We start from the raw sequence: 57,671 nt of genomic DNA on the forward strand, positions 1-57,671 counted from the left end.
CCCTTCACCAAGGTTGAGATCACTGCGATCAACGGCTAAGGAGGTAAATTACAATGGCACATAAAAAGGGCGTAGGCAGCACCAAGAACGGCCGCGATTCCGCAGCACAGCGTCTGGGCACCAAGCGTGCAGACGGTCAGTTCGTTCTGGCCGGCAACATCCTGGTTCGTCAGCGTGGCACCCACATCATGCCGGGTGAGAACGTTGGCAAGGGCAGCGATGATACCCTGTTTGCTCTGGTGGACGGTACCGTCCGTTTTGAGCGCGTGGGCAAGAACGGCAAGAAGTGCAGCGTCAAGCAGTAACTTCTTTCGGATAACTGCAAAACGTAGAGAGCCGGACCCTCGTGGCCCGGCTCTTTTTGATGAAAAGAACCCTCTCAGGCTGCGCTCTGGCGCGTCCAGCTCTCCCGAGGGGCGAGCTGAATAGAGGTAAAAACTAAGGAGGGGCTGTATGGCAGCACAAACCAACTTTATCGACATCGCCACGATATGGCTCCACGCGGGCAAGGGCGGCGACGGTGCGGTGAGCTTTCACCGTGAAAAATTCGTGGCCGCTGGCGGCCCGGACGGCGGCGATGGCGGCCGCGGCGGCGACATTATTTTTGTGGTGGACGATCACCTGACCACCCTGATGGACTTCCGCTATAAGCGCAAGTATGTGGCCCCGGAGGGCGGCAAGGGCGGTGCCAGCCTGTGCCACGGCAAAAACGCGGAGAACCTTGTCATCAAGGTGCCGCTGGGCACCGTCATCAAGGACGCCGAGAGCGGCCTTGTCATTGCGGATCTGTCCGACCACACCCCTGTCACCATCGCAAAGGGCGGCCGCGGCGGTTACGGCAACGCGCATTTTGCCACGCCCACCCGCCAGATCCCCAAGTTTGCAAAGCCCGGTATGCCCGGCGAGGACATTCAGGTGACGCTGGAGCTGAAACTGATCGCCGATGTGGGCCTGATCGGCTTCCCCAATGTGGGCAAGTCCACCCTCATCTCCACCATCAGCGCAGCCAAGCCCAAGATCGCAAACTACCACTTCACCACGCTGGTGCCCACGCTGGGTGTCGTATCCGTGGCAGAGGGCGCAAGCTTTGTCTGCGCCGATATCCCCGGCCTGATCGAGGGTGCCAGCGAGGGCATCGGTCTGGGCCACGACTTCCTGCGCCATGTGGAGCGCTGCCGCCTGCTGCTGCATGTGGTGGACGTCTCCGGCAGCGAGTGCCGTGAACCCATCGAGGATTTTGAGAAGATCAACGAGGAACTGGCAAAGTTCAGCCCTGTGTTGGCTGAGCGTCCGCAGATCGTCATTGGCAACAAGTGCGATCTGGCCACCGAGGAGCAGATCGAGAATTTCCGCAAGTATGTGGAAGCCAAGGGCCTGACCTTTGTGCCCATCTCTGCCGCTACGATGCAGGGCGTGAAGGAACTGCCGGGCCTCGTGTATAACCGCCTGAAGGATATCCCGCCGGTGCCGGTGTTTGCTCCCGAGTACAAGAAGCCCGAACCCAAGGCCAACGACCGTGCGTTTGAGATCAAGCGCATGGAAGCCCATGTGTGGAGCGTGGAAGCCCCGTGGCTGGAATACATTCTGGCCGGCAGCAATGTGGACGACTACGAAAGCCTGCAGTTCTTCCAGCGCCAGCTGGGAGAGAGCGGCATTCTGGATGCTCTGGTGGAAAAGGGCGTGCAGGAAAACGATACCATCCTCATCGGCGATTACCAGTTCGATTATATCTTCTAAGAGGTCACTATGAACGAATCGGAAAAAATCGACCCGCGGGAGCTCAGCCCCTTGGCGCTGGCCTTTGTAGGTGACAGCGTGCTGGAACTGCTGGTGCGTCAGCGGCTGGTGGAGCATCACCGCCTGTCTGCCGGAAAGCTCAACGCAGAAAAGGTCAAGTATGTTTCGGCCCGGGCACAGTTCCGGGAGGAACAGCTGCTGGAGCCGCTGTTCACCGAGGACGAACTGGCTGTGTTCAAGCGGGGCCGCAACGCCAGCAAGGCCAGTGTGGCAAAGCATGCATCCCCTGAGGAATACCGCGCTTCCACCGGTTTCGAGTGCCTGCTGGGCTGGCTGTATCTGAACGGTCAGCTGAGCCGTGTGCATGAGCTGTTTGATACGCTCTGGCAGCAGTTTGACCCCAACGACAAGTAAGTAAACATGCGAAAGCCCGCTGCTTTCCGCACTGGAAAACAGTGCCGGAGGGCAGCGGGCTTTGCGGTTTGAGAGAAAGGTCAAAGGGTGCACGTCTGTGGTCCGTCAGGCGCGCAGGGCAGCGTTAGCGGCTGTTTCTGGCGTTGCTGGAACGGCTGTTCGTGGAGTTTTTGGCGCTTTCGTCGTCAGCGCCCTTGGTGTACTGGTTGGGGTGCTTGTGCTCGTTGGTGGCGCTGTTGGAGGTCTGATTGCTGGTGCGGTTGGAAGTCTGGTTGGACGTACGGTTCGAGGTCTGATTCTTGCAGTTATTGCTGCGGTTTTCGGTTGCCATAGTGAATGATCTCCTTTCGGTTTTCCGTGCGGGGCGGTGTGCCCCTCACAAGACCTAGTTTGGCCGCAGACGGCGGCTTTATACATCCCACAGGAGGATTGCAGAATGCCTACAGAATATTTTGAGCAGCGGGAGCGTGCCCTGTTGGGAGAGCGGTTCGACGCACTGTACGCGGCCCCGCAGGAGACCGCCGAGCGCGGCGTGACGGTCTCGGCCTTGCGCACGAGGCCGGAGCAGTTCGCCGCAAAGGCAGACTTTTCGCTGGAAGCATCACCCTTTTGCAAGGCGGCATTTGTGGTGCACCAGCCGGACTTTAAGCCCGGGCGGCATCCGTACCACCATGTGGGCGTGTTTTACTCGCAGGAGCCGTCGGCGTCCTCGGCAGCGCCGCTGCTGGGCGTGCGGCCCGGGATGCGCGTGCTGGACATGTGTGCAGCCCCCGGCGGCAAAAGCAGTCAGCTGGCGGCGGCATTGCAGGGGCGCGGTGTGCTGGTGAGCAACGAATATGTTGCGGCCCGTGCGGATATCCTGAAAAGCAATCTGGAACGCATGGGCGTGTCCAATGCGGTGGTGCTCAATGAGTCGCCCGCCCGCATTGCGGACGCTCTGCCGGAGTTTTTTGACCGTGTTCTGGTGGATGCACCCTGTTCCGGCGAGGGCATGTTCCGTAAGGAGCCGGTGGCTCGTCAGCAGCACTGTGAAGCGCTGGTGAAGCAGTGTGCTGAGCTGGGCGCGGAAATTCTGGACTGTGCAGCCGCCGTGCTGGCCCCGGGCGGGCAGCTGGTTTATTCCACCTGCACCTTTGCGCCGGAGGAGGACGAGGGACAGGTGGCGGCATTCCTGCAGCGCCACCCGGAGTTCACACTTGCAGATGCCTTGGGAAATGTGGACTACACCTTTGGCAGCGAGGGCGAAGCCAACCGCACCGGCGGTTTGCCGCTGGATGTGAGCAAGGTGCGGCGCATCTGGCCCTGTCAGGGCGGCGAGGGGCATTTTATGGCAAGGCTTATCAAGGCAGGCACGCCCCGCGCCCTGCCGCCGGAAGGAGAATACACCCCGGAGGAGCAGCTCTGGCTGGCCGCAGCGGAAGCCGCAGGCAAAAAGGCCAAGGGAAAGAACGGTAAGACTGCCAAGACCCCGGACGCCCGCAGCGCCCGCCGCGAGAATGCCCGCGCCTGCCGTGAGGCGGTGCAGGGCAGCAAGCGCAGCCGCGAAGCACAGGCAGGGGAGACAAGCCCTGCCCAGAGCCTTGCAGCGTGGCATGAATTTGCCGGGCAGTATTTCCCGGCGCTGGCAGACCGCCCGGCTGTGATGCATGGCGGCGGTGTGCTGCTGCCGGTGCCCTTCCCGCAGACGAACCTGCATGTGTTGCGGGCGGGCGTGTTCGTGGGCAGCGTGCAGAAGGGCCGCTTTGTGCCGGAGCACCACCTGTTCACGGCATTCGGTGCGCAGTGCGCGAACTGCGAGCAGCTGACCCTTGCCGACCCGCGCACGACAGAGTACCTTTCCGGCCGTGAGGTGGAGGCCCGCACTGCCGCAGACGGCTGGTGCTGTGTGACAGTGGACGGCTGGCCGCTGGGCGGCGGCAAAGTGTCCGGCGGGCGGGTGAAAAACCACTACCCCAAGGCCCTGCGTCTGCTGTAAACAGGCAGAAAAAGCGCATTTTTCCCTACGATCCGCCGAAAACCGGGCCGATAAGACTTGAACGCTCTGCCCGGTTGTGCTACAATAATAGAGTTAGATTTTGTGTGCTGCCACAATGCGGGCGACCACAGCCCGTCTGCCCGCAGGCGGAGATTTGAGAATATACAGGAGGCTCTTTCCCATGTCTGGACATAGCAAATGGAACAACATTAAGCGCAAGAAGGAAAAGACCGACGGCGCAAAGGCGAAGGTTTTTACCAAGATCGGCCGCGAGATCAGCGTTGCCGTCCGTACCGGCGGCCCGAACCCTGCTTCCAACAGCAAGCTGGCTGACCTGATCGCCAAGGCAAAGCGCATGAGCGTGCCCAACGATAACATCCAGCGCATCATCAAGAAGGCTGAGGGCGGCGATAAGACCGAGTACGAAGCAATCACCTACGAAGGCTACGGCCCCGGCGGCGTTGCCGTTATGGTGGAGACCCTGACCGACAACCGCAACCGTACCGCTGCCGATCTGCGTCACTACTTCGATAAGAACGGCGGCAATCTGGGTGCTATGGGCTGCGTGGGCTTCCTGTTCAGCCAGAAGGGTGTCATTGATATCTCTCTGGAAGATAAGGATGCCGACGAGGCTATGATGGATGCTCTGGATGCCGGTGCCGAGGATTTCGACGCCAGCGAGGATGCAGCTGAAATCACCACCGATCCCGAGAACTACTCTGCCGTGGTCAAGGCCATGGAGGAGAAGGGCTACGAGATCCTGTCCGACGATCTGGCTATGGTGCCCATGACCACCACCCGCCTGACCGACCCCGATCAGCTGAAGCTGATGGGCAAGCTGCTGGATGCGCTGGAAGACAATGATGACGTCCAGAACGTCTGGCACAGCCTGGAGAACGAAGAGGACCTGCCGGAATAAGCATCCGCAAGGCTCTTTGCTTCTGAAATAAGACGATATAAAGCCGCTTTTTGTGCTGTTTAGCACGAAAGGCGGCTTTTTTGTGCTGTGTTGCGGAATGAAGATCGGCCCGATATCTTCGCTGGGCAATAAAAATCCCCCGCCGGCAAGGCATACCGGCGGGGGAAAGGGGGAGAGCGACTATCTTAAAAGATCATTGTACGCTTGCGAGGAACCGCACAAAGCCTGCACGGCCGGCCTCGTCCAGCTTGTAGACGCCGGCATCGGCGAGGACCTCGGCGAACACCTGACCGATCTCATCCTGCAGGATGGGGTGCACATTGTCGGCGCTGAGCTCCGGGTGACGGGCAAGGATGTCCCCGGCCCACTCGGCATGCTTCTGCAGCTCTTCGGGGTACTGGGCTGCAGGTGCGCGGGAGACCAGTACATCAGCAAGCTCAGCCATTTCCTTTTTCAGACGGCTGGGCAGCACGGCAAGGCCCATGACCTCGATCAGACCGATGTTCTCCTTTTTGATGTGGTGCAGCTTTGCATGAGGGTGGAACACGCCCAGCGGATGCTCCGGGGTAGTGATGTTGTTGCGCAGCACCAGATCCAGCTGGTATCTGCCGTCCCGCATCCGGGCAATGGGTGTGATGGTGTTGTGGGGTTCGCCGTCCGTCTCGGCAAAGACAAAACAGCTCTCGTCAGAGTAGCCGCGCCATGCCGTCAGGATCTTGTCCGCCAGCTCCACAAGGCGGCTGTCGTCCTCACTTGTCAGGCGGATGCAGCTCATGGGCCAGTGCACGATACCGGCATCCACGTCCTCAAAACCGGGGAACACCCACTTCTTTTCAATGGGAGCCTTGGCCATGGCAAACTCGTAATGACCGCCCTGAAAATGGTCGTGGCTCAGGATGCTGCCGCCCACGATGGGCAGGTCGGCGTTGCTGCCCACGAAATAGTGGGGGAACAGGCCTACGAAGTCCAGCAGCTTGCGGAAGGTGGCGCGCTCGATCTTCATGGGGGTGTGCAGATTATTGAACACGATGCAGTGCTCATTGTAGTAGACGTAAGGGCTGTACTGCAGGTTCCACGCGCTGTCGTTGATGGTGAGCGGGATGATGCGGTGGTTCTCGCGGGCGGGGTGGTTCATGCGGCCTGCATAGCCCTCGTTCTCAGCGCAGAGCTGGCACTTGGGATAGGCGCTCTGGGGGGCCAGCTTTGCGGCGGCAATGGCCTTGGGGTCCTTCTCCGGCTTGGAGAGGTTGATGGTGATATCCAGATCACCGTAGGGGGTCTTGGTGACCCATTTCAGATCCCGCTTGATGCGGTAGCGGCGGATATAATCGGTATCCTGACTGAACTTATAGAACCAGTCGGTAGCGGCCTGCGGGCCTTCGTTTTCGTAGCGCTCCTCAAAATTGGCGCGCACGATGCTGGGACGCGGAGTCAGCACACCCATGAGTTTGGTGTCGAACAAATCGCGGGCGGTGGAATTGTCCTCGCACACGCCGCGGGCTGCGGCGTCGTCCACCAACGTTTTCAGGATGCTTTCCAGATCAGTGTAGCATACCTCGCCCTCGGGTGCCGTAAAATCGTCCAGCTGCATGGTCATGAGCAGCTGGTTGCGGATATAGATTTCGTCGTCGGGCAGGATAAGCCCGGTGTCCAGCCCGTAATTCACGAGCTGCTGGATGGCGGTAGAGATCACAGGACAGCGCCTCCTTCGGGACGGATGCTCAGCACATGGCAGCGGCCCTCGCCGAGGATGGCCTCCATGTTTTTCTTAAAATCAGCCAGCATTTCCACCGGCACAAAAGCCTGAGCGGTACCGGCAAAGCCGCCGCCGTGCACGCGGACCGCGCCCTTGCCGTTCAGGTAATGCTTAGCAGCAGCAATGGTCACGCCCATTTCCTGATGCTCCTTATACCCGGCGGGGATGACGTTCTGTAGGTATTCCCAGCTGCTGTGGCCGGATTCGTTGACCAGACGCAGGAAGGTGCTGAAATCGCCCTCGCGCAGAGCAGCGACCTGCTTTGCCACACGGTCGTTGTCGGCATAAATATGGAAGGCACGCAGTACCGCGCGGTCGCCGCACTGCCTGCGGCATTCCGGCAGCTTTGCAAGGAAGGTCTCAAAGGGCACATCCCGCAGCACCTCGCCGCCGCACACAGCGGCCACAGCGCGGCACTCGGCGGGGACGGCGGCGTATTCGTCGGTCAGGTCAGCATGGTCTGCGCAGGAGTCCAGAATGCACAGTGCAAGACCGGCCTTGGAGAAATCCACCGGCACCGGTTCCACATCGGGGTGGGCAGGGTCGGCAAAATCAATGGTGATGATGTTGCCCACGCTGGAAGCCATCTGATCCATCAGGCCGCAGGGCTTGCCAAAGTAGACATTTTCTGCCCACTGGCCGATCTGCGCGATCTCGATGGGGGAGACCTTATCGGTCATGAAGCAGTCGTTCAGAATGACGCCGATCAGCACCTCGAAGGCGGCAGAGGAAGAAACGCCGCTGCCCTTGGGCACGTTGGAAGAAATGTACACATCCAGACCGGCCAGCTTTGCGCCCCGTTGACGGAACGCCTCACACTCGCCGCGCAGAAGGGAGATGGTGGTGTTTTCCTCTTCCTTGCGGGCAGTCAGGTCGTCAAGGCTGATAACGCACAGGTCGTAGCCCTCGCTCTGCACCCGCAGCTGGTTCAGGCTGTTGGGCGCGGCGGCGGCGATCATATCAATGTTCACGCTGCCGGCCAGAACGCGGCCGTGCTGGTGGTCGGTGTGGTTGCCGCCGATCTCGGTGCGGCCGGGTGCGCTGTAAAGGCCGGCTTCGGCGTGGGGGCCAAAGGTGGTCTCCAGACCATTCAGGGCTGCTTCGTAGCGGGCAGCCTGCGGGGCAGTCTCTTCGGGTGCACAGCAGTACAGCGATGCCAGACGGGCAGCGTGTGCGCCGCTGGAAAGCTCCTGCTTCCATGCGGAAACAGATTTCATCATAGGATAGTCCTCCTTTTGAGCGGGTTGGAACTGCAAGTACAGGGCAGCATACAGGACGCTCTGCACACTTCTGCTTTTATCATATAAAATCCGGACAGAAAAAACCATGTGTTATTGTTGCATCTGAATGAAAAGTTGCAAAAAGTATAAAATCCGGCATCGGAATGGAAATGGACGATTGAAATAAAATCGATTTAGAAACAGGAAAACCATTGTGGAAAACGCCTGTGAATCGGGTGCTTTGCGCAAGGCGGACAAACATTGCACGGCATGGAGATTTGCGTCGGACAGATGGGACGATGCCGTTGACGGCTATGCTCCTTCCGGTGAAATAAAAAAGCCGGGGCTGCTGCACATCATCTGGTGCAGCAGCCCCGGCCTCCTATGATATAAGATCCCGTCTGAGCGGTCATTTTGCAAAGTCGCTGCCGGTCAGGCCGTCCATGTTCAGCATTCCTTCCAGTGCAGCCACATCGGCGGAGACATCCAGCGCGTCGGACTGGAACAGCTTGTCCAGCTGGTTTTCAAAGGCGGTCACCAGCAGGTCCATGCTGCGCTCGATGTTCTTTTTGGCATCGGCGATGTTTTCACCCTGCACATCCTGCGCGGGAAGGCTGGCATAGGTGTTCAGCAGCTTGAGGGCGGTGGGCAGATAGTAGTCCATGAATTTCTGCAGCTGTGCCTTTTTGCCGGGGTCCTGCTTTGCCAGCTCAAAGATGCGGGCGCTGACCGCTTCCAGACGGCTGATCTTGGCGGTCATCACCGGGTCAGGAATGGCGTCGTTGGCCTGCCGCAGCTGCTGCAGAAGGGCGGCGTACTGGTCCGCTGGTGCCGGCGCGGGCTTCGGTTCCGGCTGCTTGGGCGGCTGGGGCGCAGCACCGCGCACCACAAGGGTAGCGGTGCGGTTGTCGATGTAGGCGTCGGCACCAAAGTAACCGTGGGAAATGGCGCTTTCCACCGCAGCACGCCCCTTTGCGGCATCGATGCCTGCGGCGGCAAACAGCTCGTCCAGCGGGATGTTGTCGCGGTCGCCCACGATCTTGTCCAGCAGGCGTTCCAGCTTGCGGGTGCGATCCATGCGCAGGCCGGTCAGCAGAGCAGCGCCGCCGCCCAGCATCTGGGCGATGGCTGTAAACGCCTCCATCATGCTGTCAGCACCATCCATGAACAGGGTGCTGAAGCCTGCAAACAGAAAGACGGCACCGCCGATGGTGCACAGGGTGGTAAGGAGCTTGTGCCGCTCCTTGGCATCCTTCTGCTCTTTGGTGGGAACATCGTGGCCGTAAGCTGGCTCGGTTTCCTGCCGGGGTGCCGTCTGCGCAGGGGCGGGGCCGAGGTCGGAACGATAGCCTGCCTGCGCCTGTGCAGCGGCTTTTTCTTCTTTTTCAGCGTTTTTATCGATGCTTTTTAAAATGAACAGCAGCACGCCCAGCGGTGCCGACATGGCAAACACAATAAAAATGGCAATGGTAGGGATATGCGCAAAATAGTGCTTCTTTGGCTGCATGGATAAGACCTCTCAATGTATCAAAAACAGTTCAAAACAGAAAAAGACCGCGTTCCACTCTATTATAGCGGAGCACGGTCTTTTTGTTAAGGGGTAAATATCGATGCGTGCGAAAACAGCAGGGGAGTAAGACCGCTGTTTTCCGGGAAACGTTACTTCATCAGGCTGCAGACGGCCTCCGCGTAAGCGGCAGGGTCATCCACCGGCAGGCCTTCAATGAGCTGCGCCTGTGCATACAGCAGAGCGCTGTACTTCTTGAGCTTGTCGGTGTCACCTGCCTCCTGTGCGGCCTTGAGCACGGCAAACACGGGGTGGTTGACATTCAGCTCCAGCACCTTGTCACTCTTCACGCCCTCGCTGCCGGGCTGCTTGGACAGCACCTTTTCCATTTCGATGGACAGCGGGCCGTCGGCACTCAGACACACGGGGTGATCCTTCAGACGGGTGGAGACCTTGACCTCCTTCACCTTGCCGTCCAGAGCATCCTTCATAGTGTCGAACAGAGCCTTGTTCTCGGCGGTGGCATCCTCGGCGGCCTTCTTCTCTTCCTCGGTCTCAAGGCCCAGATCGCCGCTGTTGACATTCTTGAACTCCACAGTGCCGTCCTTGCCCTCGGCATCCTTGCGGGGATAGCTGCGCAGGATCTGCAGGCAGAACTCATCCACATCCTCGGTCAGCAGCAGGACGTCATAGCCCTTATCCATGACCAGCTCAGCGGCGGGCAGCTTTGCCAGACGGTCGGTAGAATCACCGGCAGCAAAGTAGATATACTTCTGCTCAGCGGGCATCTTGTCCACATACTCCTGCAGAGTGACCATCTTCTGCTCTTTGGCAGACCAGAACAGCAGCAGGTCGCGCAGCAGCTCGGCGTGCATGCCGTAGTCGGAGTAAGCACCGAACTTGATCTGACGGCCGAACTCCTTCCAGAATTCCTCGTACTTCTGGCGGTCGTTGGCCAGCATGGCGTGCAGCTCGTTCTTGATCTTCTTTTCCAGAGCGTTGTGGATCAGCTTGAGCTGGTTGTCCTTCTGCAGCATCTCGCGGCTGATATTCAGGCTCAGATCCTGACTGTCCACGATGCCCTTGACGAAGCTGAAGTAATCGGGCAGCAGGTCGGCGCACTTCTCCATGATGAGCACGCCGGATGCGTACAGGGCCAGACCCTTCTCGTAATCCTTGGTGTAGAAATCGTAGGGGCGGTGGCTGGGTACGAACAGCAGAGCGTTGTAGTTCGCAGTGCCCTCGGTGCGGCTGACGATGACACGAGCGGGGTCGGTATAATCGTTGAACTTCTCTTTATAGAAGCTGGCGTATTCTTCGTCGGTCACTTCGCTCTTCTGCTTTTTCCAGATGGGCACCATACTGTTCAGGGTCTCCAGCTCGGTGTAGCTCTCCCACTCGGGCTTGTAATCCTCGGGCTTGGGGTCCGGTTCCGGCTTCTGACGCTCGTGCTGGCGCTCCATCTGGATGGGGTAGCGCACATAGTCGCTGTACTTCTTGACGATGGCAACAATGCCGTATTCATCCAGGAAATTATCGTAGTGGTCGGTCTCGGTGTCCGGCTTGATGTGCAGGATGATCTGGGTGCCGGCGGTGTCCTTCTGGGCGGGGGTCATTTCGTAGCCGTCCACGCCGGAGGACTCCCACTGCCATGCTTCATCCGAGCCATAGGCCTTGGAAATGACCGTGACCTTGTCGGCAACCATGAAGGAGGAGTAGAAGCCCACGCCGAACTGACCGATGATGTCGATGTTCTCGTCCTTGTTGTCTTTCTTGAAGTCCAGAGAACCGGAGTGGGCGATGGTGCCCAGATTCTGTTCCAGTTCCTCTTTGGTCATGCCGATGCCGTTATCCTCGATGGTCAGGATGCGGTTATCCTTGTCGCGGGTGATGAGGATGCGGAAATCGCCCTTGTTCATGCCCACGGAGGGATCGGTCAGACTCTTATAGTAGAGCTTATCAATGGCATCCGATGCGTTGGAGATCAGCTCCCGCAGGAAGATCTCCTTATTGGTGTAGATGGAGTTGATCATCATATCCATCAGTTTTTTGCTTTCAGCCTGAAATTCTTTCTTAGCCATAATGCAAAACCTCTTTTTATCTGTATTCGGTGCCGGGCACTCGGGAAGTTGGAACACTTCGGAATACTTAGCACTCATAACTTTCGAGTGCTAATATACACCGCTTCCAGGCAAAAATCAAGGGCTTTCATAAAAAGTTTAAAAATCGGAAGCGGCCTGCGGTCTGTGCAGACCTTTTGTGCCTGCCAATTAAAACGGAACTGCCATTATAGATGACCGTGGTGCACACAAAGGCGGGTTTAAATCGTATTTCAAATGAAAGCGTTTTGTGCTATAATGAACCCCGAAGATCATTTCCAAAGGGGGAGTATCATGCAGCTGAAGCAGCTGGAACTGGAGGGCGGCGGAACGCTGACTGTTTATCTGCGGGATTCCTGCGAACGAATGCCGAAGGCCATCGACCGGCCTTTGGTGCTGGTGGTGCCCGGCGGCGGCTATACCCACGTCAGCGCCCGGGAGGGCGACCCGGTTGCACTGCAGTTTGCCGCAGCGGGATATCATGCCGCTGTGCTGGACTACGCCATCTGCGAACAGGCGAAGGACGGTCTGCCGCTGCGCCAGCTGGCACAGGCCATCGGCCTTGTGCGGCAGCACGCGGCCGGGTGGCATATCCTGCCGGAAAAGATCGCAGTGTGCGGCTTTTCGGCGGGCGGCCATCTGGCACTTTCCGGTGCTGTGCTGGACATTCCCGGGGAGCGCGCCCAGCCCCGGCCCGATGCGGTGATCCTGGGCTATCCGGTGATCACCGCAGGGCAGTATGCTCACCGCGGCAGCTTTGTGCAGCTGGCGGGCAGCACCGACCCGGCGGCACAGCAGGCATTCGGTCTGGAGGATAAGATCACGCCGCAGACGCCGCCGGTGTTCGTGTGGGCCACCATGGAGGACGCCACTGTTCCGGTGGAAAACACGCTGATGCTGGTGAGCGCCCTGCACAGGGCAGGTGTGCCCTGCGAGGCGCATCTGTTTGAAAAGGGGGTGCACGGCACCAGCATCAGCACCGCAGAGGTGGATCAGCCCAGCCGTCACCGGCATCACTGGGTGGAACTGGCAGTGGAATGGCTGGGAGACACTTTTGACTGGTCGGTTGGATAAGTCTGACATATTTGAACGAACCTACAAAAAATTTACAATTAAACTGTTGACTTGCATAAGGCTTTGACGTATACTGGTCAGCAGGGACAAACTTAAGGAGGAATACCTATGGTTATGGACCCGACCCTGCCGCGTGTTTCTGTGCGCGACCTGCTCATGCAGGCATTTCTTACCGGGTGGGAGCTTTCGGACAAGACAGTCTCGCAGGACGAATACCTGCAAAGCTCCATTCAGGTGATCGAAATGCTGCAGGTGGAACCGGAAAACCTTTATGCCGAAGAAGGCCTTGGCCTGCCGGACGGCGAAGAGGTGGATCATCTGGACGATTGGCTGCGTGCCGACGGCCAGTGGCTGTACTACGGGGTGGAGGAAGAGAACTTCTTCCTGATCCAGTGGTATCCGGACAAAGCGGCTGCAAACGCAAAGCTGGCCCAGCTGGAAGAACTGGGCGACGGCAAGCAGTATCTGGTAGATCTTTCCCTCAAGCGGGAGAACCCTTCCAGCGCAGAAAACTTCGGCAATTCCAATCCGGTTCAGCTTCGTTCCTGAAAACATCACCTTAAAGCGAAAGGAAATTTTGCAGCATGCAGCTTTCTGAGATCGAGCGCGAACAGCTTTATGCCATCGTAGAAAAATACGATCATCACCCGGATGTGCAGCGGATGCGGGAGTATATCCAGCACGGTTCTGTCACCACCTACCAGCATTGCAAGAATGTGGCGCTGGTGAGCTTCTGGCTCAACCGCCGTCTGCATCTGCACGCCGACGAGACCTCGCTGGCGGTGGGTGCCCTGCTGCATGATTTTTATCTGTATGACTGGCATAACAAGGGCACCTTCCACGGCCTGCGCCGGTTGTTTGAGATGCACGGCTTCTCGCACCCGGGCTGTGCCTGCATCAATGCAGAGCGTGTGTTCGGCATCACCAAAAAGGAACAGAGCATCATTTCCAGCCACATGTGGCCGCTGACCTTCCGTCATGTACCCACCTGCCGTGAGGCCATTATCGTCTGTCTGGCAGATAAGTACTGCGCTGTGGTAGAGAGCATGTTCCAGCGCTCCCACGCCGGTGCTGTGGTAGACGGCAGCGTGGAAGTCGATGGCGAAGAGTGGTAAGCCTGCCTGCTGGTAAATAAGCGAAACAAAAAAAGGACTCTGCATCGTCAAGGTGCAGAGTCCTTTTTTGCATCTCACAGCTTTTTGTAGCCCTCCGGCTCATCCGCAGCGGCACGGCGCTCCATGAGGAAGGTGTCCAGCCAGCGGCCATGACAGTCCCGCGCAATGCGCTCGCGGCGGCCTACCAGACGGAAGCCACACTTGGTGTGCAGGGCACGGCTGGCAGCATTATCCTGCAGCACGGTGGACTGCAGGGTCCAGTAACCGGCCTCTTCGGCCTGACGGCACAACTCGGCCAGCAGATGACAGCCCAGCCCATGGCCGCGGAACTGCTCCCCCACATAGATGCTCACCTCAGCTACGCCGCGGTAGCACCAGCGCGGGTCTACCCGGTGCAGTGCGGTCCACCCGGCAATGACATCATCCACCAGCAGCACCAGCCGACAGTCCTTTGTGTGGGAGGCATCCCACGCAGCGTATGGGGGGCAGGTAGTCTGAAAGGTGGCATGTTCTGTGGCGATGCCCTCTAAATAGATTCTGGAAACGGCGTCCCAGTCTTCCGGCTCCATGGGCCGGATTGTGATCTTGCTCATATGCAATTTCCCAGCGGACAGGCAGAAGCCTGCCCATACCCTCAACTCTCAAAAATGACCGATTTCAGTATAGCAGAATTTGCAGTGCGGTACAAGCGCCGCACTGCACAGAAATTTCTTTGACATCAGGCAGGTTTGTGATACAATAAAACATATAAACAAGAGCACGGCGCAGAGACCGCCGCTGCAGAACGGAGGACATTGACACATGAAATGGATCAGAACGGCACTGTGTGCGCTGGGAATGCTGGCGTGCCTGTCACTTTCGGCTTTTGCAGCAGAGCTTGGAGAGCCGAACATCACAGAGCAGACCACGATGAAGGAGCTGCGGGAAAACCCCAGCATCAAGGGTTCGGGCTTTTACACCTACTGCAACGAGTGGATCGAGGGCAGCACAAAATACGACAACACGCCGATCAAGGGCTATGTGAGCTGGGCAGCCTCTGAGGATGCCGCCGAGGGCATGAACCTTGTGATCGAGAACTACAACAAGGGCGTGCAGGTCACATGGCAGGTGTATACACCGGAAGAGATCGAGGCAGACCCGGCGCTGGGCATGGTGCAGATGTTTTATTTCCCGGCAAAAACGGAAAACGCCAAATATGTGGTCGTGGTGCCCGGCAACGGAGGCAACACCACGGCAGAGCTGAACGAGGGCGCATCCATCGCGAACCAGCTGCACGATCTGGGCTATGCGGTGTTCGTGCTGCGGTATCGTTCGTTCCTGAATGCTTCCGACAACGCGCCGCTGTACGACATTGCCAATGCCGTGAAGTATCTGACTAAAAATGCAGAGCAGTTCGGTGTCCAGCGCGAGAACTACGCCCTGATGGGCTTCTCGTCCGGCGGACACATCGTGGGACTGATCGGCTCGGACAACGAGCGGTTCGGCTACAAGGCCTTTGGCATTCCTCAGCCGGCAGCACTGCTGCTGGGTTATCCCATCAACGATTTCTATGAGGTAAAGCCGCTGTACCACATTGCCATCGACCCGCTTATCATCGGCTGGCGTTACTACTGGACCAACATCTCGGATGTGGTAAATAAGAATTACACCCCCACCTTCTTCTGGTACGGCAAAAACGATTATTACATGGAGTGCATGAACTACGAAAAGCAGGGCCCCCTGCTGGAAAAGACCCTGAAGGAGAGCGGTGCGACCTATCAGTGCGTGGTGTATGAGGACGCTCCGCACGCCATTGGCCCGGGCCGTCACACCGATGCGGACGGATGGATCAAGCTGGCTACTGAGTTCTGGGAGGAACAGTGTAAATAACCGACAGAAAAAGGGGATTGCTGTGAAAAAACGATTTCGTGCGGTGCTGCTGAGTCTGGGATTCCTGTTCCTGCTGGCACAGCCTGCATTTGCGGCAGAGCTGGGCGAGCCCAATATCACACCGCAGACTACCATGCGGGAACTGCGGGAAAACCCATCATTGAAAGCTTCCGGATACTATACTTACTGCAGGGAAATGCTGCCCATCGAAAGCAATTACTGGAACAATAAAACACTGGCCCAGTATGCAAAACCGCAGCTGGTCTATGATTGCGCGGATGCGATGAACCTTGTGATCGAAAACTACAATAAGGGCGTACAGGTCACATGGCAGGTGTACACTCCGGAAGATATTGCGGAAAATTCTTCTCTGGGCATGGTGCAGCTGTTTTATTACCCGGCGGAAGGATCCGGCGGGCGTTATGCGATAGTGTTGCCAGGCAACGGAAGCACCATCACCTCAGAAATGGAAGAGGGCGGCTCTGCTGCCAGCCAGCTGCATGCGATGGGTTATACCGTATTTGTGCTGCGGTATCGTTCTTTTCTGGACGCAACGGACAATGCGCCGCTGGACGATATTGGCCGCGCTGTGCAGTTCATCACGCAGAATGCAGAGCGGTTCGGCGTACAGGCAGAAGGGTATGCCATTACAGCGTTTTCCTCTGGCGGACAGCTGGCTGGACTGTTCTGCAACGAGGAGGTCGGCTGGGGCAGATACAGTGTGCCCAAGCCCGGTGCGCTGCTTATGGCCTATCCGGTCATCAACTTCAACGAGGTCAAGCTGCTGTATCATGTGCTGATGGATCCGGGCGAGTGCGGCTGGCGCTTTTACTGTTCCAGTGTAGCCGATGTGGTAACGGATGATTACCCGCCGGTGTACTTCTGGTATGGCAAAAATGATATCATCCTGCCGCTGATGGACCTGCAGAAGCAGGGCCCTGCCTTTGAAAAAGCTTTGCAGGCACATGGTGTGCCATACCAGATGCATGTATATAAAAATGCAGGACACAGCATTGGCACAGGGCGTGGCACAGACGCCGAAGGCTGGCTGACGGAGGCAGCTGCGTTCTGGGAAGAACAGGTCGGATAAAAAGGAGGCGCGGCAATGAAACACAAACTCTGTACAGCTGCAGTGTGCATCGGGCTGCTGCTGGCTCTGGCACTGCCCGCGTGGGCGGCAGAATACGGTGAAGCCAATATTACCCCGCAGACCACGATGAATGAGCTGAGGGAAAATCCCAGCATCGTGGGCTCCGGCCTGTACACCTACTCGCGTGAGCAGGACTGCACCCTGAAACAAGCCTACTGGGGTACACAGGAACTTGAAAAGTTCTCCAACCAGTGGACGGCACAGGATGCGGCAGAGGGCCTCAATCAGCTGATCCGGAATTATAATGCGGGCATCCAGATCACCTACCCGCTGTATACGGCAGAGGAAATTGCGCAGGACACCAGCCGGGATGTTGTGGAGCTGTACTATTTTCCGGCGCAGGGAGAAACGAAAAACCGGAAATATGCACTGGTGCTGGGTGGAAATGCCCTGATTACCAGCGCCGAGATCCGCGAGGGCATATCTACGGCGTGGCAGATGAACCAGATGGGCTATACTACGTTTGTGCTGCGCTACCGTATTGGGATACGGGCAGGTGGCAACGCACCCATGGAAGATGTGGCGCGGGCAGTGCAGTATATCACCGCACATGCAGAGCAGTTTGATGTGCAGCCGGAGCAGTATGCGGTGATCGGATACTCTTCCGGCGGACAGATCACCGGTCTGTTCGGTACGGATGCAGTGGGATACCGGAACTACGGCTTGCCAAAGCCTGGTGCTCTGCTGCTGGGTTATCCGGTAAATACATTCCGGGAACTGAAACCGGGCTATCGGATCCTGCTGGATCCCGATGTGCTTGCACAGCGGTATTACGATATGAATGTGTCGGACTATATAACGCCGGATTACCCACCGACCTTTTTCTGGTGTGGCAAAAATGACCTGACGCTTATGCTGATGGACTGGTACGCACAAATTCCGCAGCTTCAAAAAGCGATGGAGAAGAACGGCGTGCCCTATGTCAGCCATGTGTATGATAACGCGCCGCATTCGATTTCTACAGGACGCGGCACCGATGCAGAAGGCTGGCTGAACGAGGCTGTTGCATTCTGGGAAGAACAGACAAAATAAAAAAACACGCAGATCCGGGCTTTGCAGCTGCACAGCCCGGATTTTGCAATGGGAGACGAAAATGGAATTTCTGGCATTTCTTTACACGGTGCTGCTGGTGGCCATCTGCCTGATGATGGCGCTGCTGCTCTACCGCTCGGCAAAGCCGACGGCCAGCCGGGACGATACGGAACTGAAGGAATGGCTGCGCCAGCAGCTGGATGCGCAGAGCCGTCAGATGGAAGCAAAGCTGGCAGAGATGTCTCAGCAAAACCTTGCCGCCATGGGGCAGATCAGTGAGACGCTGCAGGCTTCTGTGCAGAGTATGAGCACCGCCCTTGCTGCCGGGCAGGGCAGTCAGCAGCAGACCATGGAGCAGCGGCTCCAGGGGCTGGAAGCCTCCAATGCCCGTAAGCTGGAAGAGATGCGCCGCACCCTTGCCGAGGGCCTGACCACCTTGCAGGCCCAGAACGCCCAGAAGCTGGACGAGATCCGGCATACCGTGGACGAGCAGCTGCAGGATGCCCTGCAAAAGCGGGTGACTGAGAGCTTCAAAGCGGTCAATGACCAGCTGGAACAGGTATATAAGGGTCTTGGCGAGATGCAGAACCTTGCCGCCGATGTGGGCGGGCTGAAACAGGTACTTTCCGGCGTGAAGACCCGCGGCATTCTGGGCGAGATCCAACTGGGTGCGATTCTGGAAGAGATCCTTGCCCCGGAACAGTACGACACCAATGTGGCCACCATCCCGGGCAGTACCCAGCGGGTGGAATATGCCATCCGGATGCCCGGCGCGGACGGCGGCACGGTCTGGCTGCCCATCGATTCCAAGTTCCCCGGCGATACCTATGCTCACCTGCAGGACGCGCAGGCTTCCGGCGACGCACAGGCTGTGGAGAACGCCCGCCACGCACTGGAGCTGGTGCTGCGCAGCGAGGCCAAGGACATCCGGGAAAAATATGTGGAGCCGCCCTATACCACGGCCTTCGGCATCCTGTTCCTGCCGTTTGAGGGCCTGTATGCCGAGGTGGTGAACGCCGGTCTGCTGGAAGTGCTGCAGCGGGACTATCAGGTGAACATCGCGGGCCCCAGCACCATGGCGGCGCTGCTCAACAGTCTGCAGATGGGCTTCAAGACCCTTGCCATCCAGAAGCGTTCCGGCGAGGTGTGGCAGCTGCTGGGTGCGGTAAAGACCGAATTTGACAAGTTCGGGCAGGGACTTTCCAAGATGCAGCAGCGTCTGCGCCAGACCGACGAAGAGCTGGATAACCTCATCGGGGTGCGCAGCCGTGCCATCAGCCGCAAGCTGCGGGCGGTGCAGACCATGGACGAGGGCGCTGCTGCCGCGCTGCTGGAGCTGGACAACGAGCCGGGCAGACCGGTGGCGGCACGTCTGCCGGAGAGTGGGGAAGAGCTCTGATGCGCAGAATATTCCCGCGTTATCCCTTGCGATTTTTCTGACGATGTGGTATGATAGGAACTGTTCTCAGAAACAACCGCCGCAAAAACGCGGCACTGCATAAAAATATAAATAAGGAGACCGAGCATTATGAGCGTAAACAAGATCAGTGAAGCCATTCTGGGCGTTGGCGTGGATGATACCACCATCGACCTGTTCGAGAGCCAGTATCCGGTGCCCACCGGCGTCAGCTATAATTCCTATGTCATTCTGGACGAGAAGACCGCCGTTCTGGATACGGTGGATGCCCGCGCCACCGAGCCGTGGCTGGAGAACCTGACCGAAGCTCTGGCAGGCCGTAAGCCGGATTATCTGGTGGTCTCCCACATGGAGCCGGACCACGGCGCAAATATCGCAAAGCTGGCGGCACTCTATCCGGAGATGCAGGTGGTGGGCAACGCCAAGACCTTCCTGTATATGGATCAGTTCTTTGGTGCTGATGCTGTGGCAAAGGAGCGCCGCGTGGTGGTGAAGGACGGCGAGAGCCTGAGCCTTGGCACCCACACCCTGACCTTTGTCTTTGCCCCCATGGTGCACTGGCCGGAGGTCATGGTCAGCTATGAGAGCAGCGAGAAGGTGCTGTTCTCCGCTGATGGCTTCGGCCGCTTTGGCGCTGTGGCAAAGTTTGACGAAAAGGCCGACTGGGCCAGCGAAGCCCGCCGCTACTACCTGAACATCGTAGGCAAGTACGGCCCGCAGGTACAGGCGCTGCTGAAAAAGGCAGCGGCGCTGGATATCCGGACCATCTGCCCGCTGCACGGTCCGGTGCTGACCGGAGATCTGGGCAAGTATCTGAACTACTACGATATCTGGTCCAGCTACAAGCCCGAGGAGCCGGAAAAGATCCTTGTGGCAAGTGCTTCCATCCACGGCCACACCCGTGCAGCAGCCCACCTCATGGCAGAAAAGCTGCGTGCAAAGGGCGCAAAGGTAGTGGAGATGGACCTGACCCGCACTGATGTGTCCTATGCCGTCACCGAAGCCTTCCGCTGCGGAAAGATCGTGCTGGCCTGCGCCACCTATGACGGCTTCCTCTTCCCGCCGATGGAGAATCTGCTGACCCACCTCAAGACCAAGAGCTTCCAGAACCGCACGGTCGGCCTGATGGAGAATGGCACCTGGGCACCCATGGCTGCAAAGCTCATGCGCGCCGAGTTGGAAGGCATGAAGAACATCACGGTCTGTGAGAATGTGGTTACCATCCGTTCTGCTGCCAATGCCGCCGCAGAAGCCCAGATGGATGCTCTGGCTGCGGAGATCATGGAAAAGTAAACAGAATGGTCTGTACAGGGTCGCTGCCTGCCGGAGAGCCTCGGCGGGTAGCGGCCTTTTTGCAGCCATTGAACAGACGAAAGAAGTCTGATATAATACAGCTAAAACATATGGTGGGAGGAGCTCAGGAGTGTTAAAATCGATACACAGGGATGTGCTGCAATGGTGGAAAGGCCCGGATAAAAAGTATTTTTGTGTGATGCTTGGGTTTGCTGTTGTGGTGTATTTTCCACTAATGAGTCAAAAACTGACAAATACATTTGACGGACTTTGGATGGATACATATTATATTGCCGGCGGCTGGGAACTTTCTATCGGCAGATGGCTCTGGCCGCTTGCAGATGCGCTGAGGTTTGGCGTTCAGACGGACCCGATCAATTCGCTGCTTACGCTCTCGCTCGTGACACTTTCGTTTATTCTGGTGCGCAGGCTCTTTACGACAAAGGATTCGTTTCTTACCTATCTGCTGGGAATGGCATTTATCTCAAGTGCATCGGTCAGCATCCAACTGTCGTATCGGTACATGTCACCGATCTTCGGATTATCGCTTTTTCTCTCGGTTGCTGCAGCATACTGTGTGATCCGCACGGAAAATAAGGTCAGAGCAGTTGTGCAGGGTACAGTGTGCTTGGCACTGAGTCTGGGTCTGTATCAGGCAAATCTCGGGAGCTTCTGCCTGATCCTTCTGGTCTATTTCCTCATGCTTCTGTTTCAAAAGCCGGATCGCAGCCTGATTCATGGGCATATTGCAAAAAGTCTTTGCAGTGCGGCGGCTGGCGTGGTATTGTATTATCTGACCCTGAAGATTGTTTTGCTGGTTACAGGCTTTCAGATGTCGGAATACAACGGAGCTGCGAGTGTTTCGCCGCTTTATGTTTTAAAGCGGCTGCCCATAGGAGTAGCAAAGGCATACCAGATCTTTGGGGTCTATTTTTTCCGGAACCAGTATCGGAACAATATTCTGCAGGCGGTGGGCTTTTTTGCGCTGATCATTTTGCTGGTCGGATTCGGGCTGTTAAAACGCTTTTGGCGGGTCGTGCAGAGCAGAGATCTGGAATACATTTTGCTGAGCGCTGCGGCGTTGGCTGTGCTGCCGGCAGTGTGCAATGTGATGCTGTTGATCACCAGCGAAGCGACCTGGCGTCTGCAGATGGCAGGGGCACTGGACTTGTTTATCCCTTTGTGCATCCTTCTGCTGGATGTGACCCGGAAGGAACAGCCTCAAAATGAAAAATTAAGGATGGCGGCTATCGGAGGGGCCGTCCTTTTGGCAGGCCTTATCGTATACGGCAATGTTTATATGAGGGCGGTCGATCAGGAAGCGATGTATGAAGGCAGAAAATCGCTAAAGACCATGACGGACCGGATCGCGGACGATCTAATCGACTTTGGATATTTTGACGGAGAAGAGCGGCTGCCGGTGGTGTTTGTGGGCAGACCCAGTTCAAACTCGGCTTTCCTGATGAGAGAATATTACCTGTACGCAAACACGTATGCCCAGATAGGCCGATTCTGGGGTGACGCCGATGTTGCCCGGCAGGTGTGGAAGAGCGTTTTTCAGAATATCACACCGGTCAACTTTACCTATGGAAGAGTGGAACGTTACCTTGAAGTTTATGCGGAAAGCGAAACGGAGCAGATGCCGACTTATCCGCAGGAGGGGTATATCCGGCAGATCGGAGATACGGTGGTCGTCAAGATCTCGGACGATTACAAGGATGAGCTGACCAGCGCGGAAGAAGAAAAGCCGCTGTCGGGCTTTTTTGAACTCGGGCAGGTAGACAATGGCTTTTATGAGCCGTGGAAAGAGGAAGAATGAACCTGTCTGAAAAATGCGGTTGAGTGCGGCATTTGCGGAAACTGCGTGCGCAGCCCTTGCAAACTTCCGCGAAATGTGGTAGTATACATATGGTTATGAACCTGAATACTCCCAAACGCAGCGACGGAGAGAGTAGGTCTGTACCGCACGGCAAAGAGAGAAGCTTCACCGGCTGAAAGGGCTTCCGTGTGCGGGCTGGCTGAAGTTCGCTCCTGAGCGGTCTGTGCGAAAGGCGAAAGCTCACTAGCACAGAACGGTTGCGCCCCGTTACGGCGTTCTGAGAGCCGCCCGGCATCTGTGCACGGGTGGAAACCGGGTGGTACCGCGGAGCAGAAGAATTACAGCTTCGTCCCTTTTGCCTGAGAAATCGGGCAGGGGACGGAGCTTTTTTGTTGCACTCCGCTCATCAACACGAAGAATAAAGGAGAGAACATCCATGCAAGCAATGATCGACGAGCTGGCAAAACAGGCCGCTGAAAGCCTTGGTCAGGTGTCCGGCAAGGAAACGCTGGCCTCCTTCTGGCAGGAGTACCTCAGCAAAAACGGCAAGATCCCTGCCCTGATGAAGAATCTGCGCACCGTTGCGCCGGAAGAGCGTCCTGCCATGGGCAAGATCATCAACGAACTCAAGGCAAAGGTGCAGGCAGACTATGACGCTGCTGCAGAACAGGTGAAGCAGGCAGAACTTGCTGCCCGCAATGCTGCGGAGACGGTGGACATCACCCTGCCCGCCAAGACCCGCCCCATGGGCGGCCTGCACCCGCTGACCCTGATCACCAACCAGATCATCGACGTGTTCTCCGGCATGGGCTTTTCGGTGGGTACCTTCCCGGAGATCGAGGACGATGACCACAACTTTACCCGTCTGAACGTGCCCAAGGATCACCCGGCACGCGACATGCAGGACACCTTCTACCTGTCGGAGGAGTTCCTGCTGCGCACCCAGACCTCCGGCGGTCAGATCCGCACCATGGACGTTCAGAAGCCGCCCATCAAGATCCTGATGCCCGGCCGTGTGTTCCGCTCCGACTCGGACGCTACCCACAGCCCCATGTTCCACCAGATGGAAGGTCTGGTGGTGGATAAGGGCATCACGCTGGGCGACCTGCAGGGCGCACTGAACACCTTCGTGCAGAAACTGTTCGGTGCTGACACCCGCACCCGCCTGCGTCCCTCTTATTTCCCGTTCACCGAGCCCAGCGTGGAGGTGGACGTGAGCTGCTTCGAGTGCCACGGCAAGGGATGCCCGCTGTGCAAGCACACCGGCTGGATCGAGGTGCTGGGCGGCGGCGTTGTCAACCGCAAGGTGCTGGAGAACTGCAATATCGACCCGGACGAGTATTCCGGTTTCGCCTTCGGCATTGGCATCGAGCGTATCGCCATGCTGAAGTATGGCGTCAACAACATCGGCCTGATGTTCGAGAACAACCTGCAGTTCCTCAAACAGTTCCACGAATAAGAGGGGAGAGAAGAGACAATGAAAGTACCTTTCAGCTGGTTAAAAGAATTTGTAGATATCGACGTTACTGCGCAGGAACTGGAGGAAAAGCTCTTCTCCTGCGGCTTTGAGGTCGAAGAGCTGATCCCGCTGGATGCCGGCATCAGCAAGGTGGTCGTCGGCAAGATCGTGGAGATGGAAAAGCAGGAGGGCACCCACCTGACCAAGTGTGTGGTGGACTGCGGCGACTACGGCCACGACATCCGCATCAGCACCGGTGCCGCCAATATGAAGCTGGGCGACTGCGTGCCCGCTGCTCTGGATGGTTCCACCCTGCCCGGCGGCATCAAGATCAAGGCCCGCAAGATGCAGGGCGTGGAGTCCAACGGTATGCTGTGCTCCGGCGAAGAGCTGGGTCTGAACGACGACCTGTTCCCGGGCTCTGAGGTCTACGGCCTGCTCATCCTGCCCGAGGATTCTGTCCCCGGCACCGACATTGCCCCCGTGGTGGGTCTGGATGACTATATCTTTGATATCTCCATCACCGCGAACCGCCCGGACTGCCAGTCCGTTCTGGGCATCGCCCGCGAGGTGGCTGCCGTTCTGGGTAAGCCCCTGCACATGCCCGCCATGGACTACAAGACTGTCTGCGAGCCGGATGCGCCCATCACCGTCAAGGTGGAGGCACCGGACCTGTGCCCCCGCTACATGGCACACTATGTGCGCAACATCCGCATGGGCGAGTCTCCCCGCTGGATGAAGCGCCATCTGGCTCTGTGCGGCCTGCGCTCCATCAGCAACGTGGTGGATATCACCAACCACACCCTGCTGGAAATGGGCCAGCCCATGCACGCCTTTGACCTGAACAAGGTCGCCGGCCGCACCATCGATGTGCGCCGTGCCCATGAGGGTGAGAAGATCGTCACACTGGACGAGAAGGAATTTACCCTGAACCCCAACAATCTGGTCATCTGCGATGCCGAAAAGCCGGTGGCACTTGCCGGCATCATGGGCGGCGCAAACTCCGGCATGGATGAGAACACCACCAGCCTGCTGTTTGAGTGCGCCACCTTCGCCCGCGACTGCGTGCGTAAGACCAGCCGCGCTCTGGGCCAGAACAGCGATTCCTCCGCCCGCTACGAGAAGGGTGTGGACCGCCACTCTCCCGAACTGGGCCTTGCCCGTGCCCTGCACCTGATCCAGGAGCTGGACTGCGGCGACATCACCACGCTGGAATATGACCTGACCGATGGCCGCCCGATGGAGCGCAAGCACATCGTTACCACCCCGGCTAAGATTTGCGGCGTGCTGGGCATCACCGTGCCGGATCAGACCATGATCGACATTCTGCAGCGTCTGGAGTTCACGGTGGATGTACAGGCCGATGGCAGCTGGGATGTGTCCGCACCCCTGTACCGCGAGGACGTGGAGAGCTTCCCGGATCTGGCCGAGGAGGTCATCCGTGAGTACGGCTACGACCACATCGTGCCCACCTTCCTGAACACCGCCTCCGTTACAAACGGCGGTCTGAACTACGACCAGAAGCAGCAGCTCAAGACCAAGCGTCTGCTGGCTGCGCAGGGCTTCTACGAGGCCTCTACGCTGGCCTTCTACTCCAACGCAGAACTGGATATGCTGCACATCCCGGCGGATGATGCTGCCCGCAAGGCCATCCGCATCCTGAACCCCATCAGTGAGAATCTGTCCATCATGCGTACCCTGCTGGCTCCCTCCATGCTGAACGTCATTGTGGACAATCTCAAGAAGGGCAACACGGAAGGCCGTCTGTTCGAGATGGCACCGGTGTATCTTGCCAAGGAACTGCCCATCAATGAGCATCCGCACGAGCGCCAGACCCTGTGCATCGGTGCATTCGGCCCTGAAGAGGATTTCTTCACCGTCAAGGGTGCACTGGAAGCACTGGCGGCCGGCTTTGGCCTGAGCTTTGACTACAAGCGCGAGACCACTCCGTGGCTGCACCCCGGCATCAGCGCCGCTGTTTACTGTGGTGACAAGCGTCTGGGTGTGTTTGGCAAGCTGTCCAACGAGATCAACGGCGAGCTGGAAATTGCAAAGGATCAGAAGGATAGCCAGAACATTTATCTGGGCGAGCTGGATTACGAGGCTCTGATGTCCTGCGTGGACGGCGAACTGCGCTATCAGCCGCTCAGCCCCTATGCTGCTGTCAAGCGTGATCTGGCACTGGTCTGCGATGAAAAGACTACCTGCGGTGAAATCGAAGAGACCATCAAGAAGGCCAGCCCTCTGGTGGGTGAGATCAAGCTGTTCGATATCTACCGCGGCGCAAATCTGGGCGAGGGTAAGAAGAGCATGGCATTCACCCTGTCTCTGTCCGACCCGAAGAAGGAAGTTTCCACTGAGGAAGTGGAGCGTGTGGTCAAGAAGATCCTCGGCAATCTGAAGTTCAAGCTTGGCATCGAGATCCGCTAACTTTACTATATAAGTAATATAAGGCCGTCTGTGCAGGAATGCGCAGGCGGCTTTTTTGCGTAAAAAGAGAACGTTGAATACAAGAAAATGAACGTTTTTCAGCAGCACAAGAAAAAAGATGAAAAAAATCTGTCAAAAAGTGTTGACAAGGAGGCGGGGGTGTGGTATTATACTTGAGCGCCAAGCGCTGAGGCAAAAGAATGACTTCCGAAACCTCGGCAGGAAGCCTTTGAAAAGAACCAATAGACGCTGAAAAGTTTCAGTTTGTTCTGAGAAACTTCTTGGATGTCCAAGTTCAGAAAGTTCAAAAGCTTCTAAAAAATAAGGCTTGACAAAAAACCACTTCGGTGGTACAATAAACAGGTCGTCAGCCGCAAGGCTGAGGCGCACAGGACCTTGAAAATTGAACAATATCGAAAAAACTTGTAAGGAACCTTTATGTGTTTGGAAAAACACTTAAAACAATTCCAAAAGTAATTCACACAGGACGCAAGCGATTGCGTGCTGAGCGAACAAGATTTAACACTTTTAAGTGATAAATATCATTTATAAAGAGTTTGATCCTGGCTCAGGACGAACGCTGGCGGCGCGCCTAACACATGCAAGTCGAACGAGCGAGAGAGAGCTTGCTTTCTCGAGCGAGTGGCGAACGGGTGAGTAACGCGTGAGGAACCTGCCTCAAAGAGGGGGACAACAGTTGGAAACGACTGCTAATACCGCATAAGCCCACGGCTCGGCATCGAGCAGAGGGAAAAGGAGCAATCCGCTTTGAGATGGCCTCGCGTCCGATTAGCTAGTTGGTGAGGTAACGGCCCACCAAGGCGACGATCGGTAGCCGGACTGAGAGGTTGAACGGCCACATTGGGACTGAGACACGGCCCAGACTCCTACGGGAGGCAGCAGTGGGGAATATTGCACAATGGGGGAAACCCTGATGCAGCGACGCCGCGTGGAGGAAGAAGGTCTTCGGATTGTAAACTCCTGTTGTTGGGGAAGATAATGACGGTACCCAACAAGGAAGTGACGGCTAACTACGTGCCAGCAGCCGCGGTAAAACGTAGGTCACAAGCGTTGTCCGGAATTACTGGGTGTAAAGGGAGCGCAGGCGGGAAGACAAGTTGGAAGTGAAATCTATGGGCTCAACCCATAAACTGCTTTCAAAACTGTTTTTCTTGAGTAGTGCAGAGGTAGGCGGAATTCCCGGTGTAGCGGTGGAATGCGTAGATATCGGGAGGAACACCAGTGGCGAAGGCGGCCTACTGGGCACCAACTGACGCTGAGGCTCGAAAGTGTGGGTAGCAAACAGGATTAGATACCCTGGTAGTCCACACCGTAAACGATGATTACTAGGTGTTGGAGGATTGACCCCTTCAGTGCCGCAGTTAACACAATAAGTAATCCACCTGGGGAGTACGACCGCAAGGTTGAAACTCAAAGGAATTGACGGGGGCCCGCACAAGCAGTGGAGTATGTGGTTTAATTCGACGCAACGCGAAGAACCTTACCAAGTCTTGACATCCCTTGACGATGCTGGAAACAGTATTTCTCTTCGGAGCAAGGAGACAGGTGGTGCATGGTTGTCGTCAGCTCGTGTCGTGAGATGTTGGGTTAAGTCCCGCAACGAGCGCAACCCTTATGGTCAGTTACTACGCAAGAGGACTCTGGCCAGACTGCCGTTGACAAAACGGAGGAAGGTGGGGATGACGTCAAATCATCATGCCCTTTATGACTTGGGCTACACACGTACTACAATGGCGTTAAACAAAGAGAAGCAAGACCGCGAGGTGGAGCAAAACTCAGAAACAACGTCCCAGTTCGGACTGCAGGCTGCAACTCGCCTGCACGAAGTCGGAATTGCTAGTAATCGTGGATCAGCATGCCACGGTGAATACGTTCCCGGGCCTTGTACACACCGCCCGTCACACCATGAGAGCCGGGGGGACCCGAAGTCGGTAGTCTAACCGCAAGGAGGACGCCGCCGAAGGTAAAACTGGTGATTGGGGTGAAGTCGTAACAAGGTAGCCGTAGGAGAACCTGCGGCTGGATCACCTCCTTTCTAAGGAGTCAGGCGAAAGAGCAGGACATCAAAAGATGGACGAGTCTTTCGGACAGGTTTAAACGAGTAGAGTAGATATTGTTCGATTTTGAGGGCCCTGAAGAGCGAAAGCTCGAAAGAACCTTCAAAGACGTACCTTGAAAACTGAATAATAACTGCGAAACAAAGATTATAGTAAGTTCTTTTTTAAGAAATATTACAATTTCAAAAGGAAGGGTAACAATAATCTTCGTTGGCAAGAGAGAATCAAGAGGATACCAAATGTTCTTGAAAGAACGTTTGAAAGGTCAAGCGAACAAGGGCGCAGGGCGAATGCCTTGGCACTGGGAGCCGATGAAAGACGTGATAAGCTGCGATAAGCTTCGGGGAGCTGCAAATAAGCATTGATCCGGAGATTTCTGAATGAGGAAACTCACCTGGGTTCATACTCAGGTACGTTATACTGAACTTCAAAATAGGTATATCGAGGGAACCGCCTGAACTGAAACATCTAAGTAGGGCGAGGAAGAGACATCAAACGAGATTCCGTAAGTAGTGGCGAGCGAACGCGGAAGAGGGCAAACCGAGAGTAGAAATACTTTCGGGGTACGGAGCGCATTTAGGACTTAAGTTGTTAACCGAACGGCATGGGAAGGCCGGTCAGAGAGTGTGAGAACCACGTAGGTGAAAACGACAAGAGCCGAGCGAATTCCAGAGTACGGCCAGACACGTGAAACCTGGTCGGAATACGGGGGGACCACCCTCCAACCCTAAATACTACCCAGTGACCGATAGCGTATAGTACTGTGAAGGAAAGGTGAAAAGCACCCCGGGAGGGGAGTGAAAAAGAACCTGAAACCCTGTGCCTACAAGCACCTAGAGCGCGTCAAAGCGTGATAGGGTACTTTTTGTAGAACGGTCCGGCGAGCGATTGTATGCAGCAAGGTTAAGGACTTAAGGTCTGGAGCCGAAGCGAAAGCGAGTTTGAAAAGGGCGTTAAGTTGCATATAATGGGCCCGAAACCGGGTGACCTACCCATGGTCAGGTTGAAGTGGAAGTAAAATTCCATGGAGGACCGAACCGACCTCCGTTGAAAAGGCGGCGGATGAACTGTGGGTAGCGGAGAAATTCCAATCGAACCCGGAGATAGCTGGTTCTCCCCGAAATAGTTTTAGGACTAGCCTCAAGTTAGATACCTGGAGGTAAAGCACTGAATAGCCTAGCGGCCGAGAGGTTAGCGAAGCTTATCAAACTCAGAATGCCAGAGTATTGATGCTTGGGAGTCAGACAGTGTCAGATAAATGTCATTGTCAAAAGGGAAACAGCCCAGATCTACAGCTAAGGTCCCAAAGTCAGGTTAAGTGGAAAACGATGTGAAGATACGCAGACAACCAGGATGTTGGCTCAGAAGCAGCCACTCATTCAAAGAGTGCGTAATAGCTCACTGGTCGAGCGTCTTTGCGCGGAGAATTTAACGGGGCTAAACCTGACACCGAAGCTTAGGCAATACAGCAATGTATTGGGTAGGGGAGCGTTGTATACGCGGTGAAACAGTAGCGTAAGCGGCTGTGGAGTGTATAGAAGTGAGAATGCCGGAATGAGTAGCGCGAATGCAGTGAGAATCTGCATGGCCGAAAGCCTCAGGTTTCTGGAGGAAGGTTCGTCCGCTCCAGGTCAGTCGGGAGCTAAGGTGAGGCCTAACGGCGTAGCCGATGCACAGACGGTAGAGATTCCGTCACCACCAAAAGAGTTAAACACAGGGACACATATGAAGTCTCGGAGCCGGGTGTTGGTTCCGGTAGCGATCGAGGGAAGTTAGTACCGAAGTCCGGGATGGAAGATGGCGAGAAAAGCTGTGTGTATTTCTGCGGTGCCCGTACCGCAAACCGACACAGGTAGGTAGGAAGAAGATTCTAAGGCCAACGGGAGAAGGGTTGTTAAGGAACTCGGCAAATTGACCCCGTAACTTCGGGAGAAGGGGTGCTGCAGCAATGCAGCCGCAGAGAATCGGCCCAAGCAACTGTTTACCAAAAACACAGGTTTGTGCTAAATCGAAAGATGACGTATACGAGCTGACGCCTGCCCGGTGCTGGAAGGTTAAGAGGAGATGTGCAAGCATTGAATCGAAGCCCCAGTGAACGGCGGCCGTAACTATAACGGTCCTAAGGTAGCGAAATTCCTTGTCAGGTAAGTTCTGACCCGCATGAAAGGCGTAATGATTTGGGCACTGTCTCAACAGCCCGCCCGGCGAAATTGTAGTACCGGTGAAGATGCCGGTTACCCGCGACAAGACGGAAAGACCCCATGGAGCTTTACTGTAGCCTAATATTGGGTTTCGATGTTGCATGCACAGGATAGATGGGACACTGGGAAACAGGTGCTTTGGCGCTTGCGGAGTGGCCGTTGGGATACCATCCTTGCGATATTGGAATTCTAACCTGCGCCTTTGAATCAAGGCGGGGGACATTGTTAGGTGGGCAGTTTGACTGGGGCGGTCGCCTCCTAAAGAGTAACGGAGGCGTTCAAAGGTTCGCTCAGCTTGAACGGAAATCAAGCAAAAGAGTGCAAACGCAGAAGCGAGCCTAACTGCGAGACTGACGGGTCGAGCAGTAACGAAAGTTGGAGTTAGTGATCCGGTGGTATGTGAGTGGAAATGCCATCGCTCAACGGATAAAAGTTACCCTGGGGATAACAGGCTGATCTCCCCCAAGAGTCCACATCGACGGGGAGGTTTGGCACCTCGATGTCGGCTCATCGCATCCTGGGGCTGTATTCGGTCCCAAGGGTTTGGCTGTTCGCCAATTAAAGCGGTACGCGAGCTGGGTTCAGAACGTCGTGAGACAGTTCGGTCCCTATCTGTCGTGGGCGCAGGATATTTGATGGGAGCTGTTCCTAGTACGAGAGGACCGGAGCGGACGTACCTCTGGCGCACCAGTTGTTCTGCCAAGAGCATAGCTGGGCAACTATGTACGGATCGGATAAACGCTGAAAGCATCTAAGCGTGAAGCCGACCCAAAGATAAGATATCCCATTGTTTCAAACAAGTAAGACCCCTTGAAGACTACAAGGTTGATAGGCACGATGTGTAAGTGGAGCGATCCATTCAGCAAGCGTGTACTAATAGGTCGAGGGTTTGACCACAATTCGCTTGAGACTCTCAAGAGTCAACGAAAAAATGCTAGCAGTGATTATTCAGTTTTGAAGGCACGTCCTTCTAAGAAACACTGGACAAAGTACAACAGATATGTTATACTAGGCCAGTCAGATCGGTCGGTGTCGATGACGGTGAGGTTCCACCTGTTCCCATTCCGAACACAGAAGTTAAGCTCACTTGTGCCGAAGATAGTTCGCTGGAAACGGCGCGTGAAAATAGGTAGTCGCCGACTTGAACAGAAAGCCCTGAGATAGATGTCTCAGGGCTTTTTTGAATTTATGCTGGCAGGATTGCAGGGAAAGAAGGAAGAACAAATGAGGAACCATCATATCGACCTTTGCGGACAGATCGATTTCATACGTACGGATGCCATGCCTCTGCTGGCACGGGACGCGCATTTCAGCTTTGCGTGCAATGGCTGTGGCGATTGCTGCCGGGGGCGGGAGGATATCGTGCTGTCGGGCTTTGATCTCTGGCGCATTGCGGCCCGGCTGCGTCTGCCGCCGCAAATGGTGGCGCGGGGGTTCTGCCGGGCAAGCATCGGCACAGTGAGCCATCTGCCGGTGCTGCGGCTGGCCCCGGTGAAAGAAAACCGAAACAATTGTCCTTTCCTCACCGGGAATCACTGCGCCATCCATGATGCTGAGCCGCTGGTGTGTGCACTTTACCCGCTGGCGCAGGAGATCAGCAGGGAAGGGGAGGTGAGCTATTTTCTGCAGCCCACTGCCTGCGGCGGACGGGTGATCGAAGCGAAGGTGGAGGATTACCTGTCCCGCTATGATGTTCCCGCCCGGGAGCAGACGGACGTGCGCTGGGCACTGGGCTGTATGGAGCTGGAAGATGTAGTGGAACAGGCCGAGATGCTGCTCAGCCCGGTGCTGATACGGCGGATGCAGGCGAAACTCTGGCAGGCGCTGTACTTTAACTACGATTACACCCAGCTGTTCCTGCCGCAGTTGGAGCGCAACCTCAATTGGCTGAATGGCAAAATTGTAAAATTGACGGAATATCAGAAGAAACGGAATAGCAAATCAAAATAATCGATAGATATATTTAATACAATCGATAATAAAGGCCGTTTTTGGACAAAAGTGAGTTGTTTTACCGCGAAATGTGTGTTATACTTCACGAATGTAAAGCGAGACTGTACGAGTCCCGCATACAAGACTATGCTTTCTGGCGCGGCACCTGTAGGCCGCGTAAGCAAAGAGATAGAGGAGATAGATCATTATGCGTAAAATCACTCGTCGTTCGTTTCTGGCAGCAGCCGCTGCCTGCGGTGCTGCAGCTGCTCTGACTGCCTGCGGCGGTTCTTCTGCATCTTCTGCAGCTGCTTCTTCTGCCGCCCCTGCATCTTCTGCAGCAGCCTCTGCCGCAGCTGACGGCCAGAAATTCACCATTGGCATCTGCCAGCTGGTGCAGCATGCCGCTCTGGATGCCGCCACTCAGGGCTTTGAAGATGCTTTGACTGCGTCCTTCGGTGAGAATGTTACTTTCGATTTCCAGAACGCACAGGGCGATTCTGCAACCTGCGCTACCATCACCAACGGCTTTGTTTCTGCTGGTGTGGATCTGATTATGGCAAACGCCACTCCTGCCCTGCAGGCTGCACAGTCTGCCACCAACACCATCCCGGTGCTGGGCACCTCTGTTACCGAGTACGGTGTTGCTTTGGGCCTGACCGATTTCGACGGCGTTGTGGGCGGCAATATCTCCGGCACTTCCGATCTGGCCCCGCTGGATCAGCAGGCTGAGATGATCGTGGAGTGGATGCCTGAGGCCAAGAAGGTTGGTCTGCTGTACTGCTCTGCTGAGGCCAACAGCCAGTATCAGGTGGACGAGGTTCAGAAGTATCTGGAGGAAAAGGGTGTCACCGTTACTCAGTACGCTTTCTCTGATTCTAACGACCTGTCCTCTGTCTGCCAGAAGGCTGCGGACGAGAACGATGCTCTGTACGTTCCTACCGATAATACGGTCGCTGCCAACACCGGCATCGTGGACGGTATCTGCCGCCCGGCAAAGAAGCCTGTGTTCGCAGGCGAAGAGGGCATCTGCGCCGGTTGCGGTGTGGCTACCCTTTCCATCAGCTACTACGATCTGGGCTACACCACCGGTGAGATGGCAGTCAAGATCCTGAACGGCGAGGCTGATGTTTCTTCCATGCCCATCGAGTACACCGATGTGACCAAGAAGTACAACAAGGCCATCTGCGACGATCTGGGCCTGACCGTTCCCGATGGCTACGAGGAAATCGAAGGCTAAAGTATTTCGGAAAATAAAATAGAAAATCAGCGGAGAAGGGCTGAAAACGCTCTTCTCCGCTTTCCCGTATTCAAACGGGTGAATAAAAAAGTGTATCAGAATCAGGAGGAATTGTTTTGGACGTTATTGCAAGATTGGCAAATCTGCCGGGCGCTTTGCCGGGTGCCTGCGCACAGGGCCTTATCTGGGGCATCATGGCCATTGGCGTGTATCTGACCTACCGCATTTTGGATGTGGCTGACCTGACTGTGGATGGTTCCTTTGGCACCGGCGGCGCAGTGTGCGTCATGTGCCTGCTGTCCGGCCAGAATGTCTGGGTCTCGCTGTTCGTGGCGCTGTTGGCTGGCTTGCTGGCAGGCTTTGTCACCGGCATCCTGCACACTTTTATGGGAATCCCGGCTATCCTTGCCGGTATCCTGACCCAGCTTTCGCTGTATTCCATCAACCTCAAAATCATGGGCAAGGCCAATCAGGCTATCAATGTGGATAAGTACAGTCTGCTGATCTCCCTGCGCTGGGTCAAGGAATTTGCACTCCATAACCCCATCATCATGGTCATCATCGTTACCGCTGCACTTATCGGCATCCTGTACTGGTTCTTTGGCACCGAGCTGGGCTGCGCCATCCGTGCTACCGGCTCCAACCCCGCAATGTCCCGGGCGCAGGGCATCAACACCAACTTCAATATTGTGCTGGGTCTGGCGGTCTCCAATGGTCTTGTGGCTCTGTCCGGTGCGCTGCTGAGCCAGTATCAGGGCTTTGCAGATGTCGGCATGGGCCGTGGCGCCATCGTCATTGGTCTGGCTGCGGTTATCATCGGCGAGGCACTGTTCAGCCGCATCTTCCACAACTTTGCACTCAAGATGGCTGCCGTTTCTCTGGGTGCCATCATCTACTACATTGTGATCCAGCTGGTGCTGACGCTGGGCTTTGACGCAAACCTGCTCAAGCTGCTGAGCGCCTCCGTGGTGGCAATTTTCCTTGCCGTGCCGTACTGGAAGGGCAAGTACTTCTCGAAGCCGGTGAAGAAGGCAAAGGAGGATGCAAAAAATGCTTGAGATCCAGAACGTTTCCAAGACCTTTAACGCTGGCACGGTCAACCAGAAAACTGCCCTGAACGGCCTGAACCTGAAGCTGAATGAGGGCGATTTTGTCACTGTGATCGGCGGCAATGGTGCGGGCAAATCTACGATGCTCAATGCTGTTGCCGGTGTGTGGCCGGTGGATGAGGGCAAGATCATCATTGATGGTGTGGATGTCACCCGCCTGAGCGAGCATCAGCGCGCAGCCTATATCGGCCGTGTATTTCAGGATCCCATGACCGGCACCGCCGCTACTATGCAGATCGAAGAAAACCTTGCGCTGGCAGCCCGCCGCGGCAAGCCACGTACCCTGCGCATCGGCATCACGAAGGCCGAGCGTGAGCAGTACCGTGAGCTGCTCAAGACCCTTGATCTGGGCCTTGAAAATCGTCTGACCGCCCGTGTAGGCCTGCTTTCCGGCGGTCAGCGTCAGGCACTGACCCTGCTGATGGCTACCATGAACAAGCCCAAGCTGCTGCTACTGGACGAGCACACGGCGGCATTGGACCCCAAGACGGCATTAAAGGTGCTGACCCTATCAGCCAAGATCGTGGAGGAAAACCACCTCACCACCATGATGATCACCCATAACATGAAGGATGCCATCAAGTATGGCAACCGCCTCATCATGATGCACGAGGGCCACATCATCTATGACGTGGCCGGTGAGGAAAAGAAGAATCTGCATGTTTCTGACCTGCTGGCCAAATTCCAGATCGCCAGCGGCGGTGAGTTTGCAAACGACCGCATGATCCTGTCCTGATAAAAATTTCGTTGCCTGCAAAAATCAAAGGACGTCTGCCCTCGGAAAAAACCGAGGACAGGCGTCCTTTTTTCAAATACGGAAAGCACGTTGAGAGGCTTCATAGGTAACCGCCCAGTGAAAGCACGCTCACAGAAAGACAAGAGGCTGTTGCACAAGGATAGTGAACCGCTCCCTGTCAAGTAGACAGACGAAAAAACAAAATGTTTTCTCCAGGATTTCAGAGATGAGATATACAACGGCAACTTTTTCATTGCAAAATGCTTGTTGGGGGACACCAAAACCCGTGAACTGCATCCGCCGGATGCAGGCTGATGTACCGAAAAAACTGGTATAACAAACAAATTTCAACCGAATGATTTGGATAAAATGCGGCTGTTTGGAATTTCTATTTTATTGTTGAACTATTAGTGGTAATATTAATCTATTATAATTGGGTTCGACAAAGTGTATGAGGAGAACTATTATGGGATCACTAACGCATGTATGTGTGTGGTCTTCTAAGGGCTGGACTCATATCGCACCTGAAGAAGTCGCCCGTAGCCATCCGGGAGAATCGGTATCTGCACGCAGTGGGCTTTTTATGTGTGAATTGTGCGGACAATATGCAAAGTCGTATGCAGTTCAGAAGATTTTGAATGTCTGATAAGACAATAGAACTCTATATTATGTAAAGTGTACAGGAGAGTGTGCTCGATGACTGAACAGGAAAAACTCCACCACGCAAAACACTATATTGACAGCCTTGCCAATGGGTTGAATCCACTGGATGGAACACCGATTCCAGAACAGGACATCGTGAATAACGTAAAGATTTCTCGATGCCTGTTCTTTGTATCCGATGTCCTGAGAAAACAGCTTGATGGTCATGAACCTAAAAAGGTGTCCGAGAAGGATAAGAAACTGTTTTACATTACGGAAGAAGAAAAGCTGCAATATGTACCGTCAAAAACACCGATACCTGCCAGTGGAATCAGCTATAAAGTAAATGAGATTCTGGACGAAAAGAAAATGCGGAAGGTATCTTATCGAACCATCACCACGTGGCTGGTAAAAGTTGGACTTATGGAGGAGGAAGATATTTCAGATGGAAAATGTCGCAAGGTTCCAACTGCCAGTGGTATTGCGATGGGAATCACTACTGAAATCCGTACAGGAGTACATGGAGAATATCCGTGCGTTGTCTACGATGAGAATGCACAGGAATTCTTGATAGACAATCTGAATGCAATCATGAATCCAACGGATGATTGAAAAATCCCCAGTCTAAACCGACTAGAATCGGTATAGACTGGGGATTGCTTATCAGATTATCTTAAAATACTTCAATGCTTCCACAATCGCATCCTCTTTATCCTTCGGACACTTAGGTTGCTTTGCATACCATAAAGTTATTCAAATTTTTAGGAAGTGATACTTCCGCTTTTTACCTTCAAAACCGGAAGTAATAGTTCCGGTTTGATGTGATATTGGATGAATCAACGCCGATTTTCATAGAACAAATTTTTCTCCAAGAAAATTTGCTCATTCGGCATCAGCGAGAATACACGGTCAGCGCAATTTTGTGCGGAATATCGGGTTTGGGCGAAGCCCAACAAGTGTTTTGAAGTCGGATTTGTAAAAAATCAGGTTCAAAACTTGCGAGGTGGTACCGGCTTGCCCTGCTTGCTGCGATTGCAAACTCGAAAACTTCCTGAGCAAAAAATAACCGCCAGCTTCAAGGTGAACTTGAAAGCTGACGGTCTGATTTGCAAAATGATTTTCAAATTTGGGAAGCACGTTGAGAGGCTTCATAGCACCCGCAAGCAATGCAGACGTATATACATCTGCTTATTTTGCGTTGCAAAATACTTGTTGGGAACACCCAAACCCTCGAACTGCATCCCGTGGATGCAGGCTGTTTTAAGCAAATAAAAAGGGAAAACTGTTTTACTTCTTGCGGAATTCCCCATACAGCCACTCTGCCAATGCCGACATAATAGCCTTGTACTTGCTGGTATCCTCAAACAAGGAAGAGAAGGTGTCCTGCGCTTCGAGATAGCTGTCCTGTGCGGCGGTGTCAAAGGCTTTGGGGAAGATGCTCTCGGTGAAGATCTGCGGGTCGGAGCTGCGCGCCAGCTTTGCCAGTTTCGGATCGGCCAGCAGACGGTCATGCAGGGCAGTAAGCAGCACCCGGTCGGCGTTGGTGAATTCGCCCTTGAACTTCTCGTTGATCTTCAAAATGATCTCGTCCAGCGGCTCCTTGGGGTCGTGGCCGAGAGCGCCTTTCTGGGTGACCGGCTCGTAGACGCCCTTGGCGTGTTCCAGCTCGATGGTGCCGGCAAAGGTCTTTTGCAGCTTGTAATACTCCAACTGTAATTTGCCCTCCAAGTCCAGCGGAGAGACCTCGTCCGGCGGCAGCAGCTTGAGCAGGTAAGCGCAGAATACGTTCTCCTTGTGCAGCTCTTCATCAAACATCCGCGCCACCTGTGAAACATAGCCGTACCACTTGACAAGGCTGCGCAGCAGGCGGCGGAACTGGTACCGCTCGGCCTGCGTTTTCTGGTTGTAGCGGTCTGCAACCGGCTTCAAGACGCTGCTCATGCGGCCCACGGCGTTTTTATCCTGCTTGGTGCTGCGGAAATACTCCTTGGCAAAGGCTTCCACGTCTGCATCGGAATAAACGGCAAAGCTCCGCAGCTCCTTCTGGGTCTTGTAAATGAGGTCGGTGTTGACTTCCTGCTCCAGAAAAGTCTCCTGATAAAACGGCTGGAATGCCTCCCGGATGTCCTCTGCCTTGTTCACAAAATCCAGCACAAAGGTGTCGGTTTTACCGGGACAGGTACGGTTTAAGCGGGAGAGGGTCTGCACCGCCTTGACGCCCTTCAGCTTTTTGTCCACGATCATGGTGTGGAGCAGCGGTTCGTCAAAACCGGTCTGGTATTTTTCTGCCACGATGAGCACATTGAAGTTGTTGTGGAACTCCTTTTTGGTCTGACTCTCCGCAATGTGGCTGCCGTCGGCGCGGACGTTCAGAGACGGCTCCGTGTACTCCACGCCGCCGTCCGGTACGACACCGGAAAATGCCGCTAAGATCTGCACATCATCATAGCCCTGCTCCGCAATGTAGCGCTTGACCTCGTGGAAGTACCGCACCGCCGCTAATCGGGAGGAGGTGACTACCATCATCTTGCCCCGCCCGCCGATCTTGTGGCTGGTGGTCTCCCGGAAGGTCTCTACAATGATCTTTGCCTTCTGGCTGATGTTGTAGGGGTGCAGTTCCTCGTACTTGCGGATAAGCTTTGCCGCCCGGCTGGCAGGCAGGTCGGGGTTGTCCGGGATGGTCTTGGCGATCTTGAAGCAGGTGGAATAGGTCATGTAGTTTTGCAGCACATCCAGAATGAACCCTTCTTCAATAGCCTGCCGCATACTGTAAATGTGGAAAGGGTGGTGGCTGCCGTCCGGGTACTCGGTGCCGAACAGTTCCAGCGTGGCGGCTTTTGGGGTGGCGGTAAAGGCAAAGAAGGACAGGTTCTTGTGCCGCCCGTGGGAGGTCAGTTCCTTCACCAGCGCATCCTCCGGGTCGATCTCGTCCTCCGCTTTGCCTTCCAACTCGGCATATTCCCGCAGCGCATCCTCGGTGTCGGCAAGGGCGGCTTTCAGCTTCAAAGCAGAGGTGCCGGTCTGGGAGGAGTGCGCTTCGTCGATGATAACGGCATAGTTCTTCCCGGCGGTCTTGTTTACCTCAGTATAGATGACCGGGAACTTTTGCAGCGTGGTGATGATGATGCGTGCGCCGTTGTTGATGGCATCCCGCAGGTCGCCGGAGTTTTTGTCCTCGCCGATGGCCTCCACCGCACCCAGCGTGTGGTCGAAGCCGGAGATGGTCTCCTGCAGCTGTGCGTCCAGCACGGTGCGGTCAGTCACCACGATGACGCTGGCAAACACCGGCTTGTTCTCGGTGTTGAACAGGGAAGCCAGCCGGTACGCCGTCCATGCAATGGAGTTGGACTTGCCCGACCCGGCGCTGTGCTGGATGAGATAGTGCTGCCCGGCACCCTTCTGCCGCACATCTGCCACCAGCTTGCGCACCACGTCCAGCTGGTGATACCGGGGAAAAATCAGTTTTTTTCCGTCCTGCAGGCTCATAAACTTTTGCAGGATGTCCATCATGCTGTCCTTCTGGAACACTTCTTCCCAGAGGTAGGCGGTAAGGTAGCCGTTGGGGTTGGGCGGGTTGCCTGCACCGCCGTCCCGCCCGGCACCGTTAGAGCCCTGATTGAAGGGCAGAAAGCGGGTGTCCTTACCCGCCAGCCGGGTGGCCATCCACACCTCGGTCAGGTCTACGCAAAAATAGCCCAGAATGCGCTTATTGAACTGGAAACACACCTCCCGGGGGTCCCGGTCGTGCATCCACTGCTGTTTGGCGTTCTCCACGGTCTGCCCGGTGAACTGGTTCTTCAGCTCAAAGGCGAACACCGGGATGCCGTTTACCGCCAACACCATGTCCACCGAGTTGTGGGCGGTGTCGGAGTAGAACCACTGCCGGTTGCAGGTGATCTCGTTTTGGGCGTAGCGCTGGGCGTCCTTCTGGTTCAGCGCAGATTCCGGCTGAAAATAGCACACCCGGAACCGCCGTCCCCGGTGCTTGAACCCATACCGCAGCACCGAAAGCAGCCCGTCCGCATCGCAGGCATTGTTAAAGGCCGTGCAGAACTTCCGCACCGGGTTTACCGGGTTCTGCTTTTCAAAAAATGCCCACTCGTTGGGCTGGGTCTTTTGCACAAAGCGGATGAGGGTATCCACAAACAGCCCCAGCTTGGGGTCGTAGCAATCTCCGTTGCGGGTGTAGCCCCCGGCAGGGGAGAGCAGCGCCGCCGCAATGTCCGATTCAAACTGCTTTTCGGTGGTGTTGAGGGGCATGGTTAGACCTCCTTGTTTTATCGCCATAAAAAATGTCTGGAGCAAAGTTGCTCTAAGTCTTTGTCATTAATTCCGATGCTATGAAGAATCATACAGTAAATCAAACCAATCAGATAAAGAGCAGTTATTACAAGACGTTCATCCAAAACTTCTTGTGTGCCATGAGTGGTTTTGTTGCGGTATACAATTAAATTTTCCACGTCATCTGTTGTTGGCTTGAAATCGAGTTTGTCAAATAATCTTGAAAGGATATCCTGATATTTGGAATAGAAAATGCAAATCTTATCAGCATCTGCGAGTGTCATATGTTTGAGTGTGCCGCAAATCATATCGTTTGTCTTTTTTGAAAATTTACCATTCTTTGATTGGAAGTCCTTGGCAGTTTTTTGTAATTCTTTTATAAGAGAGTTGAGACGCTGTTCTTCTTGAATGTATTCACTGCTTTTATCATCAGGTTTTGCAGCAGAAACATTGTTTCCTCTTATGCGTGCAATTTCACATTCCAGGCAAGTTACAACGCCTTTGACCATATCATTGGTCATTCGACCAAGGTCGGCATCATTCTCTGGAATGAAATTCATAAAGGAAAAAGGATTGTTTGTCTGTTCACAGTAAATTAACTCGATTAAAGATGAAAGAGTGACATCTAAATCGTTAAAGCAAATATTGTTGAATGGCTTTTTCTGAGTTACAACAGAAGGACTTTTTGAATAAACTAAAGCGGTATCCATCAAAACATCAGAAGGCGCTGTCTTTTCTTGTAGGGCGATTTCGTTAAAATCGACATTTTGCCGGAACGTCATAAAAGACAATAGTGTTTTGATTTTTTCAATATGAACTGGAACCTCTCCGAAGGAGATCGGCTCTGAAAATTGAAGCGTTAAATAACGTGTACGACCGATAAGTTCAACGTGGGTTGAGTTGTAGGTTTCATTAGATTGGTTGCCGGATTTGACTGTAATGTAAAGACCCTCATACTTGAAGGAAAAAGAGAGGGGTAACTGTGGAGGAATCACTTGAATGGCTCTGCCTACAAATTCGTATGGACTATCCGGTGAAAAGGACAGTGCGTCCAACGTTCCGCTTCTGAACTCAATGGCATCGATTTTATTCCAATTACAAGGACCGAGATTTCCTTTTTGAATAGCATAAATATTAGAATGAAAATTTGCAACAGTTCTGATGGCGGGTATTATGCGATTTCCACAATAAATCGCAATGTCGTTGCCATCATGTGTTGTTCCATGAAAATATTTATCTTCCTGTGCTAATTTTGCAAAATCTTCAGTGTTACTGGAAGTGGCCTTGAAGGGAACACTGTTCATAATACGAAAGTCAAAATTATCTTCGTAAAATGTTGCACTACCTTGCTCACAATCAAGAATGCCAGACCGTGGAGAAATTTCATCCTTCATAAATTTACACCTCCCTCTTTCCCGTTACAACCTCATAAATCAAACTTTTCTTGTAGCTTTCCAGCTCTTTTACCAGCTGCTCCTTCTTTGCAATCAGCTTGTCAATTTCGGCGCACTTGGCGTCAAGGTAGTCGGTGATTTCTTTTTGTTCATCTAGTGGAGGAATGAGTATTTTCATTCGTGCGACAACGTCTTGACTGATATTGGGGTCTTTTCTTGTTCCAACAGCATATTTCATCCAATATGATTTTAGTGCAAGCAACTGCATTAGCAGAAAAATGGGAGAAACAATTTCGCGATTGCAGACGATGGAGCAAACAGCCTGATTTGTTGCACAATCTGACATGAGTAGACCACATTTTCCGATTGTTCCAGCACCACCGTACATGGCAACACAAACTGTACCTTTAGGCATAATAGAGCAAGCAGATGAGGCTAAAGCCAATTCAGTTATTTTCTCTGAACTATCATAAACTAAGCCATCATTCAAATCAAGTGTACGAACCCATCTGATAGCGGCATCATCAAAAAAAGAAGCTTCTTTACTTCTTAGTGGCGTGGCACCACTGGAAGTTTGACCTATGCTTCCAATTTTAGCGACACCCCAATAGTGTGGAACTAGACCAGCCCATTCAACTCCACTATCCTTCATCTCCCGCTCACCACGCACGCCTTTGGTAACAGCCTGCGTAATAACAGCTTGCTTGAGCTTTTTGTATTCCTCAATGCTGGAACGAGTTTCAGAAATAAGGGAATCAATCTTAGCAGAAGTGGCATCAAGATAAAGTGCTATCCTATCTTGTTCAATGCGTGGGGGAACAGGAACACAAATGTTTTTGATAAAATCAGTATTGGCTCGGGGCATTTTAGTCCCGTATGTAGATTTTGTGACATGATCAATAAATGTAGGCGAAATTAAAAGATTCCAAAAGTATCGGATGTTCACAGAACTTGAAAAATTCAAAATGCAAAATTCACTTGAACAGCAACCATCGTTAGAAGCACAAAAAACTTTGGCAAGGTAGGGCCTTAATTTGCCAAAGAGAATATTGTTTTCGAAAAAGGCCAAGGCCTGAGATTTGTCATATTGAGAATCCGATGAAACATACTTTCCGGTCCAACTTTCGATATTCTCAAGTCCAATATACGGAGAATCTGTGCGAGCATTCTTTTCTATAGGAAAAGTGGATAAATATTTGAGTTTTGTGACTTCCCACCCCTCTGGAATCTCCCCAATCCATTCAATGCCGCTGTCTTTCATTTTCCGTGCCATGGTCAGCCCTCCTTGTGGAACAGCTCTGCCAGCCCGGCGGAGATGTCCTGTTCCAGTGCGGTGATGCGCGCCACGATATCCTCCACGGCTTCCGGTGCCTGATACTCATAGAAATAGCGGGTCATGGGGATCTCGTAGCCCACCTTGGTCTTGCTGTGGTCGATCCATGCGTCGGGGGCGTAGGGCAGAACTTCCCGGGCAAAGTAGGTGTCAATATCCTGCACCAGCGGTACGTTTTCGGTGTCCCGCAGGCTGGTGTCCGGCACAGGCTTGCCACGCTTCAGGATAACGTTGCCCGCCTCGTCCCGCTGGGGTCGCTCCACCACGATCTTGTTGTAGCCGAACTCCACGCTCTCGAACACCTTGCTCTCGCAGTAGATGCCGTTTTTGTCGCCGTACACCTTGCCGTTGGCAAACTCGCCGTAGGCGGTGACGATCAGTTCCCGGCAGGCATCGGTGATGTCGTTGCGCTTGGTGCCGATGCTCTTGCGGCGTGGCTCAAAGCAGTGGCTGGCGTCAATGAGCTGCACCTTGCCCGCACGGTGGGCGGGCTTATCCTTGCTGAGCACCCAGATGTAGGTGGAGATGCCGGTGTTCATGAACATATCGGTGGAAAGCTGGATGATGCAGTCCAGCCAGTCGTTTTCCAGAATATACTGCCGGATGTTGCTGGGCCCGCTGCCGGCGTCGCCGCTGAACAGGGGAGAGCCGTTCTGGATAATGGCCATTTTGCCCTTGTTTGCCAGCTTGGCAAGGCCATTCAGCACAAAAAGCTGCTGACCATCGCTGATCTTGGGCAGACCGGGGGCAAAACGCCCCATCTCGCCCCGGGCAGCCTCGGCTTCCACCGCCTTCTGCTCCCGCTTCCAGTCAATGCCGAAGGGCGGGTTGGAGATGATGTACTGGAAGGTGAACCCGGGGAACTGATCCTCTGACAGGGTATCACCGAACCGCATATTGTTAGGGTCGCCGCCGCGGATCATCATGTCTGCCTTGGCGATGGCAAAGGTGGAGGGATTGAACTCCTGCCCGAAGCAGGTCACCTCAATGTCGCTGTTCAGCTCGTGGATGCGCTCCTCCATGCAGCTCAGCATCTGGCTGGTGCCCATGGCCATATCGTAAACGGTCATGCTGCTGGTATCGAGGTCGGCTTCGGACAGCAGCAGGTCGGTCATCAGGTAGATGATATCCCGGCTGGTGAAGTGGGCTCCGGCTTCCTCGCCAAAGCTCTCGGAGAACCGCCGCACCAGGTCCTCAAAGATGTAGCCGCAGTCCACGGCACTGATCTTGTCCGGGCCAAGATATCCCTTCTCAGAGCCGAACTCCTTGATGACGAGGTAGAGGGTGTTGCTCTCTACCATCCGCTTGATGATGTTGTCAAAGTCGAACTTTGCCAGCACGTCCTGTGCGTTGGCAGAGAAACCGGACAGGTAATCCCGGAAGTTGGACTCAATGTTGTCCGGGTCTGCCAGCAGGGTCTCGAAGGTGAAACGGCTGGTGTTGTAGAACTGGTAGCCGGAGGCTTTCTGCAAAAAGCCATCGATGACCTGCAGTTTTTTCACTTTCTCGTAGGTGTCCAGCACTGCCTGATGGGTGGGCAGCAGGCAGTCGTGAAACCGCTTCACCACGGTCATGGGCAGAATGACCAGACCGTACTCGTGGGGCTTGAACGGCCCACGCAGCATATCGGCTACGTTCCAGATCATGGCGGCTTTTTCGGCAATGTTGGCACCTACGGCGGTGATCTTATCGTTTGGCATACGTTGCTCCTTGTTTTTTGTGATAGGTGGACATCCTGATTTTACAACAATGGGTGTCCCATAAAGTGGACGGAAGATTGCTTTTCCTGAAAAATGATTCTTGCATCTATTGTACCACGATAAAAGTGGAAACACCATATTCCGGCAAAAGAAAATGCCCGCCTGAAAATCAGACGGGCAAACTGTAAATCATATCATCTGAAAATGCTTCAATGCTTCCACAATTGCATCTTCTTTCTCCTTTGGACACTGGGGCTGCTTTGTATTTTCGGACTTCGCCTTGTGGTGGTTCTCCCGTACCTCCAGACCGCATTTCTGCTTGACCTGCGAGATATACAGGGAAGAAACCTTCAGCCCAGTCTGTTCCAACACACGTGCCTTGATTTCAGGATAGGTCGCACCCTTTTGCAATCCTGAAGTGTCCATACCCTCCAAAGAGAACTCTACACGGACTTTTTTGGAGTCGATCTCACCCTTGGAAAGTGCAATGACACATTCGCAATGCTTCGTCCTTGGAAACAGATCCACAGGCTGCACTTTCTCTGCGTGATACCCATTTTGTTCCAACCATGCGGCGTCCCGGGCGGCGGTGGCGGGGTTGCAGCTGACGTAGACCACCCGGCGGGGGGCCATGCGTACCACGGCAGAAAGGGTGGCCTCGTCGCAGCCTTTGCGGGGCGGATCCAGCATCACGACATCCGGGTGCAGGCCCTCGGCGGCCAGCTGTGCGGCCGCCTGCCCGGCATCAGCGCAGAAGAAACGGCTCTTGGCAGAAACCGCTGTACCCATGCGGGCGGCATTGGCCTTGGCACTCTCGATGGCTTCGGGTACGATCTCCACGCCCACCAGCTCACGGCAGTGGTCTGCCATGGAAAGGCCGATGGTGCCCATGCCGCAGTAGAGATCCAGCAAAAGATCATCCGGTGTCAGCTGGGCGTATTCGGCAGCGATGCCGTAGAGCTGCTCAGCGGCAAGCGTGTTTACCTGATAAAACGAAAGCGGGCCAAGCTGCACCGGGACGCCGCAGAGGGTGTCTTCAATATACCCTTGTCCATACAGTGTGTGAGTCTCGGAACCAAGGATGACATTGGTGTTTTTTGCGTTGACATTCAGCAGGATGGTGACAATGTCCGGAAACGCCTCCTTCAGCCGGGTGCACAGCTCGTCGGCTGAAGGAATCTTCGCACGAGTGGATACCAGACACACCATGATTTGTCCGCTGTGTGCACCACGCCGCAGGAAGATATGCCGTACAAGGCCCTTGCCGGTCTCCTCATTGTAGGGCTGGATGCCTTTTTCTGCAAAGAATGCGCACAGTGTGTTGCCGATCTCATTCAGTATGCCGGGCTGCAGGCGGCAGTCCGGACAGGGAACGATACGGTGGGTACGCCCGGCATAAAAACCAATGCAGGGGCGGCCGGCTTTGTCTGTTCCGACCGGAAACTGGACTTTGTTGCGGTATCGGTCGATCTCCGGGGAGTCTACGATGGGAAGGACCGGAACATCCAGCCCGCCGATGCGTGCAAAGGCGTCTGCAACATTCTCCTGCTTGGCGCGGAGCTCGGCGCCATAGTCCAGATGTCGCAGGCTGCAGCCGCCGCAGGGACCGGCCACAGCACAGTCCACCGGGATGCGATCCGGCGAGGGCGTGAGCACCTCGTCCAGAATGCCGAAAGCGTAGCGCTTGCAGTCCTTGACGATGCGTACCCGGGCTTCATCGCCGGGCGCTGCACCGGGAATGAACACGGTCTCACCCTCCGGGCTGTGGGCGACACCGCTGCCATCGCTGGACAGGCGCTCCACCTGCAGAGTGAGAACTTGATTTTTCTGTAAGGGCATGAAGGGTCTCCTTTACTGGTGGTCGGTGCCGTCGGCAGGGGCATCTGCCTGTGCCGCAAAATACTTGCTGGGCGGCACGCCCTTGGCACGCTTGAATACCCGCGAAAAATAGAACTGGTCGAAGAAGCCTACCGAAACAGCGACCTCTGCAATGGACAGATTGCCTGCACGCAGCAGCTTGCAGGCTTCGTTGATACGGTACTCGGTAAGGTAATCGATGGGGCTCTTGCCTACATTCAACATGAACACACGATAAAGATGGCTGCGGGATACGCCTACACTTTTTGCCACATCGTCGATGGAGATATCGTGAGAATAATTGAATTGGATATACTTGATTGCATTGAGCACATACTGGCTGGAAGAAGAAGCCGTATGAGGCTTGCCGACGCTGGTCTCCTTCATCAGGGAAGCGATGAACAGGTACAGATATCCCACCATGGCGGCTTCGTCCTGCGGCTGCAGCCCACGAGAGGAATAAATGTTGGCCAGTGCGGTACGCATTCCCTCCGGATCCTGCGTGTGATGCACAGGCGAGTCATCGGTAAAAGGCAGCTGTGCAGTCAGTTTATGGGCACATGCGCCATTAAAACCGACCCAGCTGTACTCCCACGGCTGCTGCTCATCGGCTGTGTAACGGATGAGCTGGCTGGGCCGTGCAAAGAACAGATCCCCCGGGCTCACTTCCCAGGTGCGGCCGCCCACCTCGAATACACCCTTGCCGGAAAGCACCAGATGGATCAGGTAATGATCCCGGATGCCGGGGCCCCAGGTCTGCCCCGGAGCACAGCGTTCGATACCGCAGTTGAAAATGGACAGCTCAATATTGTTGGTATAATTTTGCTTGAAGGATTGCTTGTATACGTCCGCCATAGCCGCGTTTCCTCCACTTTGTCATATTGCAGGCAGTTTTCTGCCCGACATTAAGATAAGTATACCACACATCTGCCTGCAAGTTCAACAAAAGTACATCTTATTCTTTGAGCTGGACGCCAAAATTCGTGCTTTTTCTGCGATGGAAATTGAAAAAAGGTGCTGGATGCATTACAATAGGCATAACAAACCCGTCTATCTCAAGACAGCATTCTGAGGGAGGGATCGTCATGGCGACAAGCACACAGCTTCGGCAGCGGATCGCGACAGGGGAGTGGGACCCAAAGCTCCGGGCATTGTACGGAAATACGGAACAGGAGCTTTGCCGCCAGCGTGCAAGGTACTGCGCCGCACTGGAGCAGTTTGAGCTGTATTTCGGCCCGGGCAGGCAGGTGCAGATCTATTCGGCACCGGGCCGTGCAGAGCTGGGCGGCAACCATACCGACCACCAGCACGGTTACGGCCTTGCGGCGGCGGTGACACTGGACCTTGTGGCGGTCGCAGCCCGCAATACGGATGGCTATGTCCGGGTAAAGTCCCGTGGATTCAACAAATTGGATGTCATTGATCTGACTGTAGCAGGCCCGCAGGAAGGGGAGGGGACCCACTCCGCCAGTCTGATCCGCGGCATTGCGGAGGGGTTCCGGGCCGTTGGAAAAAAGGTGGGCGGCTTTGATGCCTATACTGCCAGCGATGTGCTGCGCGGGTCCGGACTTTCCAGCTCTGCGGCCTTTGAAATGGGAATGGCGGTCATCTGGAACGGGGAGTACGATTGCGGCCTTGCCCCTACGGAGCTGGCGAAGATCTGCCAGTACGCAGAAAACACCTACTTTGGCAAGCCGAGCGGACTTTTGGATCAGCTGACCAGTGCGGTGGGCGGCATCATCTTTGCAGACTTTGCAGATCCGGCATCGCCGCAGATCGAAAAGATCCATACGGACGGCCTGCTGCCGCCGGGCATGAGCCTGTGCGTTACGGATACGCGCGGCAGTCACAGTGAACTGACAAGCGAGTTTGCAGCCATCCGGAAAGAGATGGAGCAGGTGGCCGGGACGTTGGGCAAAAAGGTTCTGGGACAGGTGACGGAAAGCGAATTCTGGGCGGCGCTGCCTGAGCTGCGCAGAAAATGCGGTGACAGGGCTGTGCTGCGGGCCATTCACTATTTTGAAGAAAATACCCGCACGCTTGCACAGCGGGACGCGCTGCAGGCGGGAAGGTTTGCAGCTTTTGCTGCGCTGGTTCTGGAAAGCGGACGGGCCTCTTTTGCATTATGTCAGAACGTCTATTGCAGCACGGATGTGCGGCATCAGGGGCTCTCCGTGGCGCTGGCGCTGAGCCAGTGCATCCTGCAGGGCAGCGGTGCCTGGCGGATGCAGGGCGGCGGCTTTGCAGGAACCATTCAGGCCTATGTGCCCAAGGAACTGCTGGAACGCTATCATAGCGAGATCGAGCGGGTGTTCGGTGCAGGCAGCTGCTATGTGCTTCGCCTGCGGGAACAAGGTGCTGTGCAGGTAGGCTGAAACAGCAAAAAGAAAAGCATCTGCGGTGTGATATGTACCGCAGATGCTTTTTATGTGTAAGAATGAGAACCGGATAAAATCAGCAGCCAGACATAAAGCCGTTTGTCTGATTCTGTGCCTGCTGTTTTCGCTGCTGCTGATCCGAGAGATACTCCACCATTTCCTTTTCCTCACGGGAAAAATGGAACAGGTCGGAGATCGTGTCATAAGCACCGACCACAAAATTGAAGCCGGTCTTTACCACATTGAACAGCAGAAGAGGAACAAAGGTGAAGGAGAACGAAATCAACCCGCCGCCAAAGAAGAAATCATCCAGACGCAGACTGCTGAAGAAAAGATCCAACGCATCGCCCAACGGTCCGCCGCCGACAATGGAATACAGTTCCTCTTCCGGGACAGATGCGTAAGAATGAGGCATCTGAAGGTTTTTCATGGATGAAGCTCCTTTCCGACAAATAGATCTGCTACCTCAGGGTCAAACGCAGGGATCAGGCGGCTGCCGTATCAGAAGCCTGTCCGTTGTTGAAAACAGGCATGGGGTTCACAAGGTCGTTGTAGATGTTCTTGACCGTACGGATAATGCTTACGACCTGACCGTATGCATAATAACCTGCCAGAGTACCAATACCAAACAGAGCAAGCTTGCTCCAGCCGTTCAGCTTATCCCAGGTGTGGTAGAAGGTGCCAGCCGGGGACAGGCCATTGTTGGCTCCGCTGACAATGGTGTTTTTGATGTAACTGAGGGAATAGCTGCCGCCCAGAAGGAGCGCATTGACAAGAGCGCTTTGGCAGAAGATAGCAAACTGATTGGTATCAAAGGTGATGTCGTAGCCAAACACACTGCCAAGAAGAATCTCCTTACCGCCGTCCAGATAGGTCATTTCTTCTTCGGAAATAACGGCGTAGGAAGCCGGTAAAAGCATGGTGGTCTGATAGAGATGGTCCATGATGGGAAAACTCCTTTCCATAGTGGAATCTGCATAAAGGCAGATAATATACTACCTGAATTGTAGCATAACTGTGTCAAAATAACAAGAGCAGAGCTGCGTAAAATCATGATACATTTGTGAACAAATTGTTACAAGTAAGCGACAAAATGACGAACGTCAGTGTAAAACCGTGCGGCGTGACCCAATTCCGGTTCCGAAAAAATGTTCCGGTGCAATAATAAAAAGCATCCGCACGGATCCGTGCAGATGCTTTGAAGAGAATGCAAAATTTTACGCAACCCGCTCATACAGCACGGTCAGACCGGCAATGTGAGCAGAAAGACCTTCCGGCAGGGGAGTGGAGAGCCGCCACTGCCAGTTGGTACCCTGCGTGCTGGGGGTGTTGATGCGGGCCTCGCTGCCCAGATGCAGCCAGTCTGCCAGCGGGATGATGGCCATGTCCGAAACACTGGCAAGGCAGGCGCAGATCATGGCTTCGGTCAGTTCCTCGGGCTTGCAGCGCAGATAGCGGCAGGCATAGGCAACGTCCTCTGCACTGGCGTTGATGCGCCAGCCTTCTGTCGTCACATTATCGTGCGTGCCGGTGTACACCACGCTGTTGCGGTGGTAGGTGTGGGGCAGATAGTTGCCGGACTCGCGGCTGTCGAAGGCAAACTGCATGATCTTCATGCCCGGGTAGCCACTGGCAGAAAGCATGGTCTTGACCTCCGGGGTCAGGTAGCCAAGATCCTCGGCAATGATGCTGCCCTCGCCCAGCGCTTCGTGCATGGCATGGATGAAGTCCCGGTCGGGGCCCTTTTCCCAATGGCCGTTCGCCGCCGTTTTGTCCCCGGCGGGGATGCAGTAGTAGCTCTCAAAGCCCCGGAAATGGTCGATGCGCACCACATCATAAATGGAGGTGGCGTACTTCATGCGCTGCTTCCACCATGCAAAGCCGGTGGCCTTGTGAACGGGCCAATCATACAGCGGGTTGCCCCACAGCTGTCCGTCTGCCGCAAAGGCGTCCGGAGGGCATCCGGCCACCTGCGTCAGGTGCATGGTGCCGTCGGTCTGGAACAGCTCCGGGTGGGTCCACAGGTCGCTGGAATCCGGGCTGACATAGATGGGGATATCGCCCACCAGCCGGATGCCCTTCGCGTTTGCGTAGGCCTTGAGGGCGCTCCACTGGGTGTAGAAGAAGAACTGCACAGCCTTGTAGTAGTCGATACTCCCGGCAAGCTCTGCCTTGGCTGCGGCAATGGCTTCCGGCTCGCGGCAGCGCAGCGCGTTCGGCCAGTCGGCAAGGCCCGCCTGCCCCTGCGCGGCCTTCACTGCCATGAACAGGGCATAATCCTCCAGCCAGAAGCTGTGTTCGCGGCAGAAGGCTTCATAAGCGGGGGTAGGGGAGGCCAGCAGACGATCCGCTGCTTTTTTCAGGACAACGGGCCGTTCGTTGTAGAGCGCACCGTAATCGATGGGTCCGACGGGCCTTTCCGCAGGAATCTCGTCAGCGGTCAGCCAGCCGTCAGAAGCCAGCAGGCGGTAATCAATGAAATAAGGGTTGCCGGCAAAGGCAGAAAAGCTCTGGTAGGGGCTGTCGCCGTAGCCGGTGGGGCCGATGGGCAGGATCTGCCAGAAGGCCTGCTTCGCCTCGGCCAGAAAATCCACGAATGCAAAGGCCTCTTTTCCCAGCGTACCGATGCCAAAGGGGCCCGGCAGGCTGAAAACAGGCATCAAAATGCCGCTTGCACGCATTGTGCGCACCTCCTTAGCCCTTCACGGCACCTGCCACAACGCCTTCGATGATGTATTTCTGGCAGGTCATGTACAGGATGATGATGGGGATGATGGCAATGATGATGCAGGCCATCATGGGAGCCAGCTCCACACGGCCGTAACCGCCGCGGAAATACTGGATGGCCATGGGGATGGTACGATACTTCTTGATGTCCAGCACCAGCGTGGGCAGCAGGTAGTCGTTCCACACCCACATGGTCTCGAGGATGGCAGTGGAGATCATGGTGGGCTTGAGGATGGGGAACACGACCTTAAAGAAGATCTGGATGGGGTTGCAGCCATCGATCATGGCAGCTTCTTCAATCTCCATGGGCACGCTCTTCATGAAGCCGGTAAACATGAACACGGCCAGACCTGCGCCGAAGCCCAGATAGATGATGCAGATGTTCCAGGGGGTGTTCAGATTGAGCTGGTCAGCAGTCTTGGACAGGGTGAACATGACCATCTGGAAGGGAACGACCATGGAGAACACGATCAGCAGGTTCATGAACTTGCTCAGCTTGTTGTTCACGCGGGTGAGGTACCAACCGGTCATGGAGCAACACAGCAGGATCAGCGCCACACTGGTAACGGTGATGACAAGGCTGTAGCCAAGGCTGGAAAGGAAACCCATTTTGGTGACGCCGTAAACATAGTTGCTCAGGCCCGCAAAGGTCTCTGCGGTAGGCAGCTTGAACACGGTGGAGGTGGTAAAGGTACCCTCGACCTTCAAGCTGTTCAGCAAGATCAGCACGATGGGGTAGATCCACAGCAGACTCAGCAGAGACATGATGACGGTGAGGACGTTATCCCACATTTTTTTCTGTTTAGGCATTACTGCTGCACCTCCTTGGAACGGGTAAAGTGGAGCTGGATCAGAGAAATGACCACAACGATCAGGAAGAACACCACAGCCTTTGCCTGACCGATGCCCTTCCACTGGGCACCGGAACGGCCATAGAAGGTGTTGTAGATGTTCAGGGCCAGCATTTCACTGGCGTTGGCGGGTTCGCCTGCGGTCAGGGCAACGTTCTGGTCGAACAGCTTGAAGCTGTTGGTCAGGGTCAGGAAGGTGCAGATGGTCACGCTGGGCATGACCATGGGAATCTTGATCTTGAACAGGATCTCGCGGTCGTTGGCACCGTCGATCTTAGCGGCCTCGATCAGGTCACCGGGCACGCTCTGCAGGCCGGCAACGTAAATGATCATCATGTAGCCGATCTGCTGCCAGCACATCAGAATGACCAGACCGACGAAACCGGCCTTGGCATCCAGCGCCAGCAGGGGCTTCTGCAGGTTTGCCAGCACACCGTTGAGCAGGATCTGCCAGATGTAGCCCAGCAGGATACCGCCGATCAGGTTGGGCATGAAGTAGACAGTACGGAAGATGTTGGTGCCGCGGATGCCGCGGGTGAGCGCCAGCGCAATGGCAAAGGCGCAGACGTTGATGAGCACGGTGGAAACCACAGTGAACGCTGCGGTAAAGCCGAACGCGTGCAGAAAGGTGGCATCCTGAAATACGCTGAGATAGTTCTGAATGCCCACAAAGGTGGTCTTGCTCACAGTGGTGAACCGCTGGAACGAAAGGTAAATACCCCAGATAAAGGGCCAGATAAAGCCGATGATGAATGCGATGAGGGTAGGCAGCACGAACACCGGCCAGTATTTGCTGATGGCTTTTTGCATGATGTACCTCCTATATGCGGAGTGGTTAACAAAAAAGGGGAGGCGGGGCGAACTTCTTCGCCCGCCTCCCTGTTCAGTTCTTTTTTATAGACCGATCAGGAGCTTAGCCGTTTGCCAGCTTGTATTCCTTAGCCCAGCCATCGACGAAGGCGGTCACAACGCCGTCCCAGTCGCCGGTGCCTGCTGCGTAAGCGGTCAGAGCGCTGCCCACGCCGTTCTTCCACTCCTCGGAAGGCATGGTGGAGAAGCACCAGTCCACACTGGTCTTGCCCTCGGCAACGTAATCGTTTGCAATGGCGATCAGAGGATTGGTGGAGTCCTTGGCAGCCTTGAAGGGGATCACGAAGCCCATCTTGTCAGCCATCGCGCTGGTGCCAGCCTCAGAGGTGACACACCAGTACAGGAAGTCCAGAGTAGCCTGAATGTCGGCATCAGAAGAGTTGTTGTTCACGCACCAGAAGTTCTCGGAACCGGTGCACAGGCCCTGATTCTCCTCGCCATCCACGCCGATGTAGATGGGCAGCATACCCAGGTTGTCGTCGCCCAGATCCTTCACGTCATTGTAAGCCCAAGTGCCGTTCTGGTAGAACACAGCCTTCTTGCCCACAAACTCAGCCACAGCGTCATCGCCGGTCTTGGAAGCCAGCAGGGTGGGATCACAGGTGGAATCGGTGATGTACAGATCCCAGATCTGCTTGTAGTTGTCCAGATAAGTGCCCTTGATGGCGTCGGTGGAGCCGATGCCGTCTGCCTTGTACTCGTAATAGATGGGCAGGTTTGCCAGATGGGTCTTGAAGCGCCAGTCAGAAGAACCGTCCATGCCAGCGGAGGTGAAAGCACCGTCCACGCCCAGCTCAGCCTTGCGTGCCTGAATATCGTCAGCGACCTTCTTCAGATCAGCAAAGCCCTTGATATCGTCCTGCGTGTAGCCGGCGGCGCTCAGCAGTTCCTTGTTGTAAATGATGCCATAGGTCTCGATGACATATGCGATGCTGGTAACAGCGTCGCCATCCTTCAGTGCGAAAGAGTCGCTGGTCAGCTCGCCGTACAGCTGGCTGCCGGACAGATCATAGCAGTAATCCTTCCAGTTTGCCAGACCAACAGGGCCGTTCACCTGGAACAGGGTGGGAGCCTCGCTCTTCTCCATCTCGCTCATCAGGGTGGTCTCGTACTGGCCGGAAGCGGCGGTGACAACGGTCACAGGCACGCCGGTCTCCTTGGTGTACTCAGCGGCCAGATCCTGCCAATCCTGATCCTGCTCGGGCTTGAAGTTCAGGTAGTAGACCTTGCCGTCAGCCTTTGCAGCGGTGCTGGAAGCAGCGGCAGAACCGGCAGCAGAGGAAGCAGTGCTGTTGGAAGAGCCGCCGCAGGCAGCCAGACCCAAAGCAGCGGCGGAAACGCCAGCGGCCTTCAGGAAGTTACGACGAGTGATCATTTTCTTCATAATAAGTTCTCCTTCTTATTAAAAATAAACTATTTTAAAATCTCCGTCCCCTGACGGAGGGAGTACAAGGTTTAGATGGCCCTCACGCTCTCACCCTGCTGCAGCTCCGGCTGCAAGGTGATGGTCTGGGCCGGTGCACCGTGCTCGATCTGCCGCACCAGCAGCTCAATGCTCTGCAGCGAGATCTGTTCGCTGGGCTGCACGATGGTGGTCAGCACGGGCACGCAGTAACGGGACATCGTGATGCCGTCAAAGCCGATCACCGAGACATCCTCCGGCACCCGCAGCCCGGCGCTTACCAGCGCACGGATGGCACCTAAAGCGATCACATCGCTCATGGCGAACAGGGCGGTAAAGTCGGCCCGGTGGGCCAGCAGGCTGTTCACAGCGTGATAGGCAGACTCAAAATCGTAGTTGGACAGGCCGTACAGCTTGTCGCTGAACAGGATGCCTGCGTCCCGCATCGCCTGCTGTGCACCTTCGCGGCGCATCACGCTGGGATAGCTGGTGACCGGACCGCCCAGCACTGCGATCTTGCGGTGTCCCTGCTGGATGAGGTAGTCCACAGCAGCGTAGGCTGCGGCGCGGTCATCCACGCCCACCATGGAAAGATTGGGAAAGTCCAGCTCGTCGGAGACCAGTGTGGTCAGCACCGAGGGGACTGTGATGTTGGCAAAGCCTTTTTTGAAGTTGGCTACGCTGCCGCCCAGAAAGATCATGCCTTTGGGCTTGATCTCCCGCAGGATCTTTTCGGCGGCATCGATCTCGTTGGCGTTTTCATCCAGATAGGAAACGATGCCATTGTAGCCGTACAGGGTAGCGGCCCGCTGCAGCTGGACTAAGAAGTCGGAGAAGAAGAGATTGCGGGTACCCTTGACCACGAACACCAGACTGCGGGACTGCTGGATCTTCAGCTGTCGTGCATTGGTGTTGGGCACGAACCCGGCTTCCCGCATTACCGTAAGTACATGTTCCTTGGTCTCGGGCCGGACGTCGGGCCGGTCGTTGATGACACGAGAAATGGTGCTCACCGAGCAGCCGCTGATCCGGGCAATGTCCTTGATGGTCAGATTCGGCATTTTGTCGGAGTACCTCACTTTCGGTAATATATTCGGGAACGTTGTCGGGAACGTTTTCAGTGACTATATTATGGCATAATTTGTATAAAAAATCAATAACCCAAAAGTGTTTTCGTGAAAATTGCATAACATATGGAGCTGCTTTTGTGCAGATTGGATTGCGTGTAAATCGAAACATGCCAATAGTTCCGCAAATTCCCGGTACAAATCAGAAACAACCGGTAAAACCGTACCGATTTGTAACTTTTCGACATAGAGCAGTGGTTTTATAAAAGGGGAAAGGAAATAAAAAAACAATGCCCGGCAGGATAACACAGCCTGCCGGGCATTGCATGGTTTTGAAATGGTTTATCCGCTTTTTCAAAAATACGGGTGCTGATAGGGTTCGGGTTCCGGGCCGCAGTACAGGCCGAACGCGTCGCAGATCCAGTAGTTGCCGTCCTCCATGGGCACGCGGCACCACTGGTGAGTGTACTGGTTCTCGTTCACATGCTCATAGGGGATGCCCAGAATGTCCAGACACAGAGCGGTGGCCCGGGCACACCCGGCACAGGATGCTGTGCGCAGTACAAAATAACCGTAGGGGTCGTTGTAGTGGTTGGCTTCCATGGAGTAAGCCATGGAACCATCATCCACCACCGCACGCAGGGCAGAGGCGATGCCGTAAAGCTGGTCTTCCCGGCTCATGAGCGCCAGCGGTGTGACCACCTTCAGCGCTTCCTGATATGCCTGCGCAAACTCCTCATCGGTGCATTTGCGCTTGAGGGACTTGTAGTGGGTCAGCTTGTTGATGGCCACCGGCGACCAGACGGAAGAAAACTGCGCTTCGGTCAAAGACAGCTCGTCATCACCGGCAATGCCGTCCGCAGAAGGCTTGCGGCCTTCATCAATGCCGTGATCCAGATAATGACGCAGCAGCGCGCCTTCGTCATTGCCGCATACGGCCGCAACATCCGGATATTGTGCAGCGTAGTATGCTGCATCAAAGGTAGAAAGCGCAGCAGCGGAAAGACCGGTCTGTGCGGTCAGCAGCACACCGGCCGTCAGCGCCGCAAGTCTAAGATACCGTTTTTTCACGACAGAAAACCTCCTCAAAAAATAATAAAACAACCCCTGAACTCAGTATAGCACATCCGGGCCGGAAGGAAAAGAGAAAAAAGCGCTCCCACCTTGTCATCGGTGAGAGCGCTTTGCTGATTGCTGATTATTTTGATTGGGTTGATTCTTTAAAGATTAGTCGCTGACGTAGGGCATCAGAGCAACGTGACGAGCACGCTTGATGGCGATGGTCAGTGCGCGCTGATGATAAGCGCAGGTGCCGGTCACACGGCGGGGAATGATCTTTGCACGCTCAGAGACGTACTTACGCAGACGGGGCACGTCCTTGTAATCGATGGTGTCGATGCGATCGACACAGAAGCTGCAAACCTTCTTGCGGCCGCGACGCATGGGGCGTGCGGGGCGAGAGCCTTCGGTTCTTTCAAAAGCCATTGCTTATTACCTCCTATTGGATTTTTAACGGATTGACCGTTTCGTGTCAGAACGGCAGGTCGTCGCTGTCATCAATCACAGCGAAATCGTCTGCATTGCCGGC

At 55.0% G+C, this 57,671-nt stretch carries 46 protein-coding genes, 3 rRNA genes and 1 other annotated feature (2 of these 50 cut by a window edge); of the genes, 26 read left to right on the forward strand and 23 right to left on the reverse strand.

The window, feature by feature from the left end:
- The 4 genes from rplU to ACKXF9_RS08910 all read left to right on the forward strand — a co-directional run.
- Window positions 1-39 carry the final stretch of a 50S ribosomal protein L21 gene (gene rplU / locus ACKXF9_RS08895; RefSeq protein ID WP_120120768.1) on the forward strand. Its footprint begins 273 nt before the window's first position, so the window shows 39 of its 312 coding nt (coding positions 274-312); its start codon lies beyond the left edge, outside the window; it ends in the stop codon at window positions 37-39.
- A 14-nt stretch (window positions 40-53) separates the two neighbouring features.
- Window positions 54-305 (forward strand): 50S ribosomal protein L27, encoded by a 252-nt coding sequence (rpmA, locus tag ACKXF9_RS08900; protein ID WP_097800350.1) that lies wholly within the window; start codon window positions 54-56, stop codon window positions 303-305.
- A gap of 148 nt (window positions 306-453) precedes the next feature.
- Complete coding sequence (gene obgE, locus ACKXF9_RS08905; RefSeq protein ID WP_418265937.1) at window positions 454-1,737, forward strand: GTPase ObgE; 1,284 nt, start codon at window positions 454-456, stop codon at window positions 1,735-1,737.
- Between the two features lie 9 nt (window positions 1,738-1,746).
- Complete coding sequence (locus tag ACKXF9_RS08910; RefSeq protein WP_348583238.1) at window positions 1,747-2,151, forward strand: Mini-ribonuclease 3; 405 nt, start codon at window positions 1,747-1,749, stop codon at window positions 2,149-2,151.
- 124 nt (window positions 2,152-2,275) lie between these two features.
- Here ACKXF9_RS08910 and ACKXF9_RS08915 read toward each other — a convergent pair whose 3' ends face one another.
- Window positions 2,276-2,482: a hypothetical protein gene (locus ACKXF9_RS08915; protein WP_249236901.1), complete on the reverse strand. Its 207-nt coding sequence runs from the start codon at window positions 2,480-2,482 to the stop codon at window positions 2,276-2,278.
- A gap of 105 nt (window positions 2,483-2,587) precedes the next feature.
- Between ACKXF9_RS08915 and ACKXF9_RS08920 the strand changes: the two genes are divergently transcribed.
- Window positions 2,588-4,126, forward strand: coding sequence for an RsmB/NOP family class I SAM-dependent RNA methyltransferase (locus tag ACKXF9_RS08920; RefSeq protein WP_418265938.1), 1,539 nt, complete (start codon window positions 2,588-2,590; stop codon window positions 4,124-4,126).
- 181 nt (window positions 4,127-4,307) lie between these two features.
- Entirely contained in the window at window positions 4,308-5,045 is a 738-nt protein-coding gene (locus ACKXF9_RS08925) for a YebC/PmpR family DNA-binding transcriptional regulator (protein ID WP_044954219.1), read from the forward strand.
- Window positions 5,046-5,238: 193 nt separating this feature from the next.
- Here the strand turns inward: ACKXF9_RS08925 and galT are convergent, their stop codons facing one another.
- The 4 genes from galT to htpG form a co-directional block, all read right to left on the reverse strand.
- Window positions 5,239-6,738 carry a UDP-glucose--hexose-1-phosphate uridylyltransferase gene (gene galT / locus ACKXF9_RS08930; RefSeq protein ID WP_418265939.1) on the reverse strand — a complete coding sequence of 500 codons (1,500 nt, stop codon included), beginning with the start codon at window positions 6,736-6,738 and terminating at the stop codon, window positions 5,239-5,241.
- Window positions 6,735-8,021: a galactokinase gene (locus ACKXF9_RS08935; RefSeq protein ID WP_418265940.1), complete on the reverse strand. Its 1,287-nt coding sequence runs from the start codon at window positions 8,019-8,021 to the stop codon at window positions 6,735-6,737. Before ACKXF9_RS08935 ends, galT begins: the two co-directional genes overlap by 4 nt.
- Window positions 8,022-8,430: 409 nt before the next feature.
- Complete coding sequence (locus ACKXF9_RS08940; protein ID WP_418265941.1) at window positions 8,431-9,528, reverse strand: 5-bromo-4-chloroindolyl phosphate hydrolysis family protein; 1,098 nt, start codon at window positions 9,526-9,528, stop codon at window positions 8,431-8,433.
- 152 nt (window positions 9,529-9,680) lie between these two features.
- On the reverse strand, window positions 9,681-11,609 hold the full coding sequence (gene htpG / locus ACKXF9_RS08945; RefSeq protein WP_339395116.1) for a molecular chaperone HtpG: 1,929 nt from the start codon (window positions 11,607-11,609) through the stop codon (window positions 9,681-9,683).
- A 312-nt stretch (window positions 11,610-11,921) separates the two neighbouring features.
- On the opposite strand from htpG, the gene ACKXF9_RS08950 reads away from it, so the two are divergent.
- The 3 genes from ACKXF9_RS08950 to ACKXF9_RS08960 all read left to right on the forward strand — a co-directional run bounded on the left by ACKXF9_RS08950 (window position 11,922) and on the right by ACKXF9_RS08960 (window position 13,816).
- Window positions 11,922-12,701 carry an alpha/beta hydrolase gene (locus ACKXF9_RS08950; protein WP_418265942.1) on the forward strand — a complete coding sequence of 260 codons (780 nt, stop codon included), beginning with the start codon at window positions 11,922-11,924 and terminating at the stop codon, window positions 12,699-12,701.
- Between the two features lie 108 nt (window positions 12,702-12,809).
- Window positions 12,810-13,250 carry a hypothetical protein gene (locus ACKXF9_RS08955; RefSeq protein ID WP_249236893.1) on the forward strand — a complete coding sequence of 147 codons (441 nt, stop codon included), beginning with the start codon at window positions 12,810-12,812 and terminating at the stop codon, window positions 13,248-13,250.
- Window positions 13,251-13,285: 35 nt separating this feature from the next.
- On the forward strand, window positions 13,286-13,816 hold the full coding sequence (locus ACKXF9_RS08960; RefSeq protein ID WP_249236892.1) for an HD domain-containing protein: 531 nt from the start codon (window positions 13,286-13,288) through the stop codon (window positions 13,814-13,816).
- A 74-nt stretch (window positions 13,817-13,890) separates the two neighbouring features.
- Here ACKXF9_RS08960 and ACKXF9_RS08965 read toward each other — a convergent pair whose 3' ends face one another.
- Window positions 13,891-14,409, reverse strand: coding sequence for a GNAT family N-acetyltransferase (locus ACKXF9_RS08965; protein ID WP_249236891.1), 519 nt, complete (start codon window positions 14,407-14,409; stop codon window positions 13,891-13,893).
- Window positions 14,410-14,617: 208 nt separating this feature from the next.
- Between ACKXF9_RS08965 and ACKXF9_RS08970 the strand changes: the two genes are divergently transcribed.
- The 16 genes from ACKXF9_RS08970 (at window position 14,618) to ACKXF9_RS09045 (ending at window position 36,835) form a co-directional block, all read left to right on the forward strand.
- Window positions 14,618-15,685 carry an alpha/beta hydrolase gene (locus ACKXF9_RS08970; RefSeq protein ID WP_418265943.1) on the forward strand — a complete coding sequence of 356 codons (1,068 nt, stop codon included), beginning with the start codon at window positions 14,618-14,620 and terminating at the stop codon, window positions 15,683-15,685.
- A 22-nt stretch (window positions 15,686-15,707) separates the two neighbouring features.
- Window positions 15,708-16,775, forward strand: coding sequence for an alpha/beta hydrolase (locus ACKXF9_RS08975; RefSeq protein WP_418265944.1), 1,068 nt, complete (start codon window positions 15,708-15,710; stop codon window positions 16,773-16,775).
- Between the two features lie 15 nt (window positions 16,776-16,790).
- Window positions 16,791-17,867, forward strand: a complete 1,077-nt coding sequence (locus tag ACKXF9_RS08980; protein ID WP_339395110.1) for an alpha/beta hydrolase — start codon at window positions 16,791-16,793, stop codon at window positions 17,865-17,867.
- 61 nt (window positions 17,868-17,928) lie between these two features.
- The gene (rmuC, locus tag ACKXF9_RS08985) at window positions 17,929-19,266 is read left to right on the forward strand and encodes a DNA recombination protein RmuC (RefSeq protein ID WP_418265945.1); all 1,338 of its coding nucleotides are present in this window, start codon (window positions 17,929-17,931) and stop codon (window positions 19,264-19,266) included.
- Between the two features lie 129 nt (window positions 19,267-19,395).
- Window positions 19,396-20,577 carry an FprA family A-type flavoprotein gene (locus ACKXF9_RS08990; RefSeq protein ID WP_348583257.1) on the forward strand — a complete coding sequence of 394 codons (1,182 nt, stop codon included), beginning with the start codon at window positions 19,396-19,398 and terminating at the stop codon, window positions 20,575-20,577.
- A gap of 130 nt (window positions 20,578-20,707) precedes the next feature.
- Window positions 20,708-22,396: a glucosyltransferase domain-containing protein gene (locus tag ACKXF9_RS08995; protein ID WP_418265946.1), complete on the forward strand. Its 1,689-nt coding sequence runs from the start codon at window positions 20,708-20,710 to the stop codon at window positions 22,394-22,396.
- 111 nt (window positions 22,397-22,507) lie between these two features.
- Window positions 22,508-22,753: a binding site (T-box leader), on the forward strand.
- Window positions 22,754-22,832: 79 nt separating this feature from the next.
- Window positions 22,833-23,855 carry a phenylalanine--tRNA ligase subunit alpha gene (gene pheS / locus ACKXF9_RS09000; RefSeq protein WP_418265947.1) on the forward strand — a complete coding sequence of 341 codons (1,023 nt, stop codon included), beginning with the start codon at window positions 22,833-22,835 and terminating at the stop codon, window positions 23,853-23,855.
- 18 nt (window positions 23,856-23,873) lie between these two features.
- Window positions 23,874-26,285, forward strand: coding sequence for a phenylalanine--tRNA ligase subunit beta (gene pheT / locus ACKXF9_RS09005; protein WP_418265948.1), 2,412 nt, complete (start codon window positions 23,874-23,876; stop codon window positions 26,283-26,285).
- A gap of 545 nt (window positions 26,286-26,830) precedes the next feature.
- A 16S ribosomal RNA gene (locus ACKXF9_RS09010) occupies window positions 26,831-28,341 on the forward strand.
- 285 nt (window positions 28,342-28,626) lie between these two features.
- Window positions 28,627-31,461 (forward strand): 23S ribosomal RNA (locus ACKXF9_RS09015).
- 128 nt (window positions 31,462-31,589) lie between these two features.
- Window positions 31,590-31,706 (forward strand): 5S ribosomal RNA (gene rrf, locus ACKXF9_RS09020).
- Together the 16S, 23S and 5S rRNA genes form the textbook arrangement of a ribosomal RNA operon.
- 82 nt (window positions 31,707-31,788) lie before the next feature.
- Window positions 31,789-32,514: a YkgJ family cysteine cluster protein gene (locus ACKXF9_RS09025; protein WP_418265949.1), complete on the forward strand. Its 726-nt coding sequence runs from the start codon at window positions 31,789-31,791 to the stop codon at window positions 32,512-32,514.
- 190 nt (window positions 32,515-32,704) lie between these two features.
- Complete coding sequence (locus tag ACKXF9_RS09030; protein WP_418265950.1) at window positions 32,705-33,736, forward strand: ABC transporter substrate-binding protein; 1,032 nt, start codon at window positions 32,705-32,707, stop codon at window positions 33,734-33,736.
- Window positions 33,737-33,852: 116 nt separating this feature from the next.
- Window positions 33,853-34,794, forward strand: coding sequence for an ABC transporter permease (locus ACKXF9_RS09035; RefSeq protein ID WP_418265951.1), 942 nt, complete (start codon window positions 33,853-33,855; stop codon window positions 34,792-34,794).
- A complete protein-coding gene (locus tag ACKXF9_RS09040; RefSeq protein WP_249236877.1) occupies window positions 34,787-35,581 on the forward strand; it encodes an ABC transporter ATP-binding protein in 795 nt (264 codons plus the stop codon). Before ACKXF9_RS09035 ends, ACKXF9_RS09040 begins: the two co-directional genes overlap by 8 nt.
- Before the next feature lie 696 nt (window positions 35,582-36,277).
- The gene (locus tag ACKXF9_RS09045) at window positions 36,278-36,835 is read left to right on the forward strand and encodes a hypothetical protein (RefSeq protein WP_418265952.1); all 558 of its coding nucleotides are present in this window, start codon (window positions 36,278-36,280) and stop codon (window positions 36,833-36,835) included.
- Window positions 36,836-37,132: 297 nt separating this feature from the next.
- On the opposite strand, the gene ACKXF9_RS09050 is transcribed toward ACKXF9_RS09045, so the two are convergent.
- From ACKXF9_RS09050 to ACKXF9_RS09080, 7 genes are all read right to left on the reverse strand, one after another.
- The gene (locus ACKXF9_RS09050) at window positions 37,133-37,375 is read right to left on the reverse strand and encodes a hypothetical protein (protein ID WP_418265953.1); all 243 of its coding nucleotides are present in this window, start codon (window positions 37,373-37,375) and stop codon (window positions 37,133-37,135) included.
- A gap of 135 nt (window positions 37,376-37,510) precedes the next feature.
- Window positions 37,511-40,483, reverse strand: coding sequence for a type I restriction endonuclease subunit R (locus tag ACKXF9_RS09055; protein ID WP_418265954.1), 2,973 nt, complete (start codon window positions 40,481-40,483; stop codon window positions 37,511-37,513).
- Window positions 40,484-40,500: 17 nt separating this feature from the next.
- Entirely contained in the window at window positions 40,501-41,898 is a 1,398-nt protein-coding gene (locus ACKXF9_RS09060; RefSeq protein ID WP_418265955.1) for a hypothetical protein, read from the reverse strand.
- A gap of 4 nt (window positions 41,899-41,902) precedes the next feature.
- Window positions 41,903-43,171, reverse strand: a complete 1,269-nt coding sequence (locus ACKXF9_RS09065; RefSeq protein ID WP_418265956.1) for a restriction endonuclease subunit S — start codon at window positions 43,169-43,171, stop codon at window positions 41,903-41,905.
- A 2-nt stretch (window positions 43,172-43,173) separates the two neighbouring features.
- A complete protein-coding gene (locus ACKXF9_RS09070; protein WP_418265957.1) occupies window positions 43,174-44,931 on the reverse strand; it encodes a type I restriction-modification system subunit M in 1,758 nt (585 codons plus the stop codon).
- 189 nt (window positions 44,932-45,120) lie between these two features.
- Complete coding sequence (gene rlmD, locus ACKXF9_RS09075; protein ID WP_418265958.1) at window positions 45,121-46,770, reverse strand: 23S rRNA (uracil(1939)-C(5))-methyltransferase RlmD; 1,650 nt, start codon at window positions 46,768-46,770, stop codon at window positions 45,121-45,123.
- Between the two features lie 12 nt (window positions 46,771-46,782).
- Window positions 46,783-47,643, reverse strand: a complete 861-nt coding sequence (locus ACKXF9_RS09080; RefSeq protein WP_249236835.1) for an AraC family transcriptional regulator — start codon at window positions 47,641-47,643, stop codon at window positions 46,783-46,785.
- 230 nt (window positions 47,644-47,873) lie between these two features.
- On the opposite strand from ACKXF9_RS09080, the gene ACKXF9_RS09085 reads away from it, so the two are divergent.
- The gene (locus ACKXF9_RS09085) at window positions 47,874-49,163 is read left to right on the forward strand and encodes a galactokinase (protein ID WP_418265959.1); all 1,290 of its coding nucleotides are present in this window, start codon (window positions 47,874-47,876) and stop codon (window positions 49,161-49,163) included.
- 79 nt (window positions 49,164-49,242) lie between these two features.
- On the opposite strand, the gene ACKXF9_RS09090 is transcribed toward ACKXF9_RS09085, so the two are convergent.
- The 10 genes from ACKXF9_RS09090 to ACKXF9_RS09135 form a co-directional block, all read right to left on the reverse strand.
- Complete coding sequence (locus ACKXF9_RS09090) at window positions 49,243-49,596, reverse strand: hypothetical protein (RefSeq protein ID WP_418265960.1); 354 nt, start codon at window positions 49,594-49,596, stop codon at window positions 49,243-49,245.
- A 55-nt stretch (window positions 49,597-49,651) separates the two neighbouring features.
- Window positions 49,652-50,110, reverse strand: a complete 459-nt coding sequence (locus ACKXF9_RS09095) for a hypothetical protein (RefSeq protein ID WP_418265961.1) — start codon at window positions 50,108-50,110, stop codon at window positions 49,652-49,654.
- A gap of 273 nt (window positions 50,111-50,383) precedes the next feature.
- Window positions 50,384-51,847 carry a 4-alpha-glucanotransferase gene (gene malQ / locus ACKXF9_RS09100; RefSeq protein ID WP_418265962.1) on the reverse strand — a complete coding sequence of 488 codons (1,464 nt, stop codon included), beginning with the start codon at window positions 51,845-51,847 and terminating at the stop codon, window positions 50,384-50,386.
- Between the two features lie 13 nt (window positions 51,848-51,860).
- Window positions 51,861-52,703, reverse strand: a complete 843-nt coding sequence (locus ACKXF9_RS09105; protein ID WP_249236830.1) for a carbohydrate ABC transporter permease — start codon at window positions 52,701-52,703, stop codon at window positions 51,861-51,863.
- Window positions 52,703-53,554: a sugar ABC transporter permease gene (locus ACKXF9_RS09110; protein WP_348583320.1), complete on the reverse strand. Its 852-nt coding sequence runs from the start codon at window positions 53,552-53,554 to the stop codon at window positions 52,703-52,705. The genes ACKXF9_RS09105 and ACKXF9_RS09110 overlap by 1 nt, the downstream gene beginning before the upstream one ends.
- Before the next feature lie 103 nt (window positions 53,555-53,657).
- Window positions 53,658-54,998, reverse strand: coding sequence for an ABC transporter substrate-binding protein (locus ACKXF9_RS09115; protein ID WP_418265963.1), 1,341 nt, complete (start codon window positions 54,996-54,998; stop codon window positions 53,658-53,660).
- 71 nt (window positions 54,999-55,069) lie between these two features.
- Window positions 55,070-56,077 carry a LacI family DNA-binding transcriptional regulator gene (locus ACKXF9_RS09120; protein ID WP_339395823.1) on the reverse strand — a complete coding sequence of 336 codons (1,008 nt, stop codon included), beginning with the start codon at window positions 56,075-56,077 and terminating at the stop codon, window positions 55,070-55,072.
- 360 nt (window positions 56,078-56,437) lie between these two features.
- Window positions 56,438-57,154: a hypothetical protein gene (locus ACKXF9_RS09125; RefSeq protein ID WP_418265964.1), complete on the reverse strand. Its 717-nt coding sequence runs from the start codon at window positions 57,152-57,154 to the stop codon at window positions 56,438-56,440.
- Window positions 57,155-57,310: 156 nt separating this feature from the next.
- Window positions 57,311-57,568 carry a 30S ribosomal protein S18 gene (gene rpsR / locus ACKXF9_RS09130; RefSeq protein WP_015538096.1) on the reverse strand — a complete coding sequence of 86 codons (258 nt, stop codon included), beginning with the start codon at window positions 57,566-57,568 and terminating at the stop codon, window positions 57,311-57,313.
- Window positions 57,569-57,614: 46 nt separating this feature from the next.
- On the reverse strand, window positions 57,615-57,671 hold the 3' end of the coding sequence (locus ACKXF9_RS09135; protein WP_339395825.1) for a single-stranded DNA-binding protein. Its footprint extends 426 nt past the window's final position; only the last 57 of its 483 coding nucleotides appear in the window; its start codon lies beyond the right edge, outside the window; the stop codon is at window positions 57,615-57,617.

Origin of the sequence: Faecalibacterium sp. 9 (assembly GCF_048320955.1) — a bacterium.
Taxonomy (GTDB): domain Bacteria; phylum Bacillota; class Clostridia; order Oscillospirales; family Ruminococcaceae; genus Faecalibacterium; species Faecalibacterium wellingii.

What these genes read in the sequence shown, in the direction of transcription:
- ACKXF9_RS09070 (WP_418265957.1), bottom strand. Translation starts at nt 44,931, where the DNA reads ATGCCAAACGATAAGATCACCGCCGTAGGTGCCAACATTGCCGAAAAA.
- ACKXF9_RS09110 (WP_348583320.1), bottom strand. Translation starts at nt 53,554, where the DNA reads ATGCAAAAAGCCATCAGCAAATACTGGCCGGTGTTCGTGCTGCCTACC.
- rlmD (WP_418265958.1), bottom strand. Translation starts at nt 46,770, where the DNA reads ATGCCCTTACAGAAAAATCAAGTTCTCACTCTGCAGGTGGAGCGCCTG.
- pheS (WP_418265947.1), top strand. Translation starts at nt 22,833, where the DNA reads ATGCAAGCAATGATCGACGAGCTGGCAAAACAGGCCGCTGAAAGCCTT.
- ACKXF9_RS08940 (WP_418265941.1), bottom strand. Translation starts at nt 9,528, where the DNA reads ATGCAGCCAAAGAAGCACTATTTTGCGCATATCCCTACCATTGCCATT.
- ACKXF9_RS09120 (WP_339395823.1), bottom strand. Translation starts at nt 56,077, where the DNA reads ATGCCGAATCTGACCATCAAGGACATTGCCCGGATCAGCGGCTGCTCG.
- ACKXF9_RS09060 (WP_418265955.1), bottom strand. Translation starts at nt 41,898, where the DNA reads ATGAAGGATGAAATTTCTCCACGGTCTGGCATTCTTGATTGTGAGCAA.
- ACKXF9_RS08965 (WP_249236891.1), bottom strand. Translation starts at nt 14,409, where the DNA reads ATGAGCAAGATCACAATCCGGCCCATGGAGCCGGAAGACTGGGACGCC.
- ACKXF9_RS09095 (WP_418265961.1), bottom strand. Translation starts at nt 50,110, where the DNA reads ATGGACCATCTCTATCAGACCACCATGCTTTTACCGGCTTCCTACGCC.
- ACKXF9_RS08970 (WP_418265943.1), top strand. Translation starts at nt 14,618, where the DNA reads ATGAAATGGATCAGAACGGCACTGTGTGCGCTGGGAATGCTGGCGTGC.
- rpmA (WP_097800350.1), top strand. Translation starts at nt 54, where the DNA reads ATGGCACATAAAAAGGGCGTAGGCAGCACCAAGAACGGCCGCGATTCC.
- ACKXF9_RS08910 (WP_348583238.1), top strand. Translation starts at nt 1,747, where the DNA reads ATGAACGAATCGGAAAAAATCGACCCGCGGGAGCTCAGCCCCTTGGCG.
- ACKXF9_RS08955 (WP_249236893.1), top strand. Translation starts at nt 12,810, where the DNA reads ATGGTTATGGACCCGACCCTGCCGCGTGTTTCTGTGCGCGACCTGCTC.
- rmuC (WP_418265945.1), top strand. Translation starts at nt 17,929, where the DNA reads ATGGAATTTCTGGCATTTCTTTACACGGTGCTGCTGGTGGCCATCTGC.
- ACKXF9_RS09050 (WP_418265953.1), bottom strand. Translation starts at nt 37,375, where the DNA reads ATGAAGCCTCTCAACGTGCTTCCCAAATTTGAAAATCATTTTGCAAAT.
- ACKXF9_RS09085 (WP_418265959.1), top strand. Translation starts at nt 47,874, where the DNA reads ATGGCGACAAGCACACAGCTTCGGCAGCGGATCGCGACAGGGGAGTGG.
- ACKXF9_RS08925 (WP_044954219.1), top strand. Translation starts at nt 4,308, where the DNA reads ATGTCTGGACATAGCAAATGGAACAACATTAAGCGCAAGAAGGAAAAG.
- ACKXF9_RS09055 (WP_418265954.1), bottom strand. Translation starts at nt 40,483, where the DNA reads ATGCCCCTCAACACCACCGAAAAGCAGTTTGAATCGGACATTGCGGCG.
- rpsR (WP_015538096.1), bottom strand. Translation starts at nt 57,568, where the DNA reads ATGGCTTTTGAAAGAACCGAAGGCTCTCGCCCCGCACGCCCCATGCGT.
- ACKXF9_RS09080 (WP_249236835.1), bottom strand. Translation starts at nt 47,643, where the DNA reads ATGGCGGACGTATACAAGCAATCCTTCAAGCAAAATTATACCAACAAT.
- ACKXF9_RS08960 (WP_249236892.1), top strand. Translation starts at nt 13,286, where the DNA reads ATGCAGCTTTCTGAGATCGAGCGCGAACAGCTTTATGCCATCGTAGAA.
- ACKXF9_RS08950 (WP_418265942.1), top strand. Translation starts at nt 11,922, where the DNA reads ATGCAGCTGAAGCAGCTGGAACTGGAGGGCGGCGGAACGCTGACTGTT.
- ACKXF9_RS09090 (WP_418265960.1), bottom strand. Translation starts at nt 49,596, where the DNA reads ATGAAAAACCTTCAGATGCCTCATTCTTACGCATCTGTCCCGGAAGAG.
- ACKXF9_RS09030 (WP_418265950.1), top strand. Translation starts at nt 32,705, where the DNA reads ATGCGTAAAATCACTCGTCGTTCGTTTCTGGCAGCAGCCGCTGCCTGC.
- ACKXF9_RS08980 (WP_339395110.1), top strand. Translation starts at nt 16,791, where the DNA reads ATGAAACACAAACTCTGTACAGCTGCAGTGTGCATCGGGCTGCTGCTG.
- ACKXF9_RS09025 (WP_418265949.1), top strand. Translation starts at nt 31,789, where the DNA reads ATGAGGAACCATCATATCGACCTTTGCGGACAGATCGATTTCATACGT.
- pheT (WP_418265948.1), top strand. Translation starts at nt 23,874, where the DNA reads ATGAAAGTACCTTTCAGCTGGTTAAAAGAATTTGTAGATATCGACGTT.
- obgE (WP_418265937.1), top strand. Translation starts at nt 454, where the DNA reads ATGGCAGCACAAACCAACTTTATCGACATCGCCACGATATGGCTCCAC.
- ACKXF9_RS09045 (WP_418265952.1), top strand. Translation starts at nt 36,278, where the DNA reads ATGACTGAACAGGAAAAACTCCACCACGCAAAACACTATATTGACAGC.
- malQ (WP_418265962.1), bottom strand. Translation starts at nt 51,847, where the DNA reads ATGCGTGCAAGCGGCATTTTGATGCCTGTTTTCAGCCTGCCGGGCCCC.
- ACKXF9_RS09065 (WP_418265956.1), bottom strand. Translation starts at nt 43,171, where the DNA reads ATGGCACGGAAAATGAAAGACAGCGGCATTGAATGGATTGGGGAGATT.
- ACKXF9_RS08920 (WP_418265938.1), top strand. Translation starts at nt 2,588, where the DNA reads ATGCCTACAGAATATTTTGAGCAGCGGGAGCGTGCCCTGTTGGGAGAG.
- ACKXF9_RS08935 (WP_418265940.1), bottom strand. Translation starts at nt 8,021, where the DNA reads ATGATGAAATCTGTTTCCGCATGGAAGCAGGAGCTTTCCAGCGGCGCA.
- htpG (WP_339395116.1), bottom strand. Translation starts at nt 11,609, where the DNA reads ATGGCTAAGAAAGAATTTCAGGCTGAAAGCAAAAAACTGATGGATATG.
- ACKXF9_RS08915 (WP_249236901.1), bottom strand. Translation starts at nt 2,482, where the DNA reads ATGGCAACCGAAAACCGCAGCAATAACTGCAAGAATCAGACCTCGAAC.
- ACKXF9_RS08990 (WP_348583257.1), top strand. Translation starts at nt 19,396, where the DNA reads ATGAGCGTAAACAAGATCAGTGAAGCCATTCTGGGCGTTGGCGTGGAT.
- ACKXF9_RS09115 (WP_418265963.1), bottom strand. Translation starts at nt 54,998, where the DNA reads ATGAAGAAAATGATCACTCGTCGTAACTTCCTGAAGGCCGCTGGCGTT.
- ACKXF9_RS09105 (WP_249236830.1), bottom strand. Translation starts at nt 52,703, where the DNA reads ATGCCTAAACAGAAAAAAATGTGGGATAACGTCCTCACCGTCATCATG.
- ACKXF9_RS09040 (WP_249236877.1), top strand. Translation starts at nt 34,787, where the DNA reads ATGCTTGAGATCCAGAACGTTTCCAAGACCTTTAACGCTGGCACGGTC.